Genomic DNA, 45,266 nt, shown 5'->3' on the forward strand with positions numbered 1-45,266 from the left:
GCCGTTTCGATTTCTTTCTTCCCTAAACGAGATACCGCCCCGGTCATATCCTTTGCTTTCGTGGTTCCGTACCCGACGGCCACCACCTCTTCCAAACGATTCACTTCCTCTTCCAGAACCACGTTAATAACCGTGTTGTTACCCACCGTCACGTATTTCGTCTGCATCCCGATAAAAGAAAAACGTAAACGCACATTACTCATTTCCGGATAGGTCAACACGTAATTTCCCTCGATATCCGTTACCACACCCAACGTGGTACTATCAATCAATACGGAAACTCCCGGTATTGGAAGTCCTTCCTTATCCGTAACCCGTCCTTTCACTTGTTTTTCTTTCTTGTTCTCCTTTTGCACCTGTGGTTTCTCTCCCAACGGAACAATCACGACATTCACGCCTACCACGCTAAACGTCAAACCGGACCCTCTTAAACATTCCGTCATCACCTCCCGAATGTCGGAATCCTTAAAGTTCAAGGTCAAATTACCCACAGATTCCACCTGACTGTTTTGGTAGACAAACCTGTAATCCGTGGATTTCTCCAAAATGCTCATTACCTTTTCAAGAGATGCCTTTTCTACCTGCAAAGACACTTTAGCATCCTGACCAAATACCGACGCCGAAACCGGTACAACGCTTAAGAGTAGAAAAAACATTAAAAACCTCATAGCTAACCACATTTTTAACAACCATCTAATCCGAAGATGGACACAATTACCTGTTTTTTTCATACATTTGTAAAGTTTTAAAATATAACAATCCCGGATTTTACCGGATTTAAGGACGAGGTAGTGCAAATACCTCGTTCTTTATTTACGCCTCACGAAAATACTTTTCCCTTTTACTTCAAATTCCGTATCACCTGTCATCTGCAAAAGCCCAACAATCTCTTCAAAACGTTCGAATCGCTGAATATTCCCGGTAAATTCAATATCCTTCCGAGAAACATCTTCATAGAAAATATCTACATCATACCAACGAGCCAATGTGTTCAGTACTTCTTCCAATCGCTGTTTGCGAAATACGAAATTCCCGTCCTTCCAAGCTGTATATAGGGTAATATCAACCGTTTTACGGGACAAAATACCTTCATCGGTCAGAACCGCCTGTTCTCCCGGAGCAAGCACAAGACTTTTATCATCTTTTGAAATAAATTTCACTTTCCCCGAAACAAGCGTGGTCATTTGCTTATTCTCTTCCGGGTAATAACGTGCATTAAATTCGGTTCCAAGTACTTCTATACGATTTTCCCCTATTTCCACGATAAAAGGTCGGTCAGCCTCCCGTTTCACCTTAAAATAAGCCTCCCCTACCAGAAAAACTTTACGCTCCCGCTCCCCAAACTTCACAGGATAACGAAATCTTGTCTCCGAATTAAAATACACTTCCGTCCCGTCCTCCAACGTAATCGGGTACTCCCCACCTCTTGGAACCCTCAATTCATGATACGGGACCTCCCCCTCCAAATCCTCACACTCATAACGGATCCCCTGATTTTCCTTTAATATTTTTACTCCATCCAAATCTGATTCCACTGGATTTTCCTTTTTCGCATCAAGAGCCAAACGTTGCCCATTAGCCAGAATCAATTCTGCCTTTATTTCTCCCGGATGAATTTCCCGATGTTCTTGTTTTACTACCTCCAAATCCACCTCTCCCGATCTATAATAATATAAACAGAATAATAAAATCACCGGTATTGCCACAGCAATCCCCTTATAAAGCCACCCGGATATAAAATGCTGACTTTTTCTTGTTTTACGTTCTACTTCTCGCCAAGCTGCTTGTTTGTTCAATTTCCGGATCACCTCCAATCGCTGATTCCGATTCTCTCGTTCCCGCACTCTTAAATACAACGCCTCGTTCTCTTCACTTTCATTAATCCACTCTTTCAGCTCTTGCTTTTCCGATTCTTTAATCTCTCCATTTAAATCTTTGACAATCAAACGAGAAATATCTAATCTTGGTATCAAATCATTCATTATACCTTCGATTGTTGAGAGCAAATTTATGGGAAAAACAAAGGACAAGGTAAAAAAGGAAAGAACTGAATACCAATGGTTAACAAAAAGAAGGTATAAAGTCTTTAGAGGAATTTGTGAATATTATTAAACGAACGTTTAATGATAAAAATATCGCTTCTCATATATAATACAATTCACCCCCGTATCTGGGTGAAAACAAAATTAAAAAAATATTCCAGAATACGAAGAGAGAGAAAGAGAGAAGCCGATTTTGATTAGATATTATTTAACGAGCCGACCTCTCTAAAATGTTCATTCTACCGACTTCAAAATATTAACAACTGGTTATCATTAAATTAACTAAACAAGAAAGTATTTGTAAAAATAAATTATAAAATGCAGGAGATCCGAAAAGTGACTTTTTCAAGTCCCTCTTCGGATCTCCTGCATTTTATAAAAATACTATTTCGAGAAGATTTTTTCTAAACGTTGTTCCAACTCTTTTCCATACAAATTAACAGCCACGATAATTCCTTCCGGACTAATCAAAAATACCCGGGGAACAGAAGAAACACCAAAAGTTTTAGCCACTTCACTCCTCTGATCTAAGACGTGTTTCCACGGAGTCTGATCTTCTTTTATGGCTTGTTTCCATGCATCAGGATTTTGATCAATACTCACACCTAAAACTTCAAATCCATCCTGCTGATATTTTTTGTACAACTCAAGAACATGTTTTCCTTCCCTACGACAAGGCGCACACCAAGATGCCCAAAAATCCAACAATACCCATTTTCCTCTAAAAGAAGACAATGCGAAAAACTTTCCCTCAACATCCGGCAAATTGATCTCAGGCACTCTAGCCCCTACAGCCACCGTTCGCATCAAATCCCGACGTTGAGTTATCAAACGGACATCGTTATTATTTTCCATCCCAACATAACTTTTTACCAAAGAGTCCAACTCTGCATATTGCAATTTTTGCATCAAAGAAGTACGATAAAAACAAGCCGCCACATATTTATGAGCTGAATGATTCAAAAATTCATTCCGGAAAATTTTCCGAGCTTTAGTCGCATCCACAAAAGCTCTCGTGGCCGCACGCACGATCTCCTTATCTTTGGTCGCAAATGCCTTTTGATAAGCTTGGGCGCATCCCGCCTCCACACTCTCCAAACGACGTTCTTCTTTGTTAAAATACTGCCATAACTCATTCGTTGATGTTCCCTCAACATTCCCGTAGTAAATTGAATCTTTCTTTACTGCCACGTGAATTTTTCCCGGTTCTAGAAATAAGGTCAAACTACCCCGTTGATTGTTAAAAAACAATTGAACAGATTGAATCTCTGCAATTTTTCCTTTAAACTCAAATTGCCCGTTTTTTATGTCTGAAACGCCCAATTCATTATATCCCTCTGCTGTTTTTTGTTTCATCACCACTTGCCCGGACTCCATCCCTTCAATCTTACCATTAACCTTATATTTACCTGTATGTTGTGCATAAACCACACAACATACGAGTAAAAAACAAACACAAAACAATATTTTCCTCATCTTATTTCTCTCTATAAGTTACATCTACCGGAGTTCCGAACCCATCATGCACGGAAGGCGCATCGAATTCATCTCCAAATACCGTTGGGATGTCATAAGTGCGAACAATCCCATTCAACCCGGAACCGGACTTCACAGACCCTACAATCAATTTTTCTTGCATCGTCGAATTAGGATACATTCCCATAAATAAATTGAACTTCAACATCGTGATCGTTTCTCCATCCAAATGAATTGGTTCTGCCTGATGCCCTTCCATATCAAAATGATACACCGTATTGCCGACAGCATAAAACAACCAAGGTAAACTGGGATGTACTGCAAAACAAGTTGCTTTTTCAATCCCCGGATAATCCAATTTCATAAACTTCGTTTGAGTTACCCCTCCATAAGCTGATACTTTCATCACGTACAAATAACGAGAGTTAGGAGCCTCTACATCTTGCAATATTGCATACACACTACCTCCATCATACCGAGAATTCGCCATATAAACAAAATCTTTCCCTGTAACCCAAGAAAATTCAGACTCTTTTGCCGTCATCAACGTACAATTCTTCATGCTATTTGCAATCATCACGAAACGTCTGTTTGAAGTGTCATATAATATTCGATTGGGATTGTAAGCACTATATGACGTGTTCACTCCCACGGACGGAGCAACATTAAAATAATTTCCATCGTCACCTGCAATAAAATTAATAGGAACCCCGAAAAGTACTTGCTGCCCAAAAGTTGTTCCCCCGAATACATATTTATCCGAGATAAGTAACTCCCATCCCATTCCGGCAGTTCTGTTCGAAGCAACAAAATTCTGAGGATATTCCAACATTTCATAACGAATATCATTCCCATCATCCCACTCATAAGTATCAACATCAAGAGTAGCGGTTGTCGTTTCCGTTATAAGATAAAACCTCGGATCTGTTCCCCATTGGAGATAATACATATCAAATACCGTATTTATCCTTTTGGGCCCTTTCAACTGCGGGGCATCCCGAAGTAAATCACGCACGACAAGATCCTCCTTGGCAGACATCGAAATTAAATCTAAACGGGTATACCCATTCACATCCGAAAGCACCAACCATCCCTCATTTAATTGAGTCGTCACCTTCAATTTGAACGATCCTTTCCAAGTTACTCTCGTAATTGTATCCTTTACCAAGCAATTCACATCGTATTCTCCATCCGGAAGCTCCACGAAGTAATTCAAATCACGTTCCTCACCAATCACATACGATGTTGTCTGAATATCCCCCACCTTGGGTTGGGAAACCGCTTCCCATTTAAAACTGTACCGATCTGGCATACTACCGTCATCCGCAGTAGCCTCTATGCCCGGAGTCACCCGCAAAGTATCAACATTTCGATATTTCATCTGCATTTCACCAGGTAACCCTGTCACCTGTAACTCATTTATTTCATGGTAGTCATAATTTCCTTTATCATCGAAACAACCAGAGACCACGACTGCCATAAATATCGTCAACACGAACAATATATTTCTCATCATATAAACTCTTTTAGGATTCTAATTGTAATACACATCACCCATTCTCATCAATGTCACATTATCATCTTCGTAAATTGGATGACCGTTTGCACTATAATCATTTAAAATCTGCACCATTTTCGCTGCAATATATTTCTGTCTGGAATTGATCATATAACTTGCATCATTAAACATTTCCCGTGTCAAATTCATCTCCTCACAGATCACATCCAATTTCTTCACCGAAAATTCACCAAATTCATAAGTACTCCATTTCGTAGGAGGGGTCATAATCTCGGAAAAAACAATCTTATAACGGATTGCGCTATATTCTTCATCGCTCGAAGACACTTTCGTCGGATAATTCAAGGTGAAATATTCATTCTCCTCCAACTCAAGAATTATATAACGTTCCTCCCGTTTTAAAACCTCTGGGCGTAATAATTCAACTAAAATTGTTCCGAAAGTATTACCAGCCGAAATCGTGTACGAATCTGATAAAGTTCTAAAATCCGTCTCAGCCGTAGCATTTGTCTCAGCAATCTTCACTTTCACCTGTCGATCATAATTTTTCACTTCGCCTCCGGTCCTTACCTGAATATAAAGAGAATCCACAGATTTATTTACATCCACATAGGCAAATGAAAAATACGTTGAATCCAATCCGGCCGACGGATTAAAATAAACAAAATCACGGCCGGAATAAAGATCCAAATCTTTCTGGCATCCCCAACCAATCATCACTAAGGCCGAAATTATGAGTACATATTTTTTTATCATGTCATTCATATTTTTAATTTCTATAATCAGTTTCACTATCAGGCAAAGGAAATTTATATTTTGCCTCATTCATCATAACATCTCCACTGTCATCGCCTGCCGGAATAGTAGAAGCATTCAATCGTTTATAATAATAAAACAACTGCCCTTCACCAAAAAACTCTTTCATATACTCTTCTTTCAACACCTGTTGAATATCGATTATTTCCGTATCCTCAAAAGCAATCAATCCCCTATTTCTCCGAATTTGATTCAAACAAGCCCGTGCTTCAGCCTCATCGCTTGTCGTTTCCGCAACAATATAAAACATTTCACTAATACGGATCATCGGGACTAAATAGGAATAGAATGGATCTGTTTCCTCTGTTGCCTCATATTTATGAAAACAACGGAAACTATATTTCCCATTATCCGGTTTAATCCAAAACGGGGTAAACCGCCAGTCACTCGTATTCTCAGACAAAAAGATATTCAACAAACTTGTATTAGTTGGAGCCAAAATCCCGTTATCTAACTCCGGAGTAAAATAATCCGTAAAAATATCTCCCCGCTGTCTGTTTTCCAGCCCAAATAATACTTCTGTTGAAAATACCCTGTCTTTCTTTTTATTACTACTTTCCATAATTGCATTATAGGACACAAACGGATACCACTTTGGTTGTATTTCAACAAGCTTTCTTGCCATAATTAACGCATCCTCATTACGTCCGGCATACAGATACACCCGTGCCATCAGGGCTTGAACGGCATAATAATTCAATCGGTAAGTCCGTAAACGCAAGTCATTATTTCCATCCGAAGCCGTCGTATTTCTCGGCCCTTCCGTTATCACCGGATCATTAACCAACAACTCTTCCGCTTTTTTCAGATCATCTAATATATTATCAATCACCTCTGATGCCGGGAGAATATTTGATCCTTGATAAGAAAACTTCTTATTATAACAGATGGAAAGCCCCTCGGGATTCGTTTTATAAACAGGACCAAATAATCGTAACAAATCAAAATGCAACATGGCTCTCAAAGCCAATGCCTCTCCATAAATAAGATTATAATTATCACCCGTAAATACATCTTTACGCAAATCGGCATTCTCCATCAACTTATTACAATTCATGATCAAAGAATACATCTTCTGCCATAAAGCATCGATGCTTGCTTTTACATCATCATCACTATAATTATAGGCAATCCATTCTTTGTATGTACCAATAGACGAAAGATTGTAACGTTGAGCTAATATCTCAACCATTCTAAACATCAAATCCCCTCCATATAAAGTTTTTTGATTTAACTCCACGTACACCCCTGTTAAGGACTGTTTAAATCCTTCTTCAGTTTCATATAGCTGATCTTCCAAAACCCGGTCTATCGGTTTCAAATCCAACCAGCTCTCGCACCCGCACAACATTACCATAAGTAATGCGACACTTACGTTTTTTATTGATTTCAATACTTGCATATTAGATCATTTAAAAAGTTACAGAAAGAGACATTGACATCGTACGGGCAAACGGGTAGTCAATACCACGTTCTTCCTTCACGCTGGAAACCCGGAAAATATCATTCATATTCGCTTGCAAACGAATTGCAGACACCCCGAATTTTGCCAGCCCTTTCGGATTAAAATCGTATCCTGCAGAAATAGATTCCCCGCTCAACACATCTTCACGCTGAACAAAACGAGACGAAATTTTCGTGGTCTCCGTCAATGAAATTCCTTTAAATTGAGCGCGATCCCCGGCTTTTTGCCACCGATCATATAACGCTCGTTTATCTTGATTGTATTTTAATGAACTCTCCGATATATTCTCCACTTTCGTGTACATAGCATTATTAAATACATCAGCTCCTAATTTATAACGGAAATAGAACGAGAAGGAAAAGCCTTTATAATACAAGGTACTTCCCAAGACTCCTTCCAACTTGGGTTGACTATTTCCCACGATAACCTCATCCTTTACATCATATTCAAAAGTATAAGTCCCATCCTTCTTCATAAATACCTCCCGCCCTGTAGAGGGATCAATTCCCAAAGAGCGAACAGCCCACAACGAATTCGGATCACCGCCATCATAGTAACGCGTCAAACTGGTATTCTTATCTCGATAAGACCCGTCTCCACTTACATCACCCTCCTCTCGATTCGCCTCATTCAACTTTTCCAAACTATTACCTATATTTTCATAACGAGCTTTCTGCCATCTGAAATTGACACTTAACGTCCAATTGATCCTTTCTGACGGGCGATATATAGGTGAATACTTCACCGTCCCGTTGATCCCTTTTGTAAGCTGACTTCCCATATTCGTACCCACAGACGTGATCCCCACAGAAGAAGGAACAGTAATATAAACCAACAAAGGATCAGTATCTTTGACAAAGTAATCCATATTAAAATTCAAGCGATTACCCAACAATGCAATATCCACTCCTATATTTTTATCCAGCGTCTTCTGCCATTTCAAATTAGGATTACCTATTGCATCTATAAGAACGCTTGTTCCAAAAGAGCTTTGCATCCATGTATTGAATGAATAACTCGTTATAGATTGATACGAACTAAAATTCTGGTTCCCAGGGTTTCCTATGGAAGCCCTGATCTTGAATAAATTCATCCATTTCGCATCACGTAAAAACGGTTCATTGTGTAAATTCCATGCCAAACCCACAGCCCATGTCTCCGTGTAACGTTTGTTACTACCAAAAGCGGAAGAACCATCTAAACGGAAATTCACATCTAACAAATAACGATTGTCGTAAGCATATCCCCCGTTAAAATAAACACTATGTGAACGACTTTCCGTTTCGGAATATGTTGGCTTACTTCCTTCCGTAAACCCATTTGAAAAAGGAGGCTTTGTGAAATTCCCATTAGGAAAACCTGAAACAGAATATCCCTCATTCGTTGACAAACTGGAACGGAGATTTGTTCCGATCACGGCATTTATCTGGTGAACCTCTTTCAATAAAGCACCATAAGTTAGAGTTAAATCGCCATCATAATAGAATTCACTCACCGTTGTTGATGTATAACGTCCCTTTTTATCTTGCGCGTAATTATCAAACGACGAATGTTGAGGGGAAACAAATTTCTCCGTCTTTTTCGCTCCCTTCCCTATTCCCAAACGTCCCCGAAGATACAAGGTAGGCATAATCCTCCATTCCAGATTCAAATTATTCCTAAAACTAAACTGATCTTCCTCGTCTAAATTATTCAAACTGGCATTCCAAAGCGGATTACCCACAGAATAAGTTGTATTCGTATTAGGGATCACAAAATAATCCAAGTAACGTTCGATCTTCCCATTCTCCCCCGTTTTCCGATAATAAGGATTCGCTCTTGAAAATTCTGAAAATGGAACAGTAGGATTCTCTGCTTTGTTATAATCCAAAGAAAATTTATTGGCAAAAGAAATTTTACCTTTCCGGTAACTCAAATCGAAATTTCCCCCGATAACATTACGTCTGGACTGTTTCATTACACCGGAAATATTATTATAATTTATTCCCAAACCATAGCGAACAGCATCGTCACCGCCCTCAGCATACAAATTATGTTTGTGACTAAAACCAACTCTTAACGGTTCATGCAACCAATACGTATTCACCCCACGAGCAACCTCTGCACGACGACTATTGTACAGACTATCTAACACTTGCTGCGTCATTCTTGACCCGGAACTTCCCGAGGAAGAAGCCGTATAATACCCGGCCAATTTCTCGAATTCCAACTTCTCTTCCGCATTCATCAAATTATAATCGGAAAGATCCGGCATCGAGACACTAAAATCACCGACATACGAAATTTTAAATTTACCTTGTTCCGGTTTTTTGGTCTCTATCACAACAACCCCATTGGCAGCTTTTGACCCATAAATTGCGGTAGATGCGGCATCCTTCAAAATAGTCACTGACTCAACCCGTTCCATATTCAAGTCTGTTATTACTTGTAATGTCGTCTCAAATCCATCTAGAATAAACAAAGGTTGATTAGGATCCGTTCCAAATTGTTCCTTTAACCCGATCACACTCGTTTTACCCCGGATCTCAATATCCGGCAAGCGGTTCGGGTCCGAACCGAATTGATTATTTTCCATAATTGCAAAAGAAGGGTCCAAAGTTCTCAAACTCTGGATTAAGTTTTGAGAACCAACCATCTTCAATTCCTCTTTCTTAAATGTAGCTGTTGACCCGGTAAAGCTCTCTTTTTTTCTCTGGTAAATACCCGTAACCACCACTTCATCCATCTCCGTTATATCTTCGTGCATCACGATAGATAGCGGTTTCGTGTCATTACTCTTCACTCTTACCTCTTGTTGCTTGTAACCTATAAACGAGAACACAAGCACAAGACTGTCTTGCTTTAGCAACTCAAAGTTAAACCTACCATCAAAATCCGTAACAGACCCGATCTGTGTACCTTTCAACAGGATAGTCACTCCCGGTAAAGACTCTCCTTTTTCATCCTTAACCGTTCCAGATACTTTAATTTTTGTTACTTCTTTCTTTTCCGGTTCTTCTGGTCGAATAATAATCAATGTCCCGTCAAATTCAAACATCATTCCCGTATTCACCAGCACTTTACGCAAAACACTTTCCACGGTCTCGTTCACGGCCCGCACCGAGATGGCTCCTAATTTTTCTGTTTGTTCCGTGTTGAAAACGAACGACAAATTAGTTTGCTTTTGAATTTCACTAAACAACACCTTAAACGAAACCTTCTGCAAATCCAGATTTACCCGTTCCTGTTGGGCTAAAGTTGAGGCCGACAAACCCAACGTGAAACACAACAGTAATGAAATACATAATCTCATCCTCAATAAGATTTTTCGTTTTCTATGTCCATCTAAAGACAGACATAATCGTTTTTTTTCCATATATTTGCAATATTAAAGATTATTATTAGCGACAGTATGTTTTCCTAGGACTCCTGTCGCTTACGGTTACAACGGGGGATGTACCACCATCCTCCGTTTTTTATTCTGTTACAATTATTGTTTTCTCTTTAATCGTAAAATGTACACCCACCATTTTACTAATCGCATTCAAAATAGTCTCTATATTCTCATACTTTTCCATGTGTCCAGTGAAATGATACGTCTTTACCCTTTCATTACTATAAAATATATCCACATCATACCAACGGGATAAACGATTCAAGATACCTTCCAAACCCTCATCTTCAAATACAAAAAAACCCTCTTTCCAAGCCGTATAAGTCTTCACGTCCACGTCCCGAATCCCTTTGAATTCACCGTTATCTCCAAATTCGGCTAATTGAAAAGGTTTCATAATATACTCTTGCACCGAACCCCTTCCCCAAATCCCGACCTTACCCGACACCAAGGTTGTTTGAGTTCCCCCTATTCCATTCGTGTTCACGTTAAACTCGGTCCCGTACACTTTTACCCGAACGGCATCCGTTACCACGTAGAAAGGCCTGTTCATATCTTTCATCACCTCGAAATAAGCCTCCCCCGACAAATATACTTCCCGTCTCTTACTATCAAACTGCACCGGGTACTTCAATTTAGAGGCGGCATTTAGGTACACCCGCGTCCCGTCCGATAAAGTTATCGTGTACTCTCCGCCTCGGGGAGTCTTCAACGTATTATACTGCAATGTAGTCGTTTCTTTTTTCGTATCTTGATAAACAATACCTTTCTGTCCATTTTTCACAACAAAATTTTCTTGTACGCGAATATCCTCCTCTGCAGAAGGTAACAAGGTAATTGCCTTTCCTTGGGCCGTAATCAAAGTCGCTTTGTATCCTCCCGGAACAATTCCCGTTTTATGCATGGTCATCTGGGATTGTTCTTCCATATGCTCCTGTTGCAACCAGTAAATACCTAACAATAACGGCACGACTATAACCGCAGCATATTTCAAAACCTGCCAAACACGGAATTTCCCGCGCTTGGAACGAATATATTTCATGTAACTTTTTAACTCATGTTCCACTCTCTCTTCGGAAGGAATTGGCCCACTCGTCAAATTCCAAGCTTTCTTCAATTGATTAAAATAAACCTCGTTCTCCGGATCCGTTTCCATCCATCGAGCCAAAGCCTGAATTTCGTCCGGTGTTGCTATCCCGTCCAAAACTTTTAAAATCAATTCGTCTTTATCAGATTTTTGCATCATATCTTTATCCGTTATATCCTTATAACGACTAAAGACAAATTTACCCCTAGAGATTTTTCAAAAATTTTGAATAAAAATAAAGCACAACAACCATCCCAACTCTTTCCGTAAACGGACAAAAGCTGTAGTCATTTGTGCTTCAACAGTTTTCATGGATATATTTAATTGTTCGGCAATCTGTTTATTGGAAAGTCCATCCACTTTGCTCAACACGAATATCTCCCGGCATCGTTCCGGCAACTTATTTATAGCATCCTGTATCGCTCCCTTCAAATCCTCATCCAGCAAAGCTTGCTCTGCCTCGGGAGTCTCCACGACTTTCGAAAAATAAAAATCTAATAATTCCTGATTGATATAATTACTTTCCACCTTTTGATGCTTGATTGCATCCATACAAGCATTATAAACAGACTTATAAAGATAAGGGCGCACTTGAAGTTCCTCGTGCAATTCTCTGCGCCGTTCGTACAACCGACAAAAACACTCCTGCACCACATCATTCGCTGCCTCTACATCTTTCAAAATACGTCCAGCATAATTTAATAACGGACCATAATACATACGGAACACGTAAGCAAAAGCTACTTCTTTCCCTCTTTGGAGGTCAGCAATTAACTGTTCCGAATTATATTCCATATTTATACGACTCTCGTTTAATATTATCCAGATTCACTTCGTACAAATATACAACAATCCATGAAAAAAAGAACTTCCTAAAAAGTCCTTCCGATATTAATTTTAGATTTTAGATTCCAGACATACAGGGCCGGACACAACTACCCCCTCTAACTCCCCCTTACACAGGGGGAGAACACGCTACACTGAAACATTGAAGCGACTTTTTACATTTATCAACTCCCTCTAACCTCTCCCAAGCAACGAGAGGTGATCAACTCTCCCCTTGTGCAAGGGGGAGCCGGAGGGGGTAGTTGAGTTAGACCTTGTGCGGACTGAATCTAAAATTACCTGTTTTCTTCTTTCAACAAATAATCCACCAAAAAACTAATCTCGTTCGCCAACTCCAACGGGTTACCGAAATAACCGTTCGAACTCCAACGTAATTTACCCTTCTGGTCGATAATCATCTTGTGAGGAATCCCGTTAATCTTGTATTTATTATAATACAGGCCATTCCCTTTCCCGTCCGGGCTAACATCATACAATACCTCGAACGGGTAATTCTTCTCTTTTATAAACTTCGGCACCGTCGTCTTGAAATTCTTATCATTTTCGCATGTTGAAATAAAATAGAACGCCACGTCCGGATTCTCCGCATACCTCTCCACGGCCATTTTCATTCCCGGCATAGCTGCCTTACACGGCGAACACCACGTGGCCCAGAAATCAAGCACGATAACCTTCCCCTTCAGTTTAGACATATCGACCGTTTTCCCGTTCATATCCTCCAGCACGAAAGGCTCTATATCCTGATCAATAAGCGATGCCAGCAAATGCTGCTCAAACTCTGCAACATGATCTGCCGAACGCAACCCGTTAAGATAAACCTCGAAATCCCCCGACGGATTCTTCTTACGGAAATCCTTTTCAAGCGTGGCAATCATCTCAGGCGTAGCCGCATCATGCGCTATACTCGATTCCAAGAACGGGATTACCAACTGATCATAACCGTTAGCCGCGAGCAATTGTGCATATGTTTCATTAAAATCCGACACCTTCCCGCCAAAGAAATCCTTCACCGACTCCATCACTTCAAGCCCTTCGGCATAGGCACCCGTCTCGTAAAGCACTTTCCCGTGCGTGATCGCGTAACCGCGTGTATCCCATTTCACCTGTTCCCGCCATTGCCGGGGAGAAAAACGAGCCCTAGAATTATAATACCGATCTTCACCCCGTTCCGCCCGCTTTTGTATCTCGGCCCAAATCGCATCCGCGTGTGGACGCACCTGCTCGTATGTCACCATACCATGTTTTAATTGAAGTTGCACAACACGATAGTAATACTCGGCCAATGCCGAATACGGAACAAACGGGAGTAACTCATGCAATAACTTATAATCCTTCTTATTCACGATTCGGTCCTGCATGGACGACCAGAAAATACGCCCGTAAAAAGAACGGGATAAATCAGTCTGCGGTACCGGAAATTTCTCTTGTGGAAACCGTCGCAACATATCTTCCAATAATTGTAACTTTGCCTCCGGCTCCCGTTCCATATAGACCGCCCAAATTGCCTTATCCCTAGCCAATATACCATCAGGGAAACGTTCCAGAATCAAAGCCTCCACCTCTTTCGCCTTCTCTTCATTCTTCATCATGTCCTTGTATATCTCGGCTACCCGGATAAGTGACAACTCGGCAGGAGCCTCCAACCCTAAAATATACTCAATATCTTGCTCGAAAAGATGGTTCTGCTCTCCCGATCCGTTCTTATTCAAATTCTTGGCCGCGTAATAAGAGAGAGTTTCACGAGACTCCGGAAAAAAACGATATTCATACCCTACCCACATCTGCAACACGTTGTCATCTATCTGAGCGTCCTCTTTCGAAAAACCGGGAACGGCAAAATAATCGAAACTCTTGCTCCGTAAAAGTCCCCAATGAATGTAAGCCCCTTGTTGAGACTTGGCTTCTCCATCCACCAACTTGCTCACGAACACGCCATACTGGCCCATCAATGGACCGGAATCCCACTCACCATTATCACCATAAAACTTACAAGCCAACAACACGCATTTTTCAGGCACTTGATAAGTTGCAACCCACACGCTATCCCGCTTCACCATATTCAGATCATCCGCTCTCCAATCGTCGCCATCACAAAGGTATATAACCCCCGTTATAGTCTGGCTACCAGCCAAAGGCGTAAGCGCGCTATTATAAGATAAAGTCACCGGTTGTCCCGCCATTACAACTGAAGGTTCAAATTGGAATGGCCCTTGTTTTTCCTGTGCGTACGCGGTCAAACCGCATACACACAGAATTAATACCAATAATTTTTTCATGTCAATCTTAACAATTTATTCTACCACGTGTTAAAATGCGGTTTAATATTCATATCCGCCACCTTACCAAACCCTTCGAATGTATTTAGTGGCGTTTGACTTGTCAGCCTACCACTCGCCGGATTGAATCCGAACTCGTACACCTTTCCCTGCGTACCGTTCCATGTTGCAATATATAGCAACCTCTCGTTCACCGCACTCAGCAAAGTCGGTTTATATATCCGAATAGATGTAATCTCTTCGCCACTTGGAAATTCAGGACTGATCTTAATCGCCGTATTCGCCTCCCCGTAATCATACAAATAGACATTCCGGTCGGATGCATAGAGCAAAACTTCACCCAATGTCCCAATCTCAAAGAATTTTGCACTGGCAATCTCCGGGAGTGCCGACATATTCTTAATACCCAGCGGGACATTCGTTGCGTCGGAACGCACGTTAAAGTCCATCGAATAAAGCCAGTAATTAGGTTGCCCCGGATCCTTGAATATCGCGTAAGTAATATAATTATACCCCCTGCCCAAGAACAGAATCTCCTTGCCAATATGATTGATATCAAATATATTACCGGGATCTTGTTCCGGGAATGGAGCCAGACAGGCCGGGTAATTATTACGTCCCAAGAAACGCTGACCGGCCACATCGTAAACCACCATCGGGTAGAGATAGCTATACCCGTTAGGCAGAACATTCTCCTTCCACACTTTTACCTTTCCCTCAACCGCATCCGATATTGCAATCGGGGCCGGAATAGCGTAATCCCATTTCGGGCGGTCACTCATAATCTCGTGCATATCGCCATTCGCCATGAAGAACAAACGGGTATCACCGTTCACACCCAAACCGACCACGTTCACCTCTGCCGGCTTATCAATAAATAATTCGTCGGCATCATGCAAGAACTGGAACGTCTTGTCGTCTATCTGGAACAAGTCCTGATCAGAAGCCACATACATGGCATTAAAATTCCCGTAGTTCCGTCCCGCCACCCGGATCGTGGTCGGATTTCCCGGTAATTTACGCCCGTTAGCCTCCAGAATATTACGCAACCACTTCACCCGGTCCAGATCGGGAATAGAATTAGGCGTGGCAAGATAATCAAAGTCCGTCTCCCCGTTACTTCCATGCACGATAACAAACCCGTGATGAATATCCGTGGACACGATCAAATCAAACTCCATGCTCGACGTAACCCCTTTTCGACTATTATCCGTCACGTAAATCACCGCTTTGTAATCTCCCGGGACATGACTTACTGGTATATCCAACTTCTTATCCGTGGAAACCGGTTTCCACGTGGCAGTCTTACCCGGCTGGTAAATATACCACTCGTAGCTCAAATTACCCTCGGGAATCGGGTTCCTCGTGAAAGCAACGGTAGGATCAATCTGCAACTCCTCGTACTGCAACACCGTGTACGTCATTTTAAAACCGACAGTATCAATCACGATGTCATTTATTTCCTTATAATCATAATTACCCTTGTCGTCATAGCATCCTGTCAGAAAGAGAATGCCTGTCAGCAACGCGAGCAAATAATATTTGTATTTCATATCTCTCAGATTTTAAAATGAAATTTCAACCTTCTCCACGGCATTATCATCCATGTATATCGGTCCATGCTCGGCACGGTACTCGGCGTAAGCCGCCTGCAACTGGGCCTTGAACGTGTACATCTCGGACACGGTAAACTTCGTACCCTCTGAAGATTCCGGATCATATCTTGATTCTGTAGGGAAATCCGCGATCCCCAACGTGGACACGACAAAACTATATTTATTCACGCTATACTCACCGAAATACAACGTCGGCCAGTTCTGTGGTTCCATCAAGAAATCACCCACGTGAAGCGTGAAATATCCCTCTTCACTTCCCCCGTCACCCACGCCACCAAGTAAATCCTCCGTCGCGACAAGTCGTAACGTGATAGAAACAGCCTTTTCCTTCATGTCTGCCGTGCGATACAACGTGATCGGAAGTTGCGACCAGTATTCACCCGCTTTCATCACCCCCTCGCCAAGCCGGAAATGCGTGCCTTCAACTGCCGTGGAAAGTTCCTTAACCACCTCCGCCTTGAACTTGCGATCCCGGTCAACCACCGGCCCCATCAGACGCACATTAATCTTGGCTTCTATTTCCATTTGATCATAAGTCACGAGCGCGAACGAATAATTTTTCTCGTAAATCTGCATGACGATGCCCACTAAACTACTCCCTTCCTCATAGAAAAGGGCCCGACTACCACCTTCGAACTCCATCGGTTCGTTCTCCTCGCATCCTACCGCAAAAACGGACAACAAGAACACGAGAACCAGATATATCGTTTTTCTACATTTCATAATTCCTAATATTATAGTTATTCACCAAGACGTCCTTCCACTTCATCATCAGGCAACGGGAGAACGTAAGTATCAGCACTCACGCCTTCCGTGTAAAACCGGATCGTGAAACTGTTTATTCGCTTGTAATAGTAGAATAATTGTCCCTCCATCACAAATTCTTTAGCATACTCCTTGAAAATTTCCTCCTGTATCTGTTCCTTTGTCAAATTCGGATTCAAATTCAAATCTTCACCTAAATTACGTGCATTTCTAACCGTATTAAGATAACCGACGGCCCCTTCCGGATCGTTCTGATTCAACCGACATTCGGCAGCAATATAATATGCCTCGCTCATTCTCATGATAGGCACCTCTCCCGTGTACCCGTAATAATCGGCTGTATTATCCTGATACAACTTGATATGATACCGCGTACTCCCCCCGTCTAACGTCAGGTACTGGTACCTGTAATCATAGCTATAAGAGGCCTGATCCGTCTCGTAAACCGTTGTAAACTGCTCTTTCACCTTGGTATAGCCACCATCATCCCACGCCTCCATGATGGTCTGTAAATTAGCAATATCCAACGAAAATATCAATTCTTGAACAAACACGAGATTCCGTCCCGCGGGTGAAGGCGTAGTCACCGTACCTCCGGGAACCCAAGAAAAAACATCCTGCTTGATAATCGCATCCGCGGCCTTGAACGCCTCCCCGTAATCAGCCTTGTACAAATGGATACGCGCCTGTAACAATTTAACAGCGTAATAATTAAACTTGTGGTGACGCATACGCAAATAATCTGCGTAATCCACGGTTTCAGTTGTATATCCTCCGTTCTCGATCACCGGATCATTGACAAGCTCCTGCTCTGCAATCGTCAAATCACCCAAAGCTTTCGTGATCACCTCCGCGACAGTTGACAATTCGGTAATTTGATTATTAAACGTCTCTTCATAGGGAATCGCCTTTGTACTCGCCCCGGTTTTATACGATGGCCCGAACAGACGTACCAAATCGAAATGAAGGAAAGCCCGAAGAGCGTAGGCCTCTCCCCGAATCACATTATACTCAACCCCCGAAAACATGGTCCGATCAGCCTTATTGATATGCTCGATCAGACTATTCACGTTCGCAATCACATTATACATCTTACTCCATACCGGATCAATAACTTCTTTCGCTTGTTCCGTTGTATAATTATACTGCGAGAGATCATAATACCGTCCCGATGCAGAGAAAGGCGTGGTGTATTGTTTTCCAAGCACATCCACCATACCAAAGGAAAGTTCTTGGCCATAGATAGCCTGATCACTCATCAACAAATAAATTCCCGTGAGAGCATCCTTAAACCCCTGTGCCGTCTTGAAATTATCGTCCACCTTGACTTCCGTCTGCGGGCGCACGTCCAACCAGTTATCGCATGAAACCGTGAGTGTCAGCAATAGACCGGTAAATAATATTAATATCGTATGTCTCATTTTTCTATATCATTATAGGTTAGAAACTAGCTGAAAGCGAGAACGAAAATGTACGGGCAAAAGGATACTCGGTTCCCCGCTCTTGTTTAACCGTACTAATCCGGCCAATATCATTCATGTTAAATGATAACCGCAAACGATCAATCGGTGATCTCTTGACAAAGTTCAACTCACTGAAATCATATCCCACACTAATTGCCGAAAAAACGAATTCATCCAAATCCTCCACGAAACGAGTAGTCGGATAAGTATTTGACCTATTGATGATGTCCTTGTATTTGGCCGCCACACCGGGAGTATTCCATCTATCGTAAAGCACACGCTTATCCACGTTTACCGAGGCAACATCCACGTTTTCGATCTTATTGAGTAGCGTGGAATTATAAGTCTGCCCGCCATACTTGAACGTGAATGACAAATTCAGTGACAATCCCATGTATTCCATCGCGGCACCGATATTTCCCGTCAATTTAGCCTCGCTATCCCCGGCCACGATCTGATCGTTCGTATCCCAAGTATAGGAAAGAGAACCGTCTTTCTTCACGAAAACCTCCCGACCGTTAATAGGATCTATCCCGAGAGACTTTACCGCCCAAATCGCTGTCATACTTTGTCCTTCCGCAAACCGGACTACCGGTTTTCTATCGGATTTATAATCACCGACCTTTTCATCCTGCTCGTCATTTATTGAACGAAGAGCATCAGAAATTTTCACTAACTTGTTACTATTGTGCGCCACCCCGGCCGATATGCTCGCCGAAGCACGTTTTCTTTGGTTAGAATAAACCCGCATCTGGGCACTGATCTGGTACCCCGCATTTTCAACTTCTCCGAGATTCTCCTTGTAGGTACCGAAACCGGTTGAAGGAGCTAAATTCACGTCAGTCAACAAATTCGTGGTAACATTCGAATAATAGTCAAACCGCAACGACAACTTGTTGAACAACGTCAAATCGGCACCTAAATTACGGTCATACTGTTTCTGTCCCCGGAGTCCAGTGTTGGCAACTCCTAACAAATACACCCCCCGATCACCACCATTATAATTTTTATCGGTAAAATAACCGTATGTAGCGATAGCCATATAGGGATCGAAATTTTCCGAACCGGTATATCCCAGCGAACCTCTCACCTTAAACACGTTGATAAATGGTAGTGAGGCCATGAACTTCTCATGGTGAATATTCCATCCTAACCCAACAGACCAAAAATGTCCCCAACGATCGTCGGTTCCAAGTTGGGACGATGCGTTAGCCCGATATGTGAAATCAAACAGGTAGCGATTGTCATACGAATAGTTAACAGACCCCACCAAACCGATAGAACGGGTTTTCGTTTCACTTCCCGCGGGTTTCGTTCCCGAATACATATTTCCTGCCGTGATATAATCCGTGAACGGGGAAGGAAATCCTACCACAAGCACCGACATACTCTGATTGTTACTCGATTCCAGATTCCAAAGTGCGTTGGCATAAATCAAGTGTTTCCCCTTCTGCAAAGAATAGGACAACCCGACATCCGTGGACAAAGCCAACGACTCGGAATTTCCTTTCTCATACTCCCCGCGATTCACGTAATTATCCCCTCTCGGGTCATACGTGGAGCCTGCGAATTTCGTGTGATCGGCCGGGTAAAAACGATCCGTCGCGTTGAATGATTTCGTCAACCCGAAACGTCCCGTCACCCGCAAATTCTCCAAAATCGTCCACTCGGCATAAAAATTCTCCGTGATCGTCGTGTACGTCGTCTTGTCGATAACATCCAACTCCCCGTTGTACAGCGGGTTCGGTGTCCCGTAATAACCGGTTGACTGACTATAATAAGTCTTTATCAGGTGACCGTTTTCGTCACGTACCCTCAAATACGGGTTCATCGCCGCAAAAGCACTGAAAGAACCGTAAGGTGAGTTTTCTGCCCGGTTCGTGCTGATCGAAAGATTATTTCTGAAATTAAGATTATTATACCGGTAGGCCAACGTGATATTACCTGACAGCGTCTGCCTGTCAGATCCTTTCATAACACCCTTCACGTCATTATAACTGATATTCACGTCATAACGCATCTGTGAATCTCCCCCACTCAATCCGAGTGAATGTTTTTGTCCCACACCCGTACGCAACGGCTTTGAAAGCCAATAAGTGTTCACCCCGCGCTCCACCTCTTTCAAATACCCGTAATACTCCTCTAGCAATGCCGCCTGCTCCGTTCCCCCGCTTGCCACGTATTTATTAGCCCGCCATTCAGCCTCCAATTTCTCAGCTGCATTCGTCAAGTTATAACTGGTCAGGTCAGGAGCCGTGATATCCAAACTCCCCGTGTAAGATACATACAAATTTCCGGACTTGGGTAATATCGTCTCTATAACCACCACGCCATTGGCCGCCTTGGCTCCATAAATCGCTTTAGCCGCTGCATCTTTTAACAACGTGATACTACTCACGCAATTCATATCCAAATCGTACACCGTTTCAAGCGTTGTCTCGAAACCATCAAGAATAAAAAGCGGTTGGTTCGGATTACCCGTGTATTCTCCCTTCATATCGGGAATTGTCGTGCGCCCCCGCATCGTGATTTCGGGTAGCTGGTTCGGGTCACTACCGAATTCCAAGTTATCCGTCACGATAAAAGAAGGATCCAGATTCTTCAGGCTGGCAATCAAGTTCTGGTTACCCACCTTCTTCAAATCATTCCCCTTGAACGTGACCGCCGACCCCGTGAAACTTTCTTCCTTCCGGGTAAACATACCGGTGATCACCACCTCGTCCATCGTCTGCAATTCTTCTTCCATCACGACAGACAACGGCCTCCGGTTATCCCGAACCGCGATCTCTTGGGTTTTATAGCCGACGAAAGAGAAAATCAACACGACACTATCCTGTTTGGGTAGGTCAAAATTAAACTCCCCTTTCCCGTTTGTCACGAACCCCATCGTCGTTCCTTTCAACCGGATCGTCACTCCGGGCATCATCTCTCCTTTCGTATCCTTGACAGTGCCCCTCACCGTCATTCGCACGACAGAGTCTCTCGCTGTCACGGGATTCGGTTGTATCACGATCGTGTTATCCACAAGGCGATAAGTCAGCCCGGAACCCTTCAAACAAGCGTCCAGTACATCCTTGATATCTACATTCGTGTACTGCAAATTCAGGTTTCGGATTTGCGCCACCTGATGATCCCTATACAAAAATGTAAAATCCGTCGAATGTTCCAAAATCTTCACCACGTCCTCGAACGACGCATTTTGTAAATGCACCGTTACCCGGGTCTCTTGACTATACACGCTGGCTGATAATTGGAACGTCGACACGAACAAAATTAAGGCTAAAAATCTCATAATTAAGCACGTTTTCCGCAACCTTTCTTCCCAAGAAAGATCATGCATTCGTTTTTTTTTCATACATTTGTAACGTTTAATAAAACAATTCCGGTACTACCGGGGTTCAAAAGACGGGATACGGCCAATATCCTGTCTTTTTTATTTTACTCTTATAAACCACTTCCTTATCTCTCTACATCTTCATGACACTTCAGAAAGAAAAAGGAGGTATATCAAATCACACTTTTTTTAGAAACAATCACCTTGAAAATTAAAACATTCATACCTACACCGTCAGTTCAATACAGATCTTATTGACTCTCAACCCTATTCAAGTAAACCATCACATCATTTCTATCGTTTTTATACCGGATCACTTTCGTATAAAGCGCTATTAAAACGCTATTAAATCCCTAATAAAACGCTATATTAAATAGCGTTTTAATAGTATATTAATAGCTTTATAAAAAAACTATATCAGGAAGTGAACAGGTAGTATTCATCTAATCTATATGTTATGATTATTAAAGATCGTAGTATATCCCTGACGCAACCCAACGTTATCTCTCTCGAATATAAATGTTATTTCCCTTTACCGCAAATTCCGTGTTCCCCGTCATCTCTAACATTTCCACTACCTTGGAAAAATCCTCGTAACGTTTCATTTTTCCGGTGAACGTTACCTCTTTCTGCGAAGGACTTTCCCAGATAATATTCACGTCATACCAACGGGCAACCACTCGCATAATCTCCTCCAGACGTTGCTGCTTAAAAGCAAAAACACCTTCTCTCCACGCTGTATACAAGTAAGGGTCGACCTTTTGGGATTTTACCCGACCGGATTTATCCAGCACGGCCTGTTCTCCCGGCACTAACACAACTGACTCATTCCCAGCTGCAAACAGGACACTTCCCTCAACCAACGTGGTTAACACCTCATCTTCATCCCGGTAAGCCCGCACATCAAAACTCGTACCCAACACTTTCACGACCGACCCGTTCACTTCCACGCTAAATGGATGTTCACTGTCCTCGATCACATCAAAGTAAGCTTCACCGGTTAAATACACTTTCCGCTCCGGCCCCACGAAACTCACGGGATAACGAAGTGCAGACTCAGAATTCAAGTACACCTTCGTCCCATCACACAAAATGATCGAATACTCTCCCCCGCGAGGTACCCGTAACGTGTTATAACGCTCTTCCCGAACGAACGAATCCACTTGGTAACTCAGGCCCCGGTTTTGCACGACAATATTTGCCCCCCGCTGAATAACTAACGAATCAGATCCTCCCACACCCAAAAATCTCGTCGTTCCATCCTCGAGAATCAACTCGGCCTTTGCTTCTCCATGCCGGATAATACCAGCCACCTCTTCCGGGATCGATCCGGCCCCCTCTTCTCCACTAAGCCACAAGGCGATGATGAATAACGGGAATAGTATCCCTGCCGCAATAGCTGTCACCCGACGAATCCATCGCACCCGAACGCTACGTTTCTGTTTCCTGAGTACTTTCAAATACCCCTCCACAATATTCACTCGGGCTACTTCCTCGCTTTTCTGTGCTATATATTCAGCACTCATCATGCTCTTATAGAGCCGATCGTTCTCCTGACAATTCTCCCGCCACGTTTTCAATTGTTCCTCTTCCTGTTCGGAAAGAGTTCCCAATAAGGCTTTTGATAAAAGAGTCGGGATACTGTTATAATTTTTAATACTTTTCATATCTCTCGTTTATATAGACATGACTCTTCAAAAAGAAAAAGGAGGTATCATTCAACGAAAAAAAATCCATTCTTCTCCATACCAACGCTTACATCGGTCCCATCAACATCATGATAACCATTCGTTACCCCTCCGTTCCTAGTAACAAGTACATAACGAAACAGATGTAAGATTAACCATTGATTAACAACGTCCTTAGTCAAACAAGAAGAAAGGGGTTATACCATCGTGAAAAAAAGAGTAAATAAATTCCCGAGTTTCTCTTTAAGCAACCGTCGGGCCACCTGCTTTTGCTTTTTCACCGTTTCCACGGCAATACCTAACTCTTCGGCAATTTCCTTGGCCGAATAACCTTGGATCGCCCTGGAAAATACGTTACGACTTCCGGGAGGCAAATCCTCTAGGGCATTCATGACAATACGAAAGGTTTCATTCTTGATATACTCGTTGATTTCGGTTTCATCGAATTCCTCGGTAAAAGATTTAGTGACACGTTGGCGAACTTTCTCCGCACGTAGATGACTAAAACATTTATAACGCACCATCTGATACAAATAGGCAGACAAGTTATCAACCGCTCCCAATTTTTCCCGGGTTTCCCATATCTTCACGAAGACATCCTGCACAATATCTTCTGCCACATCTTGGTTGTCAAGATATTTCATGGCAAAAGAGACCAGCACAGAATAATAGTCTACAAAAAGGACCTGAAAGACCTTTTCATCACCTAGCATCAAGCTATGCACATCTTTAGGAGTTTCACCCATCATTCAAATTCAATTACTTCACAAATATAACGAATTAATTTTACAATATGAAAATACACCGAACCACAAACCCAAACGCTTTTAAAGATAAATTTCTCGCCATTTCCACGGGAATTCTTTACAATTTTATTTTCACGGTTATGCTATTTTGTCAGCTAAAACTGCTAAATTTGCAGATGAGTATTGAGGATTGGATTCTTTTTCACGTTCCATGCCAGACATCAAGGATAAAGAATTCATAAATTGTAAATCACATGGAGGACATCAGAACGATTAAACAACGTTTCGAAATTATCGGGAACGACATCAAGCTAAACCGGGCAATAGAAAAAGCTGTACAAGTGGCACCCACGGATTTTACCGTGCTTATCACGGGGGAGAGTGGCGTGGGGAAAGAGATTTTCCCCCGGATTATCCACAGTTTCAGCACCCGTAAACATGCACAGTACATCGCGGTTAACTGCGGGGGGATTCCGGAAGGAACCATTGATTCCGAATTATTCGGCCACGAGAAAGGTTCATTCACGGGGGCGCTTTCCGATCGGAAAGGTTACTTCGAGGTCAGTGACGGGGGAACGATTTTTCTGGATGAAGTAGGAGAATTACCTTTGTCCACGCAGGCGAAATTGTTACGCGTACTTGAGGCCGGAGAGTTTATCCGGGTCGGATCATCGAAAGTGCAAAAAACGAACGTGCGAGTAATTGCCGCCACGAACGTGGACCTACCAGCGGCTGTCAAGAACGGGAAGTTCAGGGAAGACCTTTACTACCGGATCAACACGATCCCGATCTCGATCCCCGCACTACGGGACCGGAAAGAAGATATATCCCTCCTGTTTCGAAAATTCGCGGCTGACTTCGCCGAAAAATACCGTATGCCTCCCATCCGACTGACCGAGGATGCCGTGCAAATACTCGAAAACTACCGGTGGCCGGGAAACGTGCGGGAATTGAAAAACATCACGGAACAAATTTCCATTCTCGAACAGGAAAGGACGGTCGATGCCTTGAGATTAAAAGAGTATCTCCCGGCACAAAATAATACGCTCCCGGCATTAACATCTAACCCGGAAAGCGATCATAGTTTCGCCACGGAACGGGAAATCCTGTACAAAATACTTTTTGACATGAAAAAGGACATGAACGATTTGAAACACCTCGTGTACGACATCATGCAAAAAGAACACACGATAAAACCCGAATCGGAACCTTCCACCTCCATCGTTCTCCGGAACTTGTATGAAACTCCGCAATCGGAATTCCTTGGACAAGCCCCGCAAAAGACGATCTCCGTGGAGAAGAACAATCATATCGAGGATACAGAAGCTGTCGTGGAAGAATCCCTCTCACTGGAAGAGAAAGAAAAAGAAATGATCGTGAAAGCCTTGGAAAAAAACCACGGCAAACGAAAACTGGCCGCGCAGGATCTTGGAATATCAGAGAGGACGCTATACCGGAAATTAAAAGAGTATGATATTGAAATTTGAAAACACGAAGAGACGAATTTCTGCAAATTAAAATTATCTTTGTCTGGTACAAACAGAACTGCGTGCATATCAAGATAAAATACACATGATCAAGAAAATTATACCTATATTATTGCTGGCTTTTGCCTTTAACGGGTGTAAATTAACATCCGTCAAGTACTCGTTTTCGGGCGTGTCGTTACAACATGGAGAGAAAACATTTTCGGTAGACTATTTCTCGAATAAAACCGCTTTTGCCCCGAACTTGGGAGCGGATTTCACGGAAGCGCTGAAAAGCTATTTACGCTCGCGGACGAACCTGACCGAATTGACAGATAATGACGGGGATATTCGTTTCGAGGGACAGATCACCGGATTCACACAAACCCCAGTAGACATCACCGCCGATGAAATCGCCGCCAAGAACCGGTTGACAATCACGATCCGGGTGAAATACACAAACACGAAAGACGAATCGGGGAAATCGGATTTCGACACATCATTCTCGCATTATGAAGATTACGGGATTGACGAGAATTACGAGTCCATCGAACCGGATTTGATAACGAAAATCACAGAGAAAATTATCGAAGATATTTATAACAAGGCCTTAACAAACTGGTAAACGTTGAAACCGGAAGAATTAATTGATATTATACGTTCGGGACGAAAAGAGGGTGAGGACATCCGGAGTATGGAGTTTCTCATAGAACAATTCCCTTATTTCGCCACGGCACGAACCGTGTACTTGAAAATGTTACACGATTCGGGTCACTCGGCCTATCCCGAAAAATTAAAGCATAATACGATTTACATTCCCAATCACAAACAGTTTTATCGTTTTCTGAACAATTTATTATCGGATTGGAACGAGATCGGGAATCCGGTGTTCAAGCCGGAACCTGTTGCAATCGAGTTGCTGGAAGACAAGGAAGAGGAGAAGAAAGTCATTCCCGCAACCACGTTCTACCAACTTGAAAACGAGTTCCCGGAGGAGGAATTCCTACCGATAGATGCCATCGCAAATGAATGGTTGTCACGTAAAAAACAAAAAGAGGAACGAAAAGATTCCCTTATTGATAAATTTATCCAAGAAGAGCCCTCCATGCCCAAGATCACGGAGGAAAACCCGGGTATGCCAGTCGTCACGGAACCTGTCACGGGAGAGAAACCCGAATTTTTCTCGGAAACCCTGGCAAAAATATACGTCCGCCAGCAACTATATGACAAGGCCATTGCAACTTATCTAAAATTAAGTTTGAAATATCCGGAAAAAAGTGTTTACTTCGCGGTTCAGATTGAAAAAATAAAAGAGAAAATTAATAATAATAAGAACTAATTATGTACATAGCTGTTTCTATTTTGATCTTTATTGTTTGCGCTCTACTTATATTGATCGTATTGGTGCAAAACTCAAAAGGCGGTGGTTTATCTTCTTCCTTTGCTTCTTCAAACCAAATCATGGGTGTAAGAAAGACAACCGATTTCTTGGAAAAAGCGACATGGACATTAGCTGGGGCGATGCTTGTTTTATGTATTGTATCCGCGATGGTACTCCCCAGAGGTGAACAAGCCGGGAAAAAATCTGCTATTCAAGAGCAAATTAATACTGCCGCTCCGGGAACACAGGCAATCCCTGATTTCGGAACGATGAACAATAACAACACGACCACTACAACAGGTGAAGAGAATAACACGACTTCACAAGAACAAGAATAACGATTCACGGAATCGACACGAGAAAATGTCAGTATGTCAGTCATACTGACATTTTTTTGTTTGGCACGAATTATGCTCTTCTCCAAACGTAATTTTCAATTAAAAAGAAAGAATTAATTAATAATAAACTTTTAAATATTAAGAATTATGGCACTTAAGACAGTTCTTAACAAAATCATTGTAGAGCCGGTAGAGGCAGAAACTAAAACCGCATCAGGTATCATCATCCCTGATTCAGCAAAAGAAAAACCACAAAAAGGAATCGTGGTAGCAACCGGAAAAGGCAAACACGACGAGCCGATGGAAATCAAAGTGGGAGATGCCGTTTTATTCGGTAAATATTCAGGCACAGAAGTCAATATCGACGACAAAAAGTATCTGGTGATGAATCAATCAGACATTCTAGTGGTTCTTTAATAATTGATTCAGTGATTGACGATTGATGATTTAGTGATTAAAGAAAGGATAAAAACCATGAAAGTGAATCACTTAATCGAAAATCATAAATCACGAAATTTATAAGATTTAAAATCTAAAATTAGAAACGGTTATGGCAAAAGAGATAAAATTTAATGTTGAAGCCCGCGATTTATTGAAAAAGGGTGTTGACGAATTGGCTAATGCAGTGAAAGTAACGCTTGGCCCCAAAGGACGTAACGTGGTAATCGAGAAAAAATTCGGTGCCCCGCATATTACCAAAGATGGTGTTTCCGTGGCAAAAGAGATCGAACTTTCTGATCCGTATGCAAACATCGGAGCACAAATGGTAAAAGAAGTGGCATCCAAAACAGGTGATGATGCCGGAGATGGAACTACAACCGCAACGATCTTGGCTCAATCTATCATCAACGTGGGCTTGAAAAACGTGACTGCCGGAGCGAACCCGATGGATTTGAAGAGAGGTATCGACAAGGCTGTTGCTGAAGTAGTGAAGAATTTGGAGAAACAAAAAGAAGCTGTTGGTGAAAACTATGACAAAATCCGTCAAGTTGCCCGTATCTCTGCCAACGGTGATGACAATATCGGAGCATTGATCGCTGAGGCCATGGAGAAAGTGACCAAAGAAGGCGTGATTACGGTGGAGGAAGCTAAAGGTACTGAAACCGAAGTAAAAGTGGTTGAAGGTATGCAATTCGACCGCGGTTACATTTCTCCCTATTTCGTAACTGACACGGAGAAAATGAACGCAGAATTCGAGAAACCTTATATCCTGCTTTATGACAAGAAAGTTTCCACGATGAAGGAACTTCTTCCGTTGCTAGAACCGGTTGCTCAAGCTGGGCGTGCTTTAGTAATCATCGCAGAAGATGTTGAAAGCGAGGCATTGGCAACCTTAGTTGTGAACCGTTTGAGAGGTTCTTTGAAAATTGCTGCTGTGAAAGCTCCCGGATTCGGAGATCGTAGAAAAGAAATGCTGGAAGACATTGCCATATTGACAGGTGGTGTCGTGATCTCTGAAGAGAAAGGCTTGAAATTGGAAACGGCCACGATCGATATGTTAGGATGCGCTGACAAAATCACGATCGACAAAGAAAACACCACGATCGTGAACGGTTGCGGTTCAAAAGAGGCTATTGCAGAACGTGTGAATCAAATCAAGAAATTGATCGAACATTCTACTTCTGACTACGATAAAGAAAAATTACAGGAAAGACTGGCTAAATTAGCTGGAGGAGTTGCCGTACTTTACGTGGGTGCCGCTTCTGAAATCGAGATGAAGGAGAAGAAAGACCGCATCGATGATGCCTTGAGCGCAACGCGTGCCGCAATCGAGGAAGGTATCGTTCCCGGAGGTGGTGTGGCTTACATCCGTGCTATCGAAAGTCTTGAAAAAATGAAAGGCGAGAACGAAGACGAAACCACCGGTATCGAGATTATCAAACGTGCTATCGAAGAACCGCTTCGTCAGATTGCCGCTAACGCCGGAGTTGAAGGAGCCGTGGTAGTGAACAAGGTAAAAGAAGGCAAGAAAGATTTCGGTTACAACGCCCGTACAGGTGTTTACGAAAACTTGATGAAGACCGGAGTTATTGACCCGAAGAAAGTAGCGAGAGTTGCCTTGGAGAACGCCGCTTCTATCGCCGGAATGTTCTTGACCACCGAATGTGTTTTGGTAGAGGAAAAACAAGAAAATCCTGCTCCCGCAATGCCGCCGATGGGTGGAGGAATGCCGGGAATGATGTAATCATCGAGGAATTTAGATAAAAAAAGCCCCTTTTCGGGGGCTTTTTTTGTTTACTTTATATACCTTTACACCCGCAAATTCAATTTATTACACTTAATACGATTTTATGAATTACACGATTCTCGATTTCTTGCAGTTGATCGGATCATTGGGTGTGTTCCTCTTCGGTATGAAGATGATGAGTGAGGCCTTGCAAAAGGTTGCGGGTAACAAAATGAGAACCATCCTCGCCGCAATGACATCCAATCGCGTGAAAGGGGTGATTACAGGTTTGTTAATCACGACCATCATCCAGAGTTCCTCAGCCACCACCGTAATGGTTGTCAGTTTCGTTAATGCCGGCTTACTTGACCTTATCGGTTCTATCGGGGTCATCATGGGTGCCAACGTGGGAACCACGTTCACGGCATGGTTAATCTCCATCCTAGGGTTCAAGATTAGTATGGTCAGTCTTTCTCTTCCCCTGATCGGGTTGAGCCTACCGCTGCTTTTTTCGGCAAAACGGATGCGCAAGAGCTGGGGGGAATTGATTATCGGTTTCGGACTTCTATTTATCGGTCTGAACTTCCTGCAGGAAAACATGCCGAACATTCATGAAAATCCAGAGATCCTAAATTTCTTACATAATTACACGGATTTAGGGTATGGTTCTTATATCCTGTTCATGCTTATCGGAACAGCACTGACCATACTGATACAATCATCATCTGCCACGATGGCACTGACTCTGGTCATGTGTGCAAACGGCTGGATCGGGTTCGACATCGCAGCTTCCATGGTTTTAGGAGAAAACATCGGAACCACGATCACGGCGAACCTCGCCGCCATGGTTGCCAACACAACTGCCAAAAGAGCCGCTTTTGCTCATTTCCTGTTCAACCTCTTCGGGGTTGCATGGGTTTTAGCCATATTCCCGTTCTTTTTAGGCTGGGTGGCACAATTGAGTATTTACTTGGGAATTGGAGATCCGTTCACAAGCGTGGGTTCGGTTCCGGTAGCGCTATCGTTGTTCCACACTTGCTTTAACGTGGCCAACGTGCTTATTTTGATCTGGTTTACCAAGGTCATTGCAAAACTCGTTACCCATATTATCAAATCCAAAGAATCGGCAGACGATGCCTTCACGTTGAAACATATCAAAATCGGGTTATTATCTACCCCGGACGCATCCCTGTTCCAAGCAAAACAGGAGATTTCTCACTATGCGAAGAACACATTGGATATGTATCGCCAAGTAGTAGAATGTCTGCACACTCCCACGAAAGAATTCGAAAAGAAATTCAATAAAATAGACAAACTGGAAGACGAGAGTGATGTGGTGGAAGTAGAAATTGCAGACTACCTGACGAAAGTATCGGAATCCAAATTATCCACGGAAAACTCGCAACGGGTCAGAGCTATGTTCAAGATCGTATCGGAAATCGAAAGTATCGCCGACTCGTCATTGAACGTTGCCAAAGCTGTTGGACGTCGGAATGAACAAAACGTGGAATTCCCCGAATTTATCGACGAGAAGTTACAACACATGATGGCTATCGTGGACGAGGCACTCGTGGTTATGTGTGCAAACCTCACGATTGAATACAAGGAAGTGAAGGCAAAGAAAGCTTACGAAGTAGAGCAAACGATCAATGATTACCGGACGATCCTGCAACAGGAACACTTGACTGCAATCGAGGAAAAGAAATATGATTATGCCACGGGTATTATATACAGTGACATTTTCTTCGAATGCGAGAAGATCGGGGATTACGCAATTAACGTGACCGAGGCAATCAAGGAAATCGGGAGTGACAACTAATGAATTGAAAATGGAGAATTGAAAATTGAAAATGAGATATTTAACTTTCAATTTTTAGTCCTTAGTTTTTAGCTTTTAACTTTTAGTTTTTAACTTATAACATATAACATGGCACAAGAAGATATTTTTAAAAAGCTGGTAGCACACTGTAAAGAATACGGATACGTGTTCCAGTCATCAGAGATATATGACGGGCTGGCTGCGGTGTACGATTACGGACAATACGGGGTTGAACTGAAAAACAATATCAAAAAGTACTGGTGGGACTCAATGGTGCTGTTACACGAGAACGTGGTAGGATTGGATTCCGCCATTTTCATGCACCCGACTATCTGGAAAGCCTCCGGGCACGTGGATGCTTTCAACGACCCGTTGATTGATAATAAAGATTCAAAAAAGAGATACCGGGCAGACGTACTGATCGAAGATCATATTGCCAAATATGACGACAAGATCGAAAAAGACGTTGCCAAGGCAAAAAAGAGATTCGGGGAGAAGTTTGACGAAACATTATATCGCCAGACGAACCCGCAAGTGCTGGAAAATATTCGGAAAAAGGAAGAACTTACTGCCAGAATGGCAAAGGCTTTGAATGAGAACGACTTGGTTGAACTTCGCCAGATTATCGTTGACAACAAGATTGTTTGCCCGATTTCCGGCACCAGCAACTGGACGGAAGTACGCCAATTTAACTTGATGTTCTCCACGGAAATGGGGTCCACGGCCGAAGGAGCCAGTAAGATATACCTGCGTCCCGAAACGGCACAAGGTATTTTCGTGAACTTCCTAAATGTCCAGAAGTCCGGACGTATGAAAATTCCTTTCGGAATCGCCCAGATCGGTAAAGCTTTCCGTAACGAGATCGTGGCACGTCAATTCATCTTCCGGATGCGTGAATTCGAACAAATGGAAATGCAATTTTTCGTACGCCCCGGTAGTGAACTCGATTGGTTCAAGAAATGGAAGGAAACCCGTATGAGCTGGCATCAAGCGTTGGGATTCGGACCGGAGAAATACCGGTTCCACGATCACGAGAAACTGGCGCATTACGCAAATGCAGCCACGGACATTGAATTCCGTTTTCCATTCGGCTTTAAAGAGGTGGAAGGAATCCATTCCCGCACGGACTTTGACCTAAAACGTCACCAAGAGTTCTCCGGGAAGAAAATACAATACTTCGATCCCGAGTTAAACGAATCATACGTACCTTACGTGATCGAAACATCTATCGGCGTGGACCGGATGTTCCTGCAAATCCTTTCTGCCGCTTACACGGAAGAAGAGATCGAAAAAGAAGACGGATCGAAGGATTCACGGGTTGTATTGAAATTACCTCCTGCCCTAGCCCCAATCAAGCTGGCCGTGATGCCACTCGTGAAGAAAGACGGGCTACCCGAGAAAGCAGAAGAAATCATGAAATTATTGAGACTGGACTTCAGATGCCAGTACGATGAAAAAGACTCTATCGGCAAACGCTATCGCCGCCAAGATGCCATCGGAACCCCGTTCTGTATTACCATCGACCACCAGACGCTGGAAGATAACGCCGTAACCATCCGTTACCGGGATACGATGAAACAGGAACGCGTGGCCATAGACCAATTACATGACATCTTGAGAAAAAAGACGGACCTCCGTGAAATTCTGAAAGAAGTCAAGATATAATGATTGAGTGATTGGGTCCGATTCCGCAATTTATGATTCTTTTAAATTGCGGAATCGGAAATCCCTCAATCTAAAATCATAAAATTCACTATCTTCTTAACTTTTACTTTTCCATCCCCGTATATAGTGTTACTAAATTAACCAATTAATTTGTAACGCTATGAAAAAATTGACATTGCTATTGTTGATAGCCATCTCTTGTGGATTCTACACGGGGGTACGAGCGCAAGTCAACGTGACTTCCGTTTCGGAAAAAAATGACGCGGACAACTTCTACAAAATGATGAAAGAGGCTTTCCCGCTATCATTCAATGACCCGGCATCTCCAAGATTCGTGTTTTTCAACAAGAATAAAAACTTCGTTTTCGGTGTGGGGGGATTTGTGCAAGTACAGGGGATTTACGATTTTAACGGAGTTCCCAATGACAATTATTTTACCACAAACGCCATCGCTCTCAAAGGAGAACAATCCGGGGGTAGATATGGTATTTCTGTCGGGCAATCCCGCCTATTCTTCAAATTAGTCGGAGACACGGATGTCGGCAGATTGGTCACCTACATGGAAATGGAATTCGAGGGGAACCAGAGTACCCCAATTCTAAGACAAGCTTTTATCAAATTTAAAGGATTCACGATCGGTAAAACATGGAGTACATTCTGTGATATTGCCGCAGGACCGGCCACGGTGGACGAGGAAGGCCCTTCCAGCGAAGTGGCATTACGCCAGCCACAGATTCGCTACACGTACAATTTTACAGACAAGCTGGAAGCATCCTTGGCATTGGAGTATGTGGAGCCATCCTACACGGAAGGAGAATTTACCAAGTATATCAACCAACGAATTCCGGACATCCCGATTAATGTGAAATACAGTTTCAAAAACGGGAGTCACCTGCAAGCGGGAGCCGTGTTGAGAAATATGTATTACAAAGATGAAGTTGAGGATAAAGACCGGATCGTTACAGGTTGGGGAGCCTCATTGAGCGGTATCTGGCAATTTGCCGAAAATACATCCCTTTGTTTTCAAGGAGTGTACGGGAAAGGAATCTCCAACTACATACAGGACATTTCCGGTTCGGGCCTTGACCTCGTACCCAGCGCCACGGCAGAAGGGAAATTGAAAGCTTTCAATGCATGGGGTGGTTATATCGGATTCTCTCATAACTGGAGTAAAGTTCTGACATCAAATATCATGTACAGTTATGCCCGAGCCCTTGATCGTTACGGGATGCCCGCAACATCATACAAATACGCACAATACGCCGCCACCAACCTGTTCTGGGATTTCAGTGAATACGGTTCCTGCGCCATAGAGTACGTATTCGGTCGTCGGAATGACTTCAACAAAGATTACGGTAACGCCAGTCGTATCAACACGATGATACAGTACCGGTTCTAAAATCAGTACCAAGAAGTACGAATATATTTTAATCGGGAAAGGGATTATCCATTATTTTGGAATAATCCCTTTTCTATATTGTCAGATTTGTCGTCAATCCCATTTACTTGCGTTTCTTCACTTCAACCTTGCGAGCCTTTTCCGTGTAAATATCCTTTTGATCCACCGACATATCCTTACCCTCTCCAAACGTGCTCATCCGGTCGGCTGAAACCCCTTTACCAACCAGGTAAGATTTCAACGCCTCTGCACGTCTCAAGGATAACGGTAGATTGACTCGATCCGTTCCCGTGTGGTCCGTGTAACCACGAATATCAACCTTCACCCCCGGGAATTCCTTCAATGCTTCCACGATACGGGAAAGTTCACCGGCGAAACGAACCGTGTCGATAACCGCCAAGTTACGTTGAAAGTGAATTGTCGGTAATACCGGGAAAGTCTTTGCAGAGGTCTCCACCTTCACAACGTTCTCTACCGGCTTTTTCTCCTCCTTCACAACGGGTTTCCGCTCTTCCTTCACCACCGGGCGTGTCTCCTCTTTTACCGGGAGCGTTACCGGGGGCTCGGAACGAGCGGGGGCATACATCAGGTTCTCCTTCTTCTTGTTGTTACCCATCTTCCAAACCACCCCGACCGACAAGTTCGCCAACCAGTTGTATTTACTGGAACAACAAGTGGCAACACCGTCAAAATTGTTGTTTGCGATCCAGGTAACACCGGATTTCAATTGTAAATCGATATGCTTGCTCGCGCGATAGCGTAAGGCGACGTCACCTCCCAATCCCAAGTTCACGCCGTTATCCAGCGTGGAAGAGGTGTCAAAACGCTTGTCGTCCTCTTTCTTGTATAACTTGGGCGAGAACTTTTGCAGGTAAACCGCCGGGCTTATTAACACGGTCCAACGGCGTAGTTCTTTCTTCCCGAAAAAATTGTTCACGTTAAAATCACCGTGTAACCCGATAGTGAAATACTTCACCTTGGAATAAACGTCATTATAATAAGCGAAACCCTCTTCCGGCAGCGTCCCGTAGTAAGACTCCCCCGTCGGGTAAATCTTGAACTCTTTCTCCCATTTCTTGGCACTCCCTTTCCCCTGTCCCATATCGGCTGTCAAGGACAAACCAAAAGTCGGGGTTAACTGGTAACCCAGTTGTAAACCACCTCGTCCACCCAGGTAAGTTTTATCAGCGGAGAAAGAAACCATGTCCCCACGGAAAATGGATATGCCCCCGTTCAATCCCAAGCTCCAGCGGGAAAAGTCATTGTACACTTGTTTCGTTTGGTTCTGCGCTACCAGAAAAGAAGTAACCATCAGAAAACAAAAAGAGAACACTATTTTTCTCATACCTATACATTTTAAATAATTGATTAGAAAGGGGTGCCTGGAATCAGACACCCCCATTCTCCTGGTTGCAATCAATAATGAATATTGAAATCCATTATTATTTTACCTCTTTTTCTTTAATCGTAACTGAGATATTTCCAGTTGAAGTTCCATAATTATGGGTAATTGTAACCTTGAAGTTCACGGTGACACCATTGAACTCAGCTCCAGTAACATTTGTCCAAGTCACTTCACCCGTCTCCTCATCAAGAACAAGATTCGTGTTATTTTCCCCAATAACTTCAAACTTAACATTAGACTTCTCTAAACCGTAAACATCATATGCCAAACTAGTAAAATCGCCTGTCGATGCATAGGGTTTTTCCTTACTTCCATCGCCACTAAGCCCAAATAATTCATTCGTTACAGTTTGCACATCTTTAAATGACAACAATTTATTTAAATCAAATGTTGATTTAGCCGTAGAGTTTCTATCATTAGCAAGTGTATGTTTTACCTCATTCTGTTCAACTTTTGCACTTAAAGGATTAACAAATTTCAATTTGTAAGTTTCTTTTGCTAATACGACAGAACCATTCTTAATCGTTACTATAAACTCAAGTTCTTTACCGATCAAGTTCTCCTTAGCAAGATTCTTCTTCCAAGTAATCTTGTCACCATCAATCTCGATATATTCATCTGTTATATCCTCACGAACTAATGCGTACTCTTTGGTCACGGTCATTCCCTCCGGAGCCGTAATGATGAACGCATCATTCATTTTAACACTTAAGTCAAATGGAGTCGTAGCATTTGTAAATACACCAGGAATTGTCAAAACATTATTAACCCAATACCCATCAGCCAAATTCGGTGTAATTGTAAATGCGTCAACGGTTAACTTACCAGTAATTATAAACAGCCCTTCTTCTCCAGTTCTATCATCCTCAAACTTAATTGTAACATTATAATTTCCAGGTTTAACATCCGATGTTGCCGTAATATTGAAAGAAGTTTTACCCGTAATTACAACTTCTGCACCTGTAACAACAGTTCCTTTGGCATCAGTAACAGTTCCTTTCAGATTAGTTGCATGAGTTTTCCATAATTCAAGCTGCTTAGCAGTCATTACCTTACCTAAAATAGCATCAAACTCTAAAGCATTATCTAGAGTATTACCATTCTCTTGCATAATCGTAATCTTTTGATCAGCAAAAGTAACATCCTTGCTGTACATCTGAGTATGGAACTCTGCCTCAAACTTTGCAGGCACCATTTTTGTTCCATTCCAATCCATCGCATAATATACGAATTTCAAAGATTTACCATCGATCTCCATAGGGACATTCTCAACAGTCTCATTAACAAGAATTTTCCCTTCATACAAAGCTTGTTGATCGATATTACCATTTGCTAAACAGGATTTTGTAAACTCATCTGTTTCGTCGATCATAATATATCCTTGCCCTTTATAAAGTAAAGATGAAGCGTCTTCAAAAGCCAAAGAACCATTTTCTTTAAAAGCAAATGTTGCAAATTCATTAATATCTTCTTCTATTCCAAGATACATTTTAATTTTCTTATCAACAGATATACCCGTTAATTCGTCAGAATTCTTAACTTTAACAATAAAGCTATACATTGAATAAACCGACTTCCCATTTTCAACTTTAGGAGTAGCTTTTAAGGCTAATTTGTAATCGCCCACCTTCGTATCTGAACTACACAAAGCTGAAACCGTGAAAATATCCTTGTTGATAACTTTCTCTGGCTCTGCTGCCCGTGAAGCAAAAGCATCATCCCCCTTAATCTCCCAGGTAGGCAAAACACCAATAGTACACGGGAACTCTTTCCCATCAGCAGTAACTAATGCAAATTGGAATTTATCTGTCTTTACACTTGTCGGATTAATGATTACAGGGAATTCTGCATCACCTAAACTCAATACAGCACCTTTGGAAAGAGATTCTTTAATATCTCCATATCCCCAAACGACATCCGCAGCAAGGGCTTTACTTCTTATGAAAGAAATATTCGTATTACCATCGGGAGAAAGGATCCCCGAGATCGTATTTTCGAATGCCTCAATTTTAGCATTTAACTGAGCAAATGTTCCATCTTCTTTCAACATTTCTTCCATCTGTTCTTTCAAAGTAGTAACATCTTCAGTTAACACCGGCAAATCTATACCCTCAAGCGATTCATTAATTCCATCAATTAAATCTTGAATTTCGGTCAATTCACTCGTGATCCATCCTTTAATAATTGTTTCTGTCGGAATGCCTTCCAAATCCGCGGAAGTCAAGTAATTGTGATCAGACAAATACTTTGCTAATGCATCTTCATTCAAGAACCCCTCAATATCACCTTTTTGAAGATAATTATCCAAAGCTCCAGCTTTCAAGTAGTTTTCCGCCTCTGATTCCAATTTCTCTACACGGCTCTGTAAATTTTTCAAATTGTTAATGTCGGTTTGAAGACCCTCAATCACACCTTTATCAGCCTTATCTGCAATCGCCGTATTTAATTTATTTTCTAAAGCCGTAATCTGTTCTGAAATGGCCTTTGATAACTCTTGAGTTGCAGCTGATTTATTAGCATCAATCTGTTCCTGCAAATCTTTTATATCGTCATCGTAATCCTTACAACCGACGAATGTTGGACTTGCAAGACCACAAAGTAAAGCACTTAAAAGTGCCATTTTTGCAAAATTCCGTTTTTTGTTCATACTTAAAAAGAATTATATTGGTAATTAAAAAATATCAAGTCACCTTAAAACGTAACTTTTCTCATTAAAATATCTGCTTTATATAAATGTATATTTTTATAAATATCTATTTAATATCATACCTTCATTTTTAACAATTTCAACGATCAATAAACGTTCGTTTAATAATATTTACAACTTATTGATATATAGAATATTATGTTCGCTTAGATCGCTCTGTCTCAGTCGAGGCTACTTGGCCATACACTCTCATTATCAACCCTATATTATTTGTCGATAAATATATATACAGGGATTAGAGTTTATTTAGCCCCATAATTCAGTTATTTGTATTATTTTTGCCCTTAACTATTCAAACGACTAGAAATGAAGGTTCACTACGGAGTTGAAAATATAGAGATCAAATGCCCCGTCGTCACGATTGGAAGTTTTGACGGTGTACATTTAGGTCATGCTTGTGTGATACAACATCTAAAAGAGAAAGCGTCCAGTATTGATGGGGAATCCGTCATTATCAGCTTTGAACCCCACCCGAGAGAAGTGCTTTATCCTCGGGAACAAAAAATAGGAATCTTAACAACACTGGAAGAGAAGATTACCATTCTGGAAAAATATGGCGTTGATCATTTGATTATCTTGAAATTCACACTTGAATTCGCCCAGCAATCCTATAATGATTTCGTGAAAAAGATTCTTATTGACAAACTAAAAATTAAAGGGCTTGTCGTGGGTTATGACCATCGATTCGGGAAAGACCGAGCCGGAAATTTTGAAAACTTACAGGAACTAGCGAACGAATACGGTTTTTTCCTTGAAAAAGAAGTCGTTTTTGAAGAAGATGATGTGAATGTCAGTTCCACGAAAATCCGGAATGCTTTAGCTGTGGGAGATATTACTACAGTAAATCGTTTCCTCGGCTATCCTTATTCTATCACGGGAGAAGTAGTTTACGGGCACCATTTAGGCCACAAAATCGGTTTCCCGACAGCAAATATTCAAGTTTCCGACGAACGAAAATTATTACCAGCTATAGGCGTGTATGCCGTAAAAGTAATCATCGAACAAGAAATCTTCAACGGGATGCTCAATATCGGAATCCGCCCCACGGTCAGCAACGATGGGCAAGTTTCCTGCGAAGTGTATATCTTCGATTTCAATCGAGACTTATATGGAAAAACCATCACGATAAATTTCATCGACCGCATTCGGGGAGAACGTAAATTCAACGATATTGAAGAATTACGAGCTCAGTTACAAAAAGACCAGGAAAAAATTCTCAAGCTATTGAAATCGTAAAATAAAAGCCACCTTGAATACAAAGTGGCTTTTCTTGTGATCATATAGAGAGGCTTAGTGTTTTTTCACTTCAACCTTACGGGCTTTTTCCGTGTAAATATCTTTTTGATCCACGGATATATCTTTACCCTCTCCGAACGTACTCATCCGATCAGCGGGGATTCCCTTGCTCATGAGGTAAGTCTTCAAGGCCTCTGCCCGTTTCAAGGATAACGGCAAGTTGACACGATCTGTCCCTGTGTGATCCGTGTAACCACGAATATCAACCTTCACCCCCGGGAACTCTTTCAATGCCTCCACGATGCGAGAGAGTTCATTGGCGTAACGAACCGTGTCGATGATCGCTGAGTTACGTTTGAAATGGACCGTTGGTAACACCGGGAATGTTTTCTCCGCAGTCTCCACCTTCACAACGTTCTCTACCGTTTTCTCCTCTTGTTTGACAACTGGCTTTTGCTCTTCCTTCACCACCGGGCAAGTCGTCTCTTTCACGGGAAGTATTACCGGGGCCACGGAACGAGCGGTGGCGTACATCAGGTTCTCTTTCTTCTTGTTGTTACCAATTTTCCAGACTACTCCAACCGAAAGGTTTGCCAGCCAATTGTACTTGCTCGTGCAACAAGTTGCTACACCGTCAAAGTTATTATTCGCAATCCAAGCCACCCCGGATTTCAATTGCAAATCAATGTGCTTGCTCGCACGATAGCGCAAGGCGATGTCACCTCCCAATCCCAAGTTCACGTCATTATCCAGCGTGGAAGAGGTGTCAAAACGCTTGTCGTCCTCTTTCTTGTAAAGTTTCGGCGAGAACTTTTGCAAATAAACCGCAGGACTTAACAACACGGTCCAACGACGCAATTCTTTCTTCCCGAAAAAATTATTCACGTTAAAATCTCCGTGCAGACCTAACGTGAAATATTTGATCTTGGCGTAAATATCGTTGTAATAAGCGAAACCAGCTTCTGGTTCCGTGCCATAATAAGATTCCCCGTTCGGGTAAATCTTGAACCCTTTTTCCCATTCCTTGGCACTTCCCTTTCCCTGCCCCATATCGGCCGTTAAGGACAAACCGAAAGTCGGGGTAAACTGGTAACCCAGTTGCAAACCTCCTTGTCCCCCAATATAAGTTTTATCTGCCGAAAAAGAGATCATGTCTCCCCGGAAAGCTGAAATTCCCCCATTAACACCCAAACTCCAACGGGAAAAATCATCATATACTTGCTTCTTTTGTGCCCGCACAGACAAAGAGAAAAGCAACATCAAAAGACAAAAAGGCAATAATAATTTTTTCATACCTAAGTTATATCGTATTCAGATTTTGATGACTTGAAGAAGGGGTGTCTAGTTCTAGACACCCCCTTTCTCCTGGTTGCAATTAATAATGAAAACAAAGTTCCATTATTTTCTTATAATCCTATTTCACCGCTACAGTTACAATAGTTTCAAGTTTTCTCCACGGACAATCCATAGAAACTTTCACCTTCAAGTTTACAGCTCCTACTTCACCAGTAGCATGGAACGTGATAATACCTGTCGTTTCATCGATAGAACACTTACCACCTCTTTGTTCCATTTGTGCTGCAAATGCTTTTGAATTCTCATCAGCCCATTCAAATTTCGGAGCCGAAATTTGGTATACTTTATCTGCTGCACGTTTCGTAGTACCATCTGCATCTACAATAATTTCTTCGAATGCTTCTTTCTCATAAAGAACAACATCTTTTTTATCTTTTACAACGATGCTCTTCATAATATTCAAAGTTTGATCTATTGTAGTATTATTTTTATCCAATTCACCACCCTTGGCAACCAATGATTTCAACGGAGAAACGAAACGTACTGTAAATTTAGCTTCAGTGTTTGCTTTCAAACCGTCTGTCATGCTAATCGTTCCGCCAGTAGCTACATTATTGACCATCTTGTCCAGATCCAAGTTAAACCAAGTAACCGGTTGAACGTCAATATCTCTATAATCAGCATCTGCAGGTAACTTCGTTACAGAAATTTCACCCTTCCAATCCTCTTTGGTCGTAGCGTTTATATCTACAATATTTGCATCCTTTTCTGCCGGATTTACAAAAGTATACTGAATATTTGCTCTAGCACTAACTTTATTTTCAATATTCCATGCTGCATCCCAAGGATTCTCGTCATATGGCAAATTGTAAATAAATGCATCTGCAATCTTACCTCCCATGTCAAATACATAGTCGTTCGTCTTGTCAAATACACCGTTTACAAGCATATGTCCACCTTCCCAGAAGTTACCCCCCTGATCTGCATCCGTACGCTTCGTCAAATAAGGTCCTACTGGGTATTTAACGTTAACCGTGTAAATCACGTATACAGGAGGATAAACATTGTCGTCAGTAGATTTGAATACACCTTTCACTTGATATTGACCGGCTTTCTTATAGTTCGGAACATAAACTGCCAACCATTCATTCTTCTCTGTTTCCGTTTTTCCTGTCATCTTCAACTGGATTTCGCTATCAAACGGAACTTCTGTAATTTGTTCGAATGTAGTATAAATCGTATGGAATTTATCTGCACCTAAAATGCCTAAATGAGTAGCAACGTGTCCATACAATTTATCCAATTGCAAATATTGAGCAGTACCTACATTATTCAACAGATAATCTAATGCTTGAGTGTAAGCCGGGATCTCTTTTTCTGCTTCTTTCTCTGCAATTAACACTTTAGCATACACCGTTTTTACATCTTTACCATGATTAACTTCTACATCACTTACCAATGTAATCTTAATAATTGGTGTTCTACCAATGGAAGAACCTTTCTCATCACTAGCCTCTTTAATTGTCAAAGTACCATCTTCTGCTAAATTTACATAGCTACAATGATCCTCTTTATTACCATCGTTATCTTCAAATAAGAATTCAACTTTTTCAAACTTGTAAGAATGTTCGTCAAATCCATTGGTAGTAAACTCGAATTTACCTTCTTTATTAGTCAAGCCTGTTCTTTTAAAGAATGCAGCGATTTCGTCAGCTAATTTCAACTCGCCTTTACCATCCTTATAAACTAACGTGAAATGAGCGTCAGCAGCCTTAGCCTCATCCCCTGTTTTAGCTAGTACATCTTTATATTCAGTTTCTCCTTCTTCAACAAATTTCTTCTCAATTGTCACATCATTCTGAGAGATGTTGTAATCAAATCCCATTACATAATCAGAAATCAATTCTTCTCCTTGATTTTGAACTTTCAATGCGACAATATTGAATGATGGATCAATCATTCCTTCTTGCATATCCCATCCCCAAATGTATGAATCCTCATCGGTTACGTCTTCCAACTCATTATAAGAGTACAAACCACTCATGGCTTTACCTCTTAAAGTCAAATATTCCCCGTCAACATTCACGTCTGAAACAAGAATTCCGTTGTTAGCAGAACGAGCTAAAATCTGTTGTTTTACAAACTCCGGATTCTCTACAGTAGCTCCTTTCGGGTTGATCTGATATTTCAAATCAGCTTTACCGGCATAAAGACGTACGTAAGCGCCATCTTTATCAACACCATAGATCGTCGGGAACAACAATCCGTTCTCTGCAACATCTACCAAATAATTCGGAATAGTCAACAAACCACTTAAAGCAGCGTTTTTCCAGATCTTAACCGGAGTCTCAGGAAGATTACCTTTTTCGTCTACCACGTAGAATTCTACAAATTTTTCGTGATCAACAGCGTAAGAGGCACCCGTTTGTGTATTAACTTTTGCCCCTTCTTGTTTTGTTCCATTTACATAGATATAGCCATCTTCACCGATCGTGATTACCACATCTGCAGCAGCTTCATTAACAACTTTTCCCTTGTCAACATTGTCGATGATCAGATGTCCATTCTCATCAACACTTACAACTGTTCCAACGCCATCAGCTCCATCATTTCCTTTTTCACCATCTTTCCCATTTACAATGTCATAGCTTGTGTTGTCGTTGAATGTAATTTTGAAACCTCCTGTTATGGGAGTAACACTCGTGATTGCCTTTCCATCGTTAACAAGTTTCTTCAATTCCTCAAAGTTCTTGTTCAAAGTGTTCACCTGTTCTTGCAAACCATCTATATCGTCGTCGTAATCCTTACAACCAACGAATGTAGGACCTGCAAGACCACAAAGCAATACACCCAAAAGTGCAGTTTTTGCAAAATTCCGTTTTTTGTTCATACTTAAAATAAATTATATTGGTAATTAAAAAAATATCAAGTCACCCAAAAGCGCAACTTTATCACTAAAATTCTATTCTACAATTTTTGAAACAAACGTTATTTTCTTGTTAATCATACACCTCCTCTTTTAAGGATTACAACAACGCATTAATTGTTCGTTTAATGAATTGCATAATAATCTTGTAATCAATGTGTTATGAAAATAGATTATCAAATATATTTCATGTATTATTCGACGATATATGTTTGATTATAACAGTATTATCTATTAAATAAAATTATCTGGATTTATAATATGAATATCATATCTAAAATCGGCTTAGATAAAACCTCTAAAAATCAGTTATTTGTAGAAATGGAAAAATTTAGTTCCCAATACAAAAAAATGATTCATTATCCCAATTAATCTCCTAAAATAATATAGTATATAGTTATCTTGAAATAAAAGGTGAGAATATGATTCTTAAATAGATCGTAAAAATGCAACAATTACTATCAATATTTATATCGAAATGCGTATCTACAATCTGTAAAACAGATCATTTGTGTCGTTTTGCGCACATAATAAACAATATATATACAAAATATGAAATTTTTTTTGATCAATTCTTTCTTGTTTCATAAAAAGTCGTACATTTGCAATCAATATATGAACGATTATTGATATTTTATCAATAAAAAATATAACAGTTAATTTTAACACTAAAACCTTTCGTTTTGTCAACGTTTTCTCGTTTCCTTTTGATCAATTTCAATATAAAAGCCACCTTAATATAGGTGACTTTATCATGCCAAAACAGCATTACGCTTAGATAAAAAAGCTGGTAGCCTCTTTTTAATAATGGTGGGGAAAATATCTACATGAGTTTACATCAATGTTTCTTCACTTCAACTTTACGAGCCTTCTCCGTGTAAATATCCTTTTGATCCACCGACATATCCTTACCCTCTCCAAACGTGCTCATCCGGTCGGCTGAAACCCC

At 41.7% G+C, this 45,266-nt stretch carries 30 protein-coding genes (1 of these 30 only partly in view); 10 read left to right on the forward strand and 20 right to left on the reverse strand.

Going from position 1 to position 45,266, the window contains the following annotated elements; all coding sequences use genetic code 11:
- The 16 genes from AB5542_RS04460 to AB5542_RS04535 form a co-directional block, all read right to left on the reverse strand.
- Positions 1–668, reverse strand: partial view of a SusC/RagA family TonB-linked outer membrane protein gene (locus AB5542_RS04460; protein ID WP_368242998.1) — the 5' portion only. It extends 2,746 nt beyond the left edge of the window; 668 of the gene's 3,414 nt are visible here — the first part of the coding sequence; its start codon is at positions 666–668; the stop codon falls past the left edge of the window.
- Between the two features lie 141 nt (positions 669–809).
- Complete coding sequence (locus AB5542_RS04465; protein WP_368242999.1) at positions 810–1,982, reverse strand: FecR family protein; 1,173 nt, start codon at positions 1,980–1,982, stop codon at positions 810–812.
- A gap of 444 nt (positions 1,983–2,426) precedes the next feature.
- Positions 2,427–3,518, reverse strand: coding sequence for a TlpA disulfide reductase family protein (locus AB5542_RS04470; RefSeq protein WP_118303730.1), 1,092 nt, complete (start codon positions 3,516–3,518; stop codon positions 2,427–2,429).
- 1 nt (position 3,519) lies between these two features.
- Positions 3,520–5,031 (reverse strand): PKD-like family lipoprotein, encoded by a 1,512-nt coding sequence (locus AB5542_RS04475; protein WP_158571836.1) that lies wholly within the window; start codon positions 5,029–5,031, stop codon positions 3,520–3,522.
- 21 nt (positions 5,032–5,052) lie between these two features.
- Entirely contained in the window at positions 5,053–5,793 is a 741-nt protein-coding gene (locus AB5542_RS04480) for a DUF4843 domain-containing protein (RefSeq protein ID WP_158571835.1), read from the reverse strand.
- 13 nt (positions 5,794–5,806) lie between these two features.
- The gene (locus AB5542_RS04485; RefSeq protein WP_368243000.1) at positions 5,807–7,255 is read right to left on the reverse strand and encodes a RagB/SusD family nutrient uptake outer membrane protein; all 1,449 of its coding nucleotides are present in this window, start codon (positions 7,253–7,255) and stop codon (positions 5,807–5,809) included.
- 10 nt (positions 7,256–7,265) lie between these two features.
- Positions 7,266–10,610, reverse strand: a complete 3,345-nt coding sequence (locus AB5542_RS04490; RefSeq protein WP_288215162.1) for a SusC/RagA family TonB-linked outer membrane protein — start codon at positions 10,608–10,610, stop codon at positions 7,266–7,268.
- Between the two features lie 163 nt (positions 10,611–10,773).
- The gene (locus tag AB5542_RS04495) at positions 10,774–11,937 is read right to left on the reverse strand and encodes a FecR family protein (protein WP_118303722.1); all 1,164 of its coding nucleotides are present in this window, start codon (positions 11,935–11,937) and stop codon (positions 10,774–10,776) included.
- A gap of 57 nt (positions 11,938–11,994) precedes the next feature.
- Positions 11,995–12,573, reverse strand: a complete 579-nt coding sequence (locus tag AB5542_RS04500) for an RNA polymerase sigma-70 factor (RefSeq protein WP_279036891.1) — start codon at positions 12,571–12,573, stop codon at positions 11,995–11,997.
- Positions 12,574–12,899: 326 nt separating this feature from the next.
- The gene (locus AB5542_RS04505) at positions 12,900–14,900 is read right to left on the reverse strand and encodes a TlpA family protein disulfide reductase (RefSeq protein ID WP_279036888.1); all 2,001 of its coding nucleotides are present in this window, start codon (positions 14,898–14,900) and stop codon (positions 12,900–12,902) included.
- Between the two features lie 20 nt (positions 14,901–14,920).
- Positions 14,921–16,453, reverse strand: coding sequence for a PKD-like family lipoprotein (locus tag AB5542_RS04510; protein WP_279036886.1), 1,533 nt, complete (start codon positions 16,451–16,453; stop codon positions 14,921–14,923).
- 12 nt (positions 16,454–16,465) lie between these two features.
- Positions 16,466–17,239 (reverse strand): DUF4843 domain-containing protein, encoded by a 774-nt coding sequence (locus AB5542_RS04515; protein WP_279036883.1) that lies wholly within the window; start codon positions 17,237–17,239, stop codon positions 16,466–16,468.
- Positions 17,240–17,256: 17 nt separating this feature from the next.
- Positions 17,257–18,702, reverse strand: a complete 1,446-nt coding sequence (locus tag AB5542_RS04520) for a RagB/SusD family nutrient uptake outer membrane protein (RefSeq protein WP_279036881.1) — start codon at positions 18,700–18,702, stop codon at positions 17,257–17,259.
- A gap of 19 nt (positions 18,703–18,721) precedes the next feature.
- On the reverse strand, positions 18,722–22,036 hold the full coding sequence (locus AB5542_RS04525; RefSeq protein WP_368243001.1) for a SusC/RagA family TonB-linked outer membrane protein: 3,315 nt from the start codon (positions 22,034–22,036) through the stop codon (positions 18,722–18,724).
- 542 nt (positions 22,037–22,578) lie between these two features.
- Entirely contained in the window at positions 22,579–23,745 is a 1,167-nt protein-coding gene (locus tag AB5542_RS04530; protein ID WP_279036876.1) for a FecR family protein, read from the reverse strand.
- A gap of 218 nt (positions 23,746–23,963) precedes the next feature.
- Positions 23,964–24,515, reverse strand: a complete 552-nt coding sequence (locus tag AB5542_RS04535) for an RNA polymerase sigma-70 factor (RefSeq protein WP_279036874.1) — start codon at positions 24,513–24,515, stop codon at positions 23,964–23,966.
- Positions 24,516–24,766: 251 nt separating this feature from the next.
- On the opposite strand from AB5542_RS04535, the gene AB5542_RS04540 reads away from it, so the two are divergent.
- From AB5542_RS04540 to AB5542_RS04580, 9 genes are all read left to right on the forward strand, one after another.
- Positions 24,767–25,999, forward strand: coding sequence for a sigma-54 interaction domain-containing protein (locus AB5542_RS04540; protein WP_279036870.1), 1,233 nt, complete (start codon positions 24,767–24,769; stop codon positions 25,997–25,999).
- An 85-nt stretch (positions 26,000–26,084) separates the two neighbouring features.
- Complete coding sequence (locus AB5542_RS04545) at positions 26,085–26,603, forward strand: LptE family protein (RefSeq protein ID WP_118303712.1); 519 nt, start codon at positions 26,085–26,087, stop codon at positions 26,601–26,603.
- Between the two features lie 3 nt (positions 26,604–26,606).
- Entirely contained in the window at positions 26,607–27,317 is a 711-nt protein-coding gene (locus tag AB5542_RS04550; RefSeq protein WP_279036867.1) for a hypothetical protein, read from the forward strand.
- A 2-nt stretch (positions 27,318–27,319) separates the two neighbouring features.
- On the forward strand, positions 27,320–27,697 hold the full coding sequence (gene secG, locus AB5542_RS04555) for a preprotein translocase subunit SecG (RefSeq protein ID WP_087421340.1): 378 nt from the start codon (positions 27,320–27,322) through the stop codon (positions 27,695–27,697).
- Between the two features lie 147 nt (positions 27,698–27,844).
- Positions 27,845–28,114, forward strand: a complete 270-nt coding sequence (gene groES, locus AB5542_RS04560; RefSeq protein ID WP_027201973.1) for a co-chaperone GroES — start codon at positions 27,845–27,847, stop codon at positions 28,112–28,114.
- 133 nt (positions 28,115–28,247) lie between these two features.
- A complete protein-coding gene (groL, locus tag AB5542_RS04565; protein ID WP_087421339.1) occupies positions 28,248–29,882 on the forward strand; it encodes a chaperonin GroEL in 1,635 nt (544 codons plus the stop codon).
- Between the two features lie 106 nt (positions 29,883–29,988).
- Positions 29,989–31,683 carry a Na/Pi cotransporter family protein gene (locus AB5542_RS04570; protein WP_087421338.1) on the forward strand — a complete coding sequence of 565 codons (1,695 nt, stop codon included), beginning with the start codon at positions 29,989–29,991 and terminating at the stop codon, positions 31,681–31,683.
- 108 nt (positions 31,684–31,791) lie between these two features.
- Positions 31,792–33,348: a glycine--tRNA ligase gene (locus AB5542_RS04575; protein ID WP_279036863.1), complete on the forward strand. Its 1,557-nt coding sequence runs from the start codon at positions 31,792–31,794 to the stop codon at positions 33,346–33,348.
- A 160-nt stretch (positions 33,349–33,508) separates the two neighbouring features.
- Positions 33,509–34,747: a DcaP family trimeric outer membrane transporter gene (locus tag AB5542_RS04580; RefSeq protein WP_279036860.1), complete on the forward strand. Its 1,239-nt coding sequence runs from the start codon at positions 33,509–33,511 to the stop codon at positions 34,745–34,747.
- Between the two features lie 103 nt (positions 34,748–34,850).
- Here the strand turns inward: AB5542_RS04580 and AB5542_RS04585 are convergent, their stop codons facing one another.
- The gene (locus AB5542_RS04585) at positions 34,851–36,092 is read right to left on the reverse strand and encodes an OmpA family protein (RefSeq protein ID WP_340278589.1); all 1,242 of its coding nucleotides are present in this window, start codon (positions 36,090–36,092) and stop codon (positions 34,851–34,853) included.
- A gap of 97 nt (positions 36,093–36,189) precedes the next feature.
- The gene (locus AB5542_RS04590; protein ID WP_288215422.1) at positions 36,190–38,799 is read right to left on the reverse strand and encodes a hypothetical protein; all 2,610 of its coding nucleotides are present in this window, start codon (positions 38,797–38,799) and stop codon (positions 36,190–36,192) included.
- Between the two features lie 366 nt (positions 38,800–39,165).
- Here AB5542_RS04590 and AB5542_RS04595 point away from each other — a divergent pair, with 366 nt between their 5' ends.
- Entirely contained in the window at positions 39,166–40,095 is a 930-nt protein-coding gene (locus AB5542_RS04595; RefSeq protein ID WP_279041186.1) for a bifunctional riboflavin kinase/FAD synthetase, read from the forward strand.
- 54 nt (positions 40,096–40,149) lie between these two features.
- On the opposite strand, the gene AB5542_RS04600 is transcribed toward AB5542_RS04595, so the two are convergent.
- Together AB5542_RS04600 and AB5542_RS04605 are read right to left on the reverse strand one after the other, a co-directional pair.
- On the reverse strand, positions 40,150–41,388 hold the full coding sequence (locus AB5542_RS04600) for an OmpA family protein (RefSeq protein WP_279041184.1): 1,239 nt from the start codon (positions 41,386–41,388) through the stop codon (positions 40,150–40,152).
- A gap of 121 nt (positions 41,389–41,509) precedes the next feature.
- Positions 41,510–44,281 carry a PL29 family lyase N-terminal domain-containing protein gene (locus tag AB5542_RS04605; protein ID WP_270545283.1) on the reverse strand — a complete coding sequence of 924 codons (2,772 nt, stop codon included), beginning with the start codon at positions 44,279–44,281 and terminating at the stop codon, positions 41,510–41,512.
- Positions 44,282–45,266: the final 985 nt, after the last annotated feature.

It is taken from the genome of Butyricimonas sp. RTP31003st1_G1_RTP31003_210430 (assembly GCF_040920905.1).
Taxonomy (GTDB): domain Bacteria; phylum Bacteroidota; class Bacteroidia; order Bacteroidales; family Marinifilaceae; genus Butyricimonas; species Butyricimonas paravirosa.

What these genes read in the sequence shown, in the direction of transcription:
- AB5542_RS04500 (WP_279036891.1), bottom strand. Translation starts at nt 12,573, where the DNA reads ATGGAATATAATTCGGAACAGTTAATTGCTGACCTCCAAAGAGGGAAA.
- AB5542_RS04520 (WP_279036881.1), bottom strand. Translation starts at nt 18,702, where the DNA reads ATGAGACATACGATATTAATATTATTTACCGGTCTATTGCTGACACTC.
- AB5542_RS04530 (WP_279036876.1), bottom strand. Translation starts at nt 23,745, where the DNA reads ATGAAAAGTATTAAAAATTATAACAGTATCCCGACTCTTTTATCAAAA.
- AB5542_RS04540 (WP_279036870.1), top strand. Translation starts at nt 24,767, where the DNA reads ATGGAGGACATCAGAACGATTAAACAACGTTTCGAAATTATCGGGAAC.
- AB5542_RS04525 (WP_368243001.1), bottom strand. Translation starts at nt 22,036, where the DNA reads ATGAGATTTTTAGCCTTAATTTTGTTCGTGTCGACGTTCCAATTATCA.
- AB5542_RS04595 (WP_279041186.1), top strand. Translation starts at nt 39,166, where the DNA reads ATGAAGGTTCACTACGGAGTTGAAAATATAGAGATCAAATGCCCCGTC.
- AB5542_RS04570 (WP_087421338.1), top strand. Translation starts at nt 29,989, where the DNA reads ATGAATTACACGATTCTCGATTTCTTGCAGTTGATCGGATCATTGGGT.
- AB5542_RS04505 (WP_279036888.1), bottom strand. Translation starts at nt 14,900, where the DNA reads ATGAAAAAATTATTGGTATTAATTCTGTGTGTATGCGGTTTGACCGCG.
- AB5542_RS04585 (WP_340278589.1), bottom strand. Translation starts at nt 36,092, where the DNA reads ATGAGAAAAATAGTGTTCTCTTTTTGTTTTCTGATGGTTACTTCTTTT.
- AB5542_RS04545 (WP_118303712.1), top strand. Translation starts at nt 26,085, where the DNA reads ATGATCAAGAAAATTATACCTATATTATTGCTGGCTTTTGCCTTTAAC.
- AB5542_RS04515 (WP_279036883.1), bottom strand. Translation starts at nt 17,239, where the DNA reads ATGAAATGTAGAAAAACGATATATCTGGTTCTCGTGTTCTTGTTGTCC.
- AB5542_RS04590 (WP_288215422.1), bottom strand. Translation starts at nt 38,799, where the DNA reads ATGAACAAAAAACGGAATTTTGCAAAAATGGCACTTTTAAGTGCTTTA.
- AB5542_RS04475 (WP_158571836.1), bottom strand. Translation starts at nt 5,031, where the DNA reads ATGAGAAATATATTGTTCGTGTTGACGATATTTATGGCAGTCGTGGTC.
- AB5542_RS04580 (WP_279036860.1), top strand. Translation starts at nt 33,509, where the DNA reads ATGAAAAAATTGACATTGCTATTGTTGATAGCCATCTCTTGTGGATTC.
- AB5542_RS04485 (WP_368243000.1), bottom strand. Translation starts at nt 7,255, where the DNA reads ATGCAAGTATTGAAATCAATAAAAAACGTAAGTGTCGCATTACTTATG.
- AB5542_RS04575 (WP_279036863.1), top strand. Translation starts at nt 31,792, where the DNA reads ATGGCACAAGAAGATATTTTTAAAAAGCTGGTAGCACACTGTAAAGAA.
- groL (WP_087421339.1), top strand. Translation starts at nt 28,248, where the DNA reads ATGGCAAAAGAGATAAAATTTAATGTTGAAGCCCGCGATTTATTGAAA.
- AB5542_RS04535 (WP_279036874.1), bottom strand. Translation starts at nt 24,515, where the DNA reads ATGATGGGTGAAACTCCTAAAGATGTGCATAGCTTGATGCTAGGTGAT.
- AB5542_RS04495 (WP_118303722.1), bottom strand. Translation starts at nt 11,937, where the DNA reads ATGATGCAAAAATCTGATAAAGACGAATTGATTTTAAAAGTTTTGGAC.
- AB5542_RS04605 (WP_270545283.1), bottom strand. Translation starts at nt 44,281, where the DNA reads ATGAACAAAAAACGGAATTTTGCAAAAACTGCACTTTTGGGTGTATTG.
- AB5542_RS04465 (WP_368242999.1), bottom strand. Translation starts at nt 1,982, where the DNA reads ATGAATGATTTGATACCAAGATTAGATATTTCTCGTTTGATTGTCAAA.
- secG (WP_087421340.1), top strand. Translation starts at nt 27,320, where the DNA reads ATGTACATAGCTGTTTCTATTTTGATCTTTATTGTTTGCGCTCTACTT.
- AB5542_RS04510 (WP_279036886.1), bottom strand. Translation starts at nt 16,453, where the DNA reads ATGAAATACAAATATTATTTGCTCGCGTTGCTGACAGGCATTCTCTTT.
- groES (WP_027201973.1), top strand. Translation starts at nt 27,845, where the DNA reads ATGGCACTTAAGACAGTTCTTAACAAAATCATTGTAGAGCCGGTAGAG.
- AB5542_RS04470 (WP_118303730.1), bottom strand. Translation starts at nt 3,518, where the DNA reads ATGAGGAAAATATTGTTTTGTGTTTGTTTTTTACTCGTATGTTGTGTG.
- AB5542_RS04600 (WP_279041184.1), bottom strand. Translation starts at nt 41,388, where the DNA reads ATGAAAAAATTATTATTGCCTTTTTGTCTTTTGATGTTGCTTTTCTCT.
- AB5542_RS04490 (WP_288215162.1), bottom strand. Translation starts at nt 10,610, where the DNA reads ATGAGATTATGTATTTCATTACTGTTGTGTTTCACGTTGGGTTTGTCG.
- AB5542_RS04480 (WP_158571835.1), bottom strand. Translation starts at nt 5,793, where the DNA reads ATGATAAAAAAATATGTACTCATAATTTCGGCCTTAGTGATGATTGGT.